Genomic DNA, 57,671 nt, shown 5'->3' on the forward strand with positions numbered 1-57,671 from the left:
GTGTTTTCTCAATGACAGTATACCTTTTAAGCTGCTCTTGTGACATTAGATAATACACCTTGCCCTTCATAGTGACATTTTATCAAAATAATTAACAAGGTGACATTATCATAAAATAAACACATAGCTTGTATTTGACCTTTGTAAAATTATCTATCTTCTGATATAATTCAATTGCATTATATGGAAAGGAATAGTCTCAGGCTATGATGAAAAAGTGCAATTATATATCGGAAGCATTGAGTAAGAAGCTTAGTTTTTTGCTTTTTTTGATTTGTAGTCTAACAGGTGCAATACTGGTTGTTATATGCGCTTCCAAATATGGACCGGCTATATCTACAGATTCTGTCGCTTACATATATTCTGCCAAAAGTCTGCTTGCAGGAGAAGGTTATGTTTACTTTGGATATCAGTCTGCTTTTATACAATGGCCTCCCTTATATCCTTCACTGCTGGCATTGTTTATTGCTTTAGGAATTGAAGGATGGTCGGCAGCCCTCTATATTAATGCAGTTATTTTTTCAGGCGTAATTTTTTTGACAGGATTATGGCTGCTTAAAAATTCAAGGAGCCATGTGATAGCTTTTCTTGGTTCTTTATCAGTTTTATTTTCTATCCCTGTTTTTCATGTGTCAAAATATGTTTGGTCTGAACCTTTATTTATATTGCTGATTTTATTATTCATTATTCATATTGGTGAATATCTTAAAAATCAAAAAGTCCTGGATTTTTACCTGGCAGCCATATTCAGCTCACTGGCTTTTCTGACAAGATACAGCGGTGTAATTGTTGTACTGGCTGGTTGTGCAGTTCTTCTGCTTAAAAGAAATAAATGGTTTGACAAGATAAAGGATATAATAGTTTTTGGTTTGATTTCCGGATTACCATGGTTATTATGGGTTGTGAGGAATTACATGGTATCTTCCACATTGATGGGTGCCAGAACACCCTCCAATTATACTCTTCGGCAAAATATAAGCTTTGCATTAAAAACAATATCTTCCTGGTTTATTCCCGGCTCAGTGCTGCAGAATTTTCTAAGTTATGGCATTGTACCTGCCCTGGCAATAGCAATGTTGATTCTGGGAATAGCGCTTTATGTTACCCCTCTTCTGGCAGATGGAATTAAAAAAATATCAGATTTACGGGAAACTTTTATTCCAGTGGCAGCTCCCTTAGCTATTATTGTTTTTTATATACCCTATCTTGTTATATCTGCTTCTTCAATAGCTTTTGATACTATTGACGACAGGCTAATGTCTCCTGTATTTGTGCCATTGGTCTTAATTCTGCTATATGTCTTAGCATTGATTTTGAATACTATTGATGATAGTAAAAATAAAAGAATTAATTTATATTTCCTTTCAGGTATATTATTAATATTCCTTATATACCCTGCTGTTAAGGTCGTTGGTAATGTCCGGCAGTCAATAACGGAAGGCGCGGGAGTTTTTTCAACAGATAGATGGCATAATTCCGACCTTATAAACTATATTAAAGAAAATCCTCTAAACGGTGCCATTTACAGTAATAATCCCGATGCAATATATGTAATATCCGGACTGACTGCAATGTATACCCCTAAGAAAAACAGTTTATATGAATATGGGCTTGAAAAATTTAAAGACTCTTTAACCGGTAATTTCAATTCATACATTGTTTGGTTTAACGGGAATAATCCAGGCACTATTTATAATGTTGAAGAACTTGGTCTTTATTTTAAGATTGAACCAGTAAAAGAATTATCGGATGGAATTATATACATTATAAAATAATGATATAAAATAATAGAAAAAAATATAGAGAATTATCATAATGCAAAGGTAGAAAATTTCCGGTTGTGCCGTTATGATTGGCACATATTGAGGAAATTCTATTACTAGTAAGATAGGAGATAAGGAGATTTTATGAGTATCGCAAAAAAACTGTATTTTTTTATTGTATCAATGCGTCCAAAACAATGGATAAAGAACGGTTTTGTATTTGCAGGACTAATTTTTTCAAGGTCATTTCTTAGTGTGAAACCTGTATTAACAACATTTTTTGCTTTTATACTGTTCTCCATAATATCAGGAGGAGTATATATAATTAATGATGTGGTTGACAGAAAAAAAGATGCTATGCATCCAAAAAAGAAAACCAGGCCTCTTGCTTCTGGAAAAATAAAGGCAGGAGAAGCTTTAGTGTTTGCTGCAATAGTCCTGGGTGCAGGCTTTTGCCTTTCATATATACTAAGTATTTCATTGTTTTATATTCTTGTTACATATTTCCTTATGACTCTTGCCTATTCATTAAAACTTAAAAATATAGTAATCCTTGATGTTATTATTATAGCTATGGGTTTTGTATTAAGAACAGTGGGTGGAGCAGTTGCCATACAGGTTACTATATCCCCGTGGCTTATTTTATGTACTACTTTACTGGCCCTTTTCCTGGCTCTTAACAAGAGGAAGAATGAATTATTGGTTTTATCAGATGACGCCGCACATCACAGAAAAATTCTTGAGGAATATTCACCTGAGCTTATAGATCAGATGCTTTCAGTGGTAACTTCCACCACTGTTATGTCCTATGCTCTTTATACATTTAACGCAGGAAAATCCTATTACATTATGTTAACTATTCCCTTTGTATTATATGGAATTTTCAGATACCAGTACCTGGCTTCCACCAAAGATATGGGAGGCAGCCCTGAAATGGCGCTATTAAAGGACAAGCCGCTTCTTATAGATGTTATACTCTGGATAATAACCAGTATAGTTATTGTATGGCTGTTTTATTAAGTTTTTTCAACAATCACAGGCATTGTTCTTTATTTAAGCAAGTTTCGACTCTGATTAAGATAAGGAATTTGTATTAAAACAATATTAAACTAAAAAAGAAAAAAGTGAAGGAATGTCCCTCTTCTTGACTCTGCCATCGGAATATTATAATATTAGAATATATTAATGTTGCAATTCAGTGGGAGGAGATTTATGTCACGGAAAGTTTTGATAGTAGGCGGGGTAGCCGGCGGGGCGAGTGCAGCAGCCAGACTTAGAAGGCTTGATGAAGATGCGGAAATCATTATCTTTGAAAAAGGCCGGCATATATCTTATGCTAATTGTGGACTACCCTACTATATAGGTGGGGTAATCGAAGAGGAAGACTTTTTGGTTGTGCAGACTCCAGAAGCAATGAAAAGCAGGTTTAATATTGATGTACGGGTTAACAGTGAGGTTATAAGCATTGATCCTCATAAAAAATCAATAGAAGTACATGACAAGATAAAGGATATTCTTTATAAAGAAACATATGATTATCTCATCCTTTCACCGGGAGCAGAACCGATAAGGCCAGATGTACCAGGAATGTTCGGAGATAAGGTGTTCACTCTAAGAACCATATTCGATACCAATAAAATAAAAGAATATGTTGACTCTGTAAAGCCAAAGAGGGCTGTGATAGTGGGAGCTGGCTTCATAGGCCTGGAAATAGCTGAAAATCTTCATAAAAGAGGCGTAAAAGTAACTATTGTTGAACTTGCAGACCATGTTATGGGTCCTCTCGATTTCGATATGGCAGCCATTTTACATCAACATTTGAAGGAAAATGGTGTTGAGTTATATTTAAATAATAGTGTGCGTTACTGCAGAGATGAAGGCTCATATAATATAATTGAACTCACTAGCGGAGAAACTATAAAAACCGACATGATAGTACTAGGGATAGGAGTAAGGCCGGATACAAAACTTGCATCAGATGCAGGACTGAAAATAGGAGCAACGGGTGGAATTTTAGTAAATGAATATATGCAGACCTCCGACCCTTATATATATGCTGTAGGAGATGCTGTAGAGATAAGAGATTTTTTAAGCGGCCAACCGGTACGTATACCCCTTGCAGGACCGGCAAATAAGCAGGGGAGGATAGCGGCTGATAATATTTGCGGAAGAAAGGAAAAATACACCGGCACTCAGGGTACATCCATATTGAAAGTATTCGATATTACTGCAGCATGCACAGGGAATAATGAAAGGATACTTAAGAGAAATAAGGTAGATTATGAAAAATCCTTTATCCATACCGCCAGTCATGCAACTTACTATCCAGGAGCAGTTTCCATGAGCATCAAACTTATATTTGAGAAGAAAGATGGAAAAATCCTTGGCGCACAGATTGTAGGTTACAAAGGGGTGGATAAGAGAATAGATGTAATTGCAACTGCCATAAGGGCAGGAATGACTGTATTTGATCTTGGTGAACTGGAACTTGCTTATGCACCTCCCTTTTCTTCTGCCAAAGACCCGGTGAATATTTCAGGATATGTGGCATCAAATATTCTAAAGAAAGATGTAGCTGTTTTCCATTGGGATGAAGTAGAATCCATTGATCCGGATAATTCTATTCTACTTGATGTAAGGACTGAAGAGGAACACAGGCAGGGGACAATAAAAAATTCAATTAATATTCCTTTAGATGAATTGAGGGAACGATTGGATGCCCTTCCGAAGGATAAAGAGATATTTGTATTCTGCCAGGCAGGCTTAAGAGGATACATAGCTTCAAGAATCCTTTTACAGAAGGGTTTTAAAAAAGTTAAAAATTTAAGCGGAGGATATGAGACTTATCAAGTAGCGATGCAAAAACAATCAAATGAGAAATTATATGATTATGATATATTGGTGAGGGAAAGCTTATTTCAGGAGGGTAAATTATGATAGACATGAAACAATATGAAAAAAAAGCTGAATTGCTTAAAGCCCTTGCCCATCCTCACAGACTGTGCATTGTTAAAGGACTTATGGAAAATAACTGCAATGTAACCCATATACAAAATTGCCTTGGGTTGCCTCAGTCTACTGTTTCTCAGCACCTTTCCAAGCTAAAGGCTGCTGGGATTATTGAGGGAAAAAGAGAAGGCTCGAACATATGCTATTCAGTTGTGAATAAAGACGTTATAAATATTATAAAGGTGCTGCTGGTGTAGAGGGACATTCCCTGAACCAAGCATCAAGAAGTCTCTTGCTTCTATAAGCGGGAGCTGAATTAATGCAAAATATAATAACAACCTTATTTAGTGGGAGATTGCTAGACCTCCATTGAATCCCCGAGCGAAGCGAGTTTGCTTGCAGCTTTAATTGTAATGGAAAATTTCCTGTGTTATAGAATACTAAGGGAACCTGCGGCATAAAAATATCGTAAAGATATTTTTATGTGAGGTGGCATTATAATGCGTAAATATATTCTTCTTGTTGTCATTATCGTCATGGTTGGTATTCTCGCGTCTGGATGCAGCATTCTTCAAAAATTAGGATTTATAGAGCCTGAAAATGATGAACTTCGTCCTGCAAGCAGTGTGGTTATGGAAGAGGAAATGGCCAGGAGGCTGGAAAACAAGTACCCAATTCGTCTATATTTTGCCAATGAAGATGGGACAAAGTTAAGGGTGGAGATTAGGTATATTGACGATTCTGAAACTGAAAAAGGAATTAACTATTTGGCTTCAATAATAGTTAATGAGCTGATTAATGGGCCTGCTGCCAAGGAAGGTTTACTTCCCACAATACCTGAAGGAACAAAATTAAATTTTGTAGAAGTAAAAGACGGAGTGGCTACAGTTGATTTAAGCAAAGAATTTGTAGATAATCATATGGGAGGAAGAAATGCAGAACAACTTACTTTGTATTCCATAGTGAATTCATTGACCGAGCTTAGTGAGATTCAAAAAGTGAAGTTTACAATTGATGGCAAGTCCCAGAAAGAATATAAAGGACATTTTAAATTTGATGTAGCATTTCCCAGAAATACTTCTATGGTAAGCAAGGAACCTGCTGTTTCAAGTATAACTGATACAGATGAATCTGAAGGCGGAGATGCAGGAGCGGAAGAAAAAGATTCCTTAGAAACCGATGTTAATATTAAAGATGAAGCCCTCGAGTAATATACTTGAGTATATTTAATCCTTTTTTAACGTTTATGTATATATTTATTTTTAATGGTAAATGTCTTATTGTTTTAGTTTAAAAAGGGCACTCCCCCAACTGAGGGAAAGAGATGCTTTTTCCTTAAGGAATGCCCTTTTAACTTATTATTGATGGGGACAGCAACCACCACATCTACTGAAATTTGGACAATTTGAAGGTTCTGTTTTTCTGCTTTGTATAATATTTACATTTGTAAAGATAGGGTCAAGGTCTGTACTTCCGCATTGCGGACATTTGATCTGTTTTTTTTCTCTCTGTGACATGCTTGCCATTATATTAAACTCTTCTCCGCATTTGGTACATTTTAGATCATAAAAAGGCATGTTTTTCACACTCCACACTTCTTAATTCTTAATAAAATACTTTATACTACCAGTTATTATATTATATATTATAACATGAACTTTGACATGAGAAATTATCATAGCGATTCATCCTAACCTTCGTCACAGAAGTGATAGTATTCTTGATATTTCTTTGATAAAATAATATGATATATTGTTATAGACGATGGAAACAATAATGTATTTAATTTATTAACAGTAGGTCTAATAAGAATTTAATGGATTTATTTATAAAAAGAGATTAATGTATAATGAGATTCATATAAAAATAGTATATTTATAATGATAGGATTTTAAGAAAAGAGAGGTTTAATATATGTCAAACAAAAAACGAATAGGAGTCATTTTCGGAGGCCGGTCACCTGAACATGAAGTTTCAAGAGTATCTGCTCAAAATGTTATAAATAATATAGACAGGGATAAATATGAGGTAGTGATGATTGGTATTACTAAAGACGGCCGCTGGCTTATATATGAAGGGCCTGTGAAAGAGGTCGGCACCGGGGGATGGCAGGCTATAGCTGAGGCAAATGAAAAAAACAATAAAATTAATGTTTTTGAATTGTTTTCAGGAGATAAATCTTCCGAATCTTTGAAGAATATCTGCAAAAGGCTTGATATAGTTTTCCCTGTTCTTCATGGGTGCAATGGAGAAGATGGAACAATACAGGGAATGTTTGAACTTTTTGGAATCCCTTATGTAGGGTGTGGAGTGTTGAGTTCTGCACTGGCAATGGATAAAGCTTATTCAAAGTTGATATTTGAAAAATATTCCATTCCAATAGGTAAATACCTGGTTTTTGACAGATCAGAGATAAATGAGGATAATATACATGGTATAATAGAAAAGGTTGAGGCAGTACATACATACCCATGTTTTGTAAAGCCTTCTAATACGGGTTCTTCCATTGGCGTAAGCAAAGCCCGTGACAGGAATCAGCTTGTAGATGCAATTTATTTGGCATCTAGGTATGACAGTAAAATTCTTATAGAAGAATATATTGAAGGCGGCGAATATGAGTGTGCTGTTTTGGGAAATAAAAAACCTGAAGCCTCTGTAGTAGGTGAAATTATTCCTTGTAATGAGTTTTATGACTATGAGGCAAAGTACAGCCCTGATAGCACCTCTAAAATTGTAATACCTGCCGAATTGCCAGAAGATATTTCTAATGAGATAAGAAAATATGCCATTGAAGCATTTAAGGCCTTAGAATGTTCCGGCCTTGCCAGAGTAGATTTTTTTGTGCAAAAAGGAACCAATAGAGTTTATATTAATGAAGTTAATACTCTTCCTGGCTTTACAAACATAAGTATGTATCCCAAGCTTTGGGAGGCAACAGGCATAAAATACTCCGAATTAATTGATAGATTGATTAATCTAGCGCTGGAGAGATTCCAGGACAGAAAAAGAGAAATTGATATTTAGTCTGGGAGGCACAGCTATGGATAAAGATGTTATTATTTCCGTAAAAGGAACGCAGACATTATTTAATAATGAAAAAAGTGAATTAGAGTTGATTACTGAAGGAAAATACTATAAGGATGGTGATGCCTATCTTATTACCTATGATGAAAGTGAAGTAACAGGAATGGAGGGTACTACCACAATATTAAAAGTTGCAGACGGAGTTGTAACATTAATGAGATGCGGTTCCATTAATTCCATTTTTATGTTCCAGCGGGGGCAAAAACATATTTCTTATTATGATACTGAATATGGAACGTTTTCTGTAGGTGTTGTCACAAATGATCTTAATATAAATGTTAATGATAATGGCGGAGAAATAAGAGTTGGTTATCAGTTGGAATTTAACAATAATAGGTCAGGATATAATGATTTTCATATGTTAATCAGAGAGGCAGGAAATACAGATGATAAATATAATAGACGATATAAAACTGGAAATTAGAGAAACTATTAAGAAAGCTATTATTAAATCACAGGAAAATGGCCTTCTTCCGGCTGTTGAAATACCTGAAATAAATATTGAAATTCCCAGGGAAAAGGAGCATGGAGAGTTTTCATCAAATATTGCCATGCAGATTACCAGACTGGTTAAGAAACCACCGAGACAAACAGCGGAAATAATTATTAACAATATGGAACTGGATGACAGCAATATTGCGAAGGTAGAATGTGCAGGACCAGGCTTTATGAATTTCTATCTCAGCAGAAAGTGGTTGTCTCAAACTCTTAAGAATATCCAAAAAGAGAAGGAAGACTACGGTAAATCCGATATTGGTAAAGGCCAAAAGGTAATGGTGGAGTTTGTCAGCGCAAATCCTACAGGGCCTTTACATATGGGCAATGCCAGGGGAGGGGCACTTGGAGATTGTATAGCAAGCGTGCTGGAAGCTTCGGGATATAAAGTGCACCGTGAATTCTATATAAATGATGCCGGAAATCAGATCGAGAAGTTTGCATTATCCTTGGAAGCCAGATATATTCAGCTTCTCAAAGGTGAAGAGGCGGTTGCGTTTCCTGAAGACGGTTACCATGGGGAAGATATTATAGAGCATATGAAAGACTTTATAGCTCTTCATGGGGATAAATATCTTAATGTTAATCAGGAAGAAAGACGAAAGGAATTTGTAAAGTTTGCCCTGGAGAGAAATTTAAAGAGAATAAAGTCTGATCTGGAGAATTATGGGATTAAATTTGACACCTGGTTTTCAGAACAATCCCTGTATGACAGCAATGAGATATATGATACTTTAGACTTTCTGAGAAGCAGAGGATATTTAATGGAAAAAGATGGGGCTACCTGGTTGATAGGTGAGAAACTTGGTCTGGAAAAGGATGAAGTGCTTGTAAGAAATAATGGAATTCCTACATATTTTGCGTCTGATATTGCCTATCATAAGAACAAATTCCTGATACGAGGATTTGACAGGGTTATCAACCTTTGGGGAGCAGACCACCACGGCCATGTAGCCAGAATGAAGGCTGCTGTCGGGGCATTGGGAGTGGATCCTAAAAAATTAGATATAGTATTATTCCAGCTTGTTAGGTTATATAGAAATGGCGAAATTGTCAGAATGTCCAAGAGAACCGGCAAAGCAATTTCTCTTGGAGATCTTTTGGAAGAGGTAGGACAGGATGCCGCCAGATTTTTCTTTAATATGAAAGCCGCAGGAAGCCATCTGGATTTCGATTTGGATTTGGCTGTACAGCAGTCAAATGAGAATCCGGTGTATTATGTACAGTATGCTCATGCAAGGATATGCAGCATGCTTAAACTATTGTTGGAGGACGGAATTCAAGTCCCAAGTGCTGAAGAGGTAAACCTGGAGCTTCTTCAGGAAAAAGAAGAAATTGAGCTTATCAAAAAACTTGCAGAGCTACCGGAAGAAGTTAAAATTTCTGCAGAAACCCTTGAACCAAGCAGGTTAACCCGTTATGTTATGGAAGTTTCCTCCTTGTTCCACAGTTTCTATAATGCTTGCAGAGTAAGAGGAGTGGAGGAGGATTTGATGAAAGCAAGGTTGGTTCTTGTGGAATGTACAAGAATTGTAATAAGGAACACATTAGATTTACTTAAAATAACTGCGCCTGAGAGAATGTAGGGAAGTGGCTCAATTTACTTCAAGAACTGTATGCTCCGAGCCTTAGAGCCTGTAAATTCACTTCGGGGCAAATCAAACTCACAAAATAACTATAAAAAGGAGATAAGGAAGTTATTTTGTTCAGACAGTGATTTGCCTTATCCTCAGTCGGATTAACAGGCTCTACAGTCTCTACGCATATGTTCTTTCAGTAAGTGAGCCACTTTCGAAGTAAAAAGGAATGCCGCAAGTTACGGATTTTTCTTGCCTTATACATCAACAATCCGTAAGCTTTGTTCATAGGTTATGCATGCAAATCAAAAATTCTGGAGTTAGTATGGAGGGAAAATCAAACTCACCTCTGGGGTTTTCTTTTTATCTTGTTCTTTTGGGGACGCAGGGTTATATCATTTACTACCATGTTTTTTCCTGAGCAAAGAACATATTCTACAGCATCGGCTATTTGATCAGCCAGTAAAACAGCCTCTTCTTCATCTTCATATGTAAAATCCAGATGATCGTAAAAACTGGTTTTTGTCATATCAGGGTGAATAGTTGTAACTTTAACGCCATATTTTCTTACCTCTTCAAAAAGGCTGTTAAAAAAATGGGAAAGCCCGGCTTTGGTAGCGGCATAAGCACAGCCATGGGCGCTTACTTTTTTTGCTGTAACTGATGAAATAGCAATAATAGTACCCTGGCTCTTTTTTAGAGCGCGAAGCAGCAGCCGGCACAGTATTAAAGGTACCTCGAGGTTTGTGCGCACCATAGTTTGTATACATTTTACCGGTATTTGCTCATGAGGGCCGAAATATCCTACTCCGGCGTTATTGACCAGGAGATTAATCTCCGGCTCTTTTTTCTCAATAGACATAATTACTTCTGTAAGTTTATTTATATCTTGTACATCACATTGAACAGATATGAAATTCTCATGGGAAAAACCAGTATTTTCCCAGAAACGGGCCAACCCATACACTTTATAGCCCAAGCCAAGCAACCTTTTGGCCAAAGCCAGCCCTATACCCCGGGAAGCTCCGGTTAACACTGCAGTTTTCATAGGACAAATACCTTCTTTTCATTTATATATTTTGTTATAATTTCAAGATGCTGTTTTTTAATTCTTTCCGCGACAGACTCAGGGTAGGATATTATATTGTCTTTTAAGCAATATTCCTCTGCATAAAGAAGGGAAGTGCTCCTGATTTTTTCGATTCTTTGAAAAAAATCCCTTGGCATACGGAAAAAACCATAACTAACATCCACCAGGCAGTCAGGGTCAATTTGAGAAAAAATATAGTGAAAAAAGGTTTTATATGCTTGATCCATTTCGGGTATAGCAAATACAGGATCAAAGCAAAGTCTGACCTTGAATCCCTTTGACAGAGCTGTTTTAATAGCTTTAACCCTTGCTTCCAATAAAGGCGTATGCCGTTCATACTTCTTAATTATTTCATCTGGAGCAAGGGTAAAGGCCATTATTATATTTTCCAGGGGATGATAATTATTATAAAAGGATTGGTTAGCACTCTTAGTGCGGACCTCCACCAGTATATCCGGATGTTGTGCAAAAAAATCATAAAAATATTCCAGATAGGGAATGATATTATGAAAAGCTATAAGGTCAGTATCGTAAGATATTGCCAGAAGTATTTTTCTTCCTTGAAATATTTCCTCCATACTTCTCATATAATCTTCTGTATTTACAAAAGCCACTATATTTGCTGATTGATACATGCCCTGTAAAAAGCAGTATTCGCAGTCAAACAAACAATTAAGAAGGAAAGAGGTATAATAAAAATTTGTATAACCGAAATTCTGGCAAATCTCGGGACCTTCATACAGGAGCTGACCATCTCTGACTGCAAGAATCAGGGACATAGACTGCTTTTGAACAGCAAAATGCTGTTTTGGACGGTTAAAGATATCCTTGTAATGGTTGATGGTAACCACCGGAATGTCTTTAAACTTTTGAAGCAGTTGACGGGTAATGGGGTAATTATAAGCCTTTTCTTCTACATATAATGTTTTAAACATTACCTTCCTTGCTCCTTTTAAAAATGTCTTCTAATAGTTTCTTTCCTTCTAATTTGGAACTGGCCTTTATTTTTATATAGGACTGTAGAAAGTGTACCGGTTCAATTCCTTTTAATTTTAAAATCTTCATTACTTTTAGAAATTTCTGTTTCATTGCTTCTGAAAAACGAAAATTCACAAAAATAACATCAAATACTTCTTTCTCTTCTTCAGAAAATGAAAATACATCTATACTGCTATTTAGCTCCTTAAGTTCATGTATGATGCTTTCAACCTGTGTCATACGTTTGCTTACAAAGCTTTTTAAAAGTTTTTTATCAAGGTCATCCGGTTCCAAATGGTCAGATATTATTTTCAACACCACTATATTATGTGCGTAAACAAACCTTGAGGCAGCTTCCATAAATCCTGCCGATTCCATATCGCAAAAGAAGGGCTTTTCATTATTACCTTCACTATTATTCACTTCATCATTATTTCTTTCATTAATGGTTACTTCATCAAAATTACTTTTTCTAATATACTCTTGATTACTTTTGCTAATATACTTTTCTCTAACAACTTTTGAGTAGCACCATAAATTTACTCTGGGAATATTCTGACTGTATAGCACATCAGGATAGTAATCTTTATTGCTGTCTGCATCTGTGATTTTATTAACCAAAAGCAATGTACCTGCAGCATAATTACTGCCGTATGCACCACAAAATCCTATATTTATCAGTATATCTTTTTCAGTTGTTCCACAGTGAGAGCAAATATATGCAGTGGCAGCTGAACTTTTTAATTTCCCCACTCCGCTTACAATCAAGGCCATATCAGTATTTTTATAAACAGTGAATGCACGGACGTTCATATCCTTTTTTAAGTTAAAATAATCGATTATGGGAGCGGCTTCCACCATCAGCGCCACTACAAATAGTACCATTTACAGCAATACACCAGCCTTTTCACACTTTAGCATTCCAGTATATACAGATTAAATCAAATCATATTTTAGATTGTATCAAAACATATTTTCAGATTCAATTTCTATTCTGCCCTTTGGCTTGCGGTGAAAGATATCATACAGAGCCGGCACTACAAGGAGCGTAAGCACAGTAGCATAGGTTAGCCCACCAATTGTCACTACAGCCAGAGGCTGGACCATTTCTGCGCCGCTACCAAAGCCTAAGGCCATTGTAACCATGGCCAGAATGGTTGTAAGTGCAGTCAGAAGAATGGGGCGCAGACGTGTAACGCCGGCTTTTACCAGGGCTTCCTTCTGGTTCATACCTTCTTCCAGCAACTGTTCTACATAACTTATAAATACAATGCCATTATTCACAACTACACCTGCAAGTATCAAGAATCCCAGCATAGATATGACAGACAGTTCCATATTGCATGCCCAAAGCAGCAGCAGACCTCCTGTAAATGCCAGGGGCATTGTAAATAATATGATAAAAGGTGACAAGAGGCTTTGGAACTGTGCGACCATAATAAGGTAGATAAAGATAACAGCCAGTATAATCATAAGGACAAGGTCCCGCATAGCCTCTTTAATCATTTTATTTTCACCTGAAATACTGATGTCATAGCCTTCAGGCACATCATAATCAGCCAGTTTCTTTTCAAATTCGCGGCTTACCAGTCCTATATTGTAGCCGTCAGCAATTTCTGCAGTGACAGTCATATATCTGGCCTGGTTTTCCCTCCTGATTGCCCTGAGGCTGTCAGCCTCTATAATCTGGGCGATATCTCCTAGCCTGACCTGTTTTTCTTTCCCATCCTTTTGTTTTACAGTAAAGGTATAATCTGCAAGGTTTTCTTGTGTTATACCTCCCTGATCACTCTTAACCAGCAATACCGGGTAGTTTTTATTTCCTTCAGCAAGAATGGTAGCTTGGGTTTCAGTTTTAAGGGCTGAGCTGATTTCACTGTATATTTGAGCTACAGTTAGTCCTTCTCTCATTGCCTTGTCTTTATCAACCTGGATTCTGGTTTCCTTATCTGCATATTCCAGGCCGGTTTCAATATTAACAGCTCCTGCTGTAGAACTAAGCAGCCCGGCAATATCTTTTGATATGTCAGCAAGCTTATCAAGATTCTGACCTTTAATATTAACTTGAATGCCTCTTCCGCCAAGTATGGAAATATCCATGTTGGAGGAGGTAACCGAGACTTCCACGCCTAAGTCGGCAGTTTTTTCATATATTATTCTTTCAACATCGGTATTTTTCAAGGAACGATTATCCTTAAGCAGGATATAGAATGTGGTTTCATTATCGGAACCTGAACCTCCTCCCAGGAATCCAAGCCCTGACTGACTGCCGCTCATGGCTCCCACTGTTTCTACAGCTTCAATTTCTAATATTCTTTTCATAACCTCATCATTCAAAGCATATCTTTCTTTAATCGTAATTCCTTTTGGCATGGTTATGATTGCACTCATTTGAGGAGAGTCAACTTCACCCAGAAAGGCAGTACCTATGATAGAAGCACCATATATACTCAATATAAATAGCAAAGTAACAGGTATCAATATAATAGCTTTTCTACGTATAGTTGCCTTAAGAATTCTTTCATAAAATCTGGCAAATTTGTCAAACCAGCGATTATTCCTTTCGTTGACTGATTTTAGCAAAGTAGACCCCATGGCAGGCACTAGTGTAAGAGCTACAATCAGGCTGGCTAAAAGGCTATAGGTTATGGTTAGCCCCATGTCGGTAAAGAGCTGACGGGTTAGTCCCTGAGTGAAAACTATGGGCAAGAATACGCAGACTGTTGTCAGAGTTGAAGCTGCGAGAGCACCGGAAACTTCAACAGCACCCTTCACAGCAGCCTTGGAAGCCGGAATTCCTTCATTCCTTAAACGATATATATTCTCTATAACCACAATACTGTTATCTACCAGCATGCCTACTCCCAAGGCAAGTCCGGATAAGGAAATAACGTTGATAGTTATTTTGGTAAAATACATCAATGCCATTGCAAACATGAGGCTTATAGGAATGCTTAAGGCAATTTCAATAGTAGGTCTGACATCTTTAAGGAATACCAGCAGTACCAGTATGGCCAGGACTCCTCCAATAAGGAGATTTTCAATAACACTGTCTGTTAACATGTGAATATAATCTCCTTGATTCATCAAAGGACGTATGCTTAAACCTTCATACTCATTCTGCAATCTTTTTATCTCTTTATTTATGGCATCTGCAACGGCAGATGTAGAAGCAGTGCTTTGCTTTTGAAAGGTGAGTAAAACACCTTCATTACCGTTGACTTTAGTATATATTTTACTGGAATTATCAGTAACTGAAACCTTTGCAACATCTGATAAACGGATGTCACCAACCGGTTCAATATTCATTAAGACCATATTCTGAATTTCTTCTCTTGAGCTAAATGCCTCTCCGACCTTAACTAAATGCTGGTTGTTTCCATTAAGTATATAGCCTGCAGGCATATTAAAATTCTGCGCCATGATAATTTTGGATACCAGTTCCTCGGTAATTATGTTAGACAGGTCTGCATTCTTAAATGCTTCTTCTTTGGCTTTATTAAATTCTTCAAGAGCTTTTTCTATTTCTTTTTTGCCATTTTCCAGACGAATCTGATTATTTGCCAGCTCTATTGCCATTGTAATTCTGCCTGATTCCAGTTCCTTAATGGCAGATTCAGTTTCTTTAAGAGAATTCTCAAGCTGGGGCTTCATGGCAGACAATGCCATCTGGCGGATATCAATATTTTGAATTTCAACATCAATGGCCGCAATACGGTTAGGAGCTGAGGCAGCCTTTTCCGCCAGCTCCGCCATTTCTTCCTGGGGTAGGTTAGAGATGCTCTCCGGAAGTCTATCCGCCACTTGCTGCATTATAGCTTTATACATATCAGGGCTTATTTCAGATATACCTAAAGGGAAAATTTGTTTAAATAAATCATTCAGCTCAGCTAATTGCTGCAAAGATTCCTTTTCCTTTTGAAATGCGGTTTTCTGAGCATTTAGTATAGTTTCTTCAGATAAAAGGGAATTAATATTTGCAATAGCGTTATTTAACTGTATTCCAGCCTGAGCCAGTTGAGATTTCTGATTAGGGGCTTCCTTTTCAAGCCTGGCAAGGCCTTCGGCAATTTCGGATTGTGCCTTTTCCAGTGTTATTCTGTTTTCATCAAAGGTTTTTTCCAGATGAGATTTGATTTGGATGTTTAACTCTTCAATTTTTTCATCATCCAGCACTACTTCAAGCCGTTTTTTTATAAGGCCGCTGGCATTTACCGATGCAACTCCTTCCAGTCTCTCAAAGGCAGGGATCAGGGTTTCACTGGTAAAGTCAGAGATTTCTTCAATTCCCATACCTTTCCGGTCCACACTGGCAACTACTACAGGAATCATATCCGGATTTATTTTTAGAAAAACTGGAGTTCCCACTCCCTCATCCAGCTGCCCTGAAACCAGATCAATACTGCTTGATAGCTCAATAATAGCGCTGTCCATATTTGTATCCTGGACATATTCAAGTATTATAATACTGCTGTTTTCTCTTGAAATGGAACTTATATTTTTTAATCCGCTTACAGTTCCCAAAGTTGCTTCAAGTGGTCTGGTAACTGTCTGTTCAACTTTTTCAGGGCTTGCTCCTGGATAAGAAGTTATAACAATTATGTATGGCATGTCAATTGAAGGCAATAGGTCAGTAGTCATATTAACAAATGAAATAACTCCCAAAACTATAATAAGAATAACTGCTACAAAAACTGTATATGGTCTGCGTACACTATAACTAGATAACATTCTTGTTCCTCCTGTTTGTGTGTTAATACAATATTAACTCTTAATATTAACGCTCAATAATAATTATTTGGATTTAACGCTAAATAAATATTTGTTAAGATTATTAATTATTGAATATTTATTGTTACAAATATTTATTATAGTAAAATATAATTAAGCATCTTATTGACCGACTGGTCGGTCGAATTAATAGGCAAATAATTTATTTTTGTATTATACAATATGTGGCAGGATGATACAAGAACATTGCAGGATGATACAAGAACATTATGGGTTAGCAGGTTCAATTTATATATAGGAAATAAGTAACGTGTATTTATATTTTTCAGTAACCTGGAATCATATTTTTCGGAAATTATTAAAATCATCATAAAAAATAGGTAAAGGACATATAAAGGATAAAGAAATTATAAAAAATGCCGAAATATTTAAAGAGCTGATATTTCGGCATTTTTGTCTATAATTATTTGAATATTAAGAATTAGATGAAAGGCAGTTATATATATGAGCAAATCTAATAAGTTTATGAGCACAAATACATCATCAAATAATGATGTTTATACTAGCAGCCATCCATATGTCAATACAAATATTATCACCAAAAATCATAATGCATTTATCAATAGAGTAGATAATTTAAGAAATAATATAAAAAAACTAATAATTATATTGCTGGTTATTTTTCTTATTTGTCCTTCGGTACCTGTGGGCTCAGCCTATAATAGTTCATATTTCAACATTCCGGACAATAGCTATACAATAGTTAAAGGTATCGTTGAAGAGAATAATCCGGATCTTGGTTATATAACCTTATACAATGAAGACGGGACAGGCATTACTGATTCCTATCAAAGGCCTTGGGTTTTAAGAACATATAATTATATAGATCCCGATGAAATAGAAGTATTCAGAAATAATGCCGAAGCAAGCATATACGACATAGAAGCCGGAGATACGGTGTTTATTATGCTGGGGAATGATGGTACGCTTTTATCCATCAGTGCTGCCAGCAATTATATATTAAAATATGGAAAAGTAATCTCCAAAAGAGCTTCCTATCTGGCTGTAGAATTGGATGACGGTACACAGCAGGACTTTGAACTGGATAGCAGGGTATTGGTAATAGAAAGTGGAATGCTTACTGATATTAATTCACTGAAAAGTGGTGACAGGGTAAAGCTTCTTCTCCAGGTTACCGACAAAAAAACCATCATAAAGGAAATTACAATTTCAGCCAGGGGACTGAATATTTCAAATGTATATAAGGGTGTAATATATAAGGTTGATCAGGTACTTAACAAACTTATACTGAGAAATGTGCAAGTTTTGCAGAGAGATAGCTGGAAGAGGATCGAACAGAAAGGATTTGTCAGCATGAAGCTGTCAGATGAATTCAAATCATTCTATAATAACCAGCTTGTCTCTTTAGATAAAATAAATAGTAATTTGCGCAATAATGAAGTGTATGTTGCTGCAGGGAAGGATTTCGGCAATGATGAAAAAGCTGTGTTGGTATCCTTTAGGAAAAAGGATGATAAAGAAGTCCTTTATAATGATGAGATAACCAGATTTTCGCCCAACTTTACCCGCGTTTTCCTGAAATTGAGGAGTGGATCCATAGGTATCTCTGAAGAAACCATAATTGTTGATAACGGGAAACTGGTTCCTGCAGGAGCTGCCAGGATAAATGAAAAGGCTTACATTGTTGCCAACAGAGATTACAGAACAGGTAACTACAATGCTGGAATTATATATATTAACGACCGTTATAATGAATACATGCCTCAGATATACAGAGGAAGAATTAAGTCGATTGAAGAAGAGGAAAGTATCACCCTTTATACTTTCTCCCAGCTTAAAGGGTTGGACTGGGAATACTACAATACCCCAAAAACCTTTAATATAACATACGATACAAGGATACTCGGAGAGGAAGGAATAATCAGAACTGAGGATTTTGTGGGATATGGGGATGAAAGCTATGTTGATAAGGTTGTTTACATTGTTGCAGACGGTGTAGATTCCATCCTGATTAGTACTGCTCCCTACGGTACTATTAATGTAAGAGGAGAAATATATAAAATTGAAAGGGCACAGAATGAACAGGGTGTTCCAACAGAAGAAGTAACAGAGATAAGTATTAAGAATGCAAAAGTATATTCCTCGGATACATATCTTTGGGAGAGCAAAGATTTAATAGATCTAAGTTTATTAAAGAACACAGTGATAATTAAAAACAATAAAGTGGTAGATTCTTCTCAACTGAAAAAGGGAGATATTATAAGGGCAGTCAAGAAGGATGTTACCCGGGATGGAGATGCCTATATAATTATCGTAGAAGAATAAACAAAGGCCCGGTTTGTCAGCGGATAACGGTAAGTGGGGGATAGTATCTAATGAAAAAGAACATGAACAGAAATGATAAAAATACAAAGATCAATAATGTTCAAATCAAAAGTACCAAATTAAGTATTGGGGAAAAAACAAAAAATAAAGACATAATAAATACTAATATTAGTTCAATTATTATCCCAGCCATTATACTGGTATTAACATTTATTCTATTTATACCTTCAAATGTATATGCCCGTCATGGAGACAGCGGCTTTGAAGGAGGTATTTCTTCAGGTGAGGTTGAAGGTGTCACAACCATGGATTATAAGGAAGTATGCTTTATAACCGGGCAGCCTATAGAGTTTGAAGGAACACTCATAATAAGGAAAACCACAAGAAACAATATTATCAATACTACATACACTTACAATCTGAAAAATGAAAAATTGGGGGCAACTCTGAACAGGACAGCCATTTACAATACCAAGCTTGTTGAAAAAAGCAACGGCCAGGTGTCAGAAGAGACCACCTTATCCCGGACCCCTTCAGAAGTTATAAGGATAAACAATATAACTTATACTTTAAGAAGCAATGATTTTTCCTATGCCTGCATTGTTGACAGTCAACCTTCAATACAGTACAGGGCAGGAAATATACTGTCTAAAAAGGTGTACCAGGTAATATCAGGTACCAATACAGGCACAGTAACATGTGAAATAGTAGGAGATACATATGCCTATGAAAACTCCTGGGGATCGACCGAAGCAATGATGCTGGAGTATATAATAAACAGCCGTGTTTCTAACGGGCAGTCATATGATGAGTGGACAGGTACTGCCAGTATATCCTTATCTACATCATCAATAAAAGAAAACAGATTTCAAGAGAATGAGCCGGACGAGATCAGTTTTAGAGGCGGATATGTTGAATCCAGTTACAACAGCAGTGTCTTAGAATATACTTGTGATCTTCCGGAATTTGATAGTCAGGGAAGGTCCACACATAATATCAAAACAACAAAAGGAAGTCTGGAGATCGAAACATTTCCCTCTGCAGTGCGTCTTCCTGTACCTGATATAAATCATCTAAGAGGTCATTGGGCAGAAGAGGAGATTAAAGAATTATTCAGTATTGAGATTTTCAACAGTAAGAATGCAAAAGCTTTTAATCCTGAGGATTATATTACCCGTGCAGAGTTTATATCTGCTGTGACAAGAGCCTCAAGGCAGGATGTTTCAGATTCTTCAGAAAACAAGAGAAATACTGTAAGAACGACCAGTAATAACCGGAAGAGAAAAGAAGAAGAAATAGTTTCACCTTTCAGTGATGTAGCTGTAGATAATCCTTATTTTGAGGATATTAAGAATGCGTTAGAAAGAAAGATCATACCGGAAAGTACCGATGGCCTGTTTTACCCTGAAGAAGGAGTTACTCTTTCGGAAGCACTGGTGATTTTGGTAAGATCCCTTGGCCTTGAATCATTGGCTCCTAATCCTAATGCTGTAACTGCCTTCAAAGACAATGATTTAATTCCTGAGGAAGCCAGAAGCTTTGTATACGTTGCCCATAGAATAGGACTTGTCCATGGAGATGACGGGGGATACCTTAAGCCTAATGAAAAACTGACAAAGGGAAGAACTGCTGCTTTAATCAAGAGATATATTGATTATATGAGATCAGGAATTAGAAAAGATTATAGAGAAAGGATTCTTCTTTTTTAAGAAATATGCTAATATAATACTTAAGCTGTGTAATATTTAGCAGTGCAAAAGACTGATGGAAAGAGGAATTAATATGAAAAAAAGAGTATTAAGGGTTATCACTGCATTTGCAGCTTTACTAAGTATTATGTTAGTAATAATGATGCCTGTCAGGGCAGAAAGTATGCCTTCTGAAGAAAGCATAGAATACCTGAGAAGTATAATGGAAATGGTAGACAAAAAGTATAGTGGCGAGGTATCTGAAGAACAACTTCTGGAAGGCGCTCTAAAAGGAATTTTCAGTCAGATGGATGCTTATACTACATATTTTACTTCCGAAGAAGCTGATATTTTTATGGGAAATATAGAAGGTTCCTTTGAAGGTATAGGTGTATATATTGAAAAATCCGGTGATTCCATAGTTATTACAGATGTAATATCCTTATCTCCAGCCGAGAAAGCAGGCCTTATGGCAAGAGATGTTATTGTTTCTGTAGATGGTAAGAACGTAAAAGGATGTACCCTGGAGGAAGTTGTATATTTAATAAAAGGCCCTGTTGGAACTAAAACTACCCTGGGAATATTGAGAGGTAAGGATTTGGAAGTAAAATACATTGAAGTTGAACGGGGAAAGGTAATAGTAAGCCCTGTTACCCTGGATATAATTGAAGATATAGGATATATAAGGCTGGAAATGTTCACCTCTGGGACTATGGAATATTTTACTAAGGTCATGGAGGAATTGGAAGAGAAAAAAATAACGAAGGTTATTCTGGATTTGAGAAATAATCCGGGAGGACAGTTAGATCAAGCTGTTTCGGTTGCAAGGTTTTTTGTTCCCGAAGGATTGATTACAACCCTGACATTTAAGGATGAAAGGTTACTCCCTGAAGAATATTATTCCACACAAAAAGAATCCAAATATAAGCTGGTTGTTCTTGTCAACGAAAACAGTGCAAGCGCTTCAGAAATAGTAGCCGGGGCTGTACAGGACAGGGAGGCTGGAATAATAGTAGGTAAAAAGACTTTTGGAAAAGCAAAAGTGCAGAATTTAATACCGGTACTTACTCCTGAGGCATCCCAAAAATATAATGTCAAATACGGAAAGTGGTATGTGGATGCCTATGAATTATCGATGGAACAAGGCATTAATATAATGACCGATGAAATATTGGGCTGGATTAAAATGACTACAGGCATGTACTTGACTCCTAAAGGACGGTTAATTGATGGATATGGTATAACCCCTGACATTGAAATTGATAATCCTGACGATATTGAGTATTATGACGCCAAAAATATCCGAAAGCTGTCAGTTACCTGGAAACCTGACCTTGGGGATGAAGGCAGTGATGTATATTTTGCAGAGAAAATGCTAAAACTAATAGGGTATGAAGTTGATGAACCGGACACAATCCTGGATGAGAAAACTTTTAAGGCCATAAATGATTTTCGAACCAACATGGGCCTGTACCCAGGAGGAGTACTTGATTTTACTACCCAAAAAACGCTAAATAATGAATATTATAAAAAATTATTAGAGATTGATAAACAACTTGCTAAAGCAGTAGAGATTTTATCAGAATAAAATTACAATATCAGCATTTTTCTTATTGCTATTGACACCATATTCTGTCGAATATAAAATAATATGAGTAATTAAGTTTTAGATTCTTATACTGTCAGCCGTTAGCTGTCTTAGTTCAGATGATGGCTTTAATTTTTTGGAGGATAAGAAAATGCCAGTAAAGTATATTTTTGTAACCGGTGGAGTTGTATCAGGCCTGGGTAAAGGGATTACAGCAGCTTCCCTTGGAAGATTACTCAAGGCAAGAGGTTTAAATGTCACAATTCAAAAGTTTGACCCATACATAAATGTTGACCCAGGTACCATGAGCCCATACCAACATGGAGAAGTATTTGTTACTGAAGATGGGGCTGAAACCGATCTTGATTTAGGACATTATGAACGTTTTATTGATGAGAATCTGAATAAAAATAGTAATATCACTACCGGGAAAATTTACTGGTCGGTAATAAGCAAGGAAAGAAAAGGAGATTTCCTTGGAGGAACAGTCCAGGTAATTCCGCATATAACTAATGAAATAAAAGAAAGAATTTATAGAGTAGGAAAATCTGATCATACAGATATTGTAATTACAGAAATAGGAGGAACGGTGGGTGATATTGAAAGTCTGCCTTTCCTTGAGGCTATAAGACAGGTAGCCACAGATGTAGGTCGTGATAATGTATTATATATTCATGTAACTCTTGTACCATACCTTTCATTATCAGGAGAAATTAAAACCAAACCTACCCAGCATAGTGTAAAGGAATTAAGAAGCATAGGTATACAACCGGATATTATTGTATGCCGTACTGAAAAACATATTTCAAAAGAAATAAAGGATAAAATAGGCTTATTCTGCAATATCCCGGGAGAGTGGGTAATTGAAAACATAGATGCAGAAGCAATTTATGAAGTTCCATTATTGTTGGAAAAAGAAGGACTTGCCAATATAGTTTGCAAACGTTTGAATCTGAATTGCCCAGAACCAGATCTGAGTGACTGGATAGAATTAGCGAGAAAGCAGAAGAACTTATCAGAAAGTGTTACTATCGCACTAGTAGGTAAATATGTGGAGCTCCATGATGCATACATAAGTATAGTTGAAGCTTTGAAACATGGCGGTATTGCAAATGACGTGGATGTAAAAATAAAATGGATAAATTCAGAAAATGTTACTGATGAAAATTTAGACGAGCTGTTGGATGGAGCAAGCGGAATCCTTGTTCCGGGCGGGTTTGGAGACAGGGGTATTAATGGCAAGATTAGAACAATAAAATATGCCAGGGAAAACTTAATTCCTTTCTTCGGAATATGCCTCGGAATGCAGTTAGCTGTAGTTGAATATGCAAGAAATGTGGCAAATCTTAAAAACGCACATAGTTCCGAGTTTGACCCAAATACAGAATACCCGGTTATTGACCTCATGCCTGAACAAAAGGAATTAGACACCAAAGGCGGCACAATGAGGCTGGGTGTCTATCCCTGCAAGATAAATGAAGGAACCAAAATCCGTGAAATATATAAAGAACAGCTTATATATGAAAGACACCGCCACAGATATGAATTTAATAACGAATACAGAGATATACTGGTTAAGAAAGGTTTGGTGCTGTCAGGATTGTCACCTAGCGGAAGATTGGTGGAAACTATTGAATTGCCCAATCATCCATGGTTTATAGGTGTACAGTTCCATCCGGAATTTAAGTCAAGGCCCAACAGGCCTCACCCCTTATTCAAAGATTTTGTGAGAGCGGTTATCAAGGCAAATAAAAATAAATAATGCAATATAAATTATTAATAATACAATGGTCATAAAATCATCACCAAAAAAGTATAAATTTCATTTAGATTGCCAATACTTTTAGAAGAAACATTATTTTGAAATTTATACTTTTTTCATGTATGTTTGGAGGAAGTTGTGAAGCCCGGGGTGATTTTATGATGAGCAAAGTATTGTTTAGAATTAAGGAATTAGGAAAGTTTCCGAAAAATAATACAATTTTAAAATCGGGACTTGTTATTATTATGTCCGCCTTAATTATGACAATTATTTATATGAATTCCTTCTCTGAACAAATAAATAAAGGCCTTGCTGAAAATTTAATAAGGTTTCATGTAATAGCTAACAGCGATTCTGAAGAAGACCAGCAACTAAAAAGAAGTGTAAGAGATCGGGTTATTGAGTATATGAAAGTGCAGCTCAAAGATTCAGGTAGTCTGGAGCACACAAAGCATATTATCAGCAATAATCTAAGTAATATTGTAAGCATTGCTGAAGAAGCAATAGCTGACGCAGGTAAAAATTATAAGGTAAAGGCAGAACTGGGAAGCTATCCTTTCCCTACAAAAGCTTATGGGGATATAGTTCTTCCCGCTGGAAATTACCAGGCTTTACGGGTTGTTATAGGTAAAGGAGAAGGAGCTAACTGGTGGTGTGTATTGTTTCCTCCATTATGTTTTGTAGATGCCACCCATGGAACGGTACCTGATTCGGTAAAGGAAGATTTAAAGGAGCAGTTGAGTGTTGAGGAGTACATTCTTGTAACTTCCTCTGAATCAGAAAAAGATGTACCGGTTAAGATTAAGTTTAAAATAGTTGAAATCATTCAGAATTCAAAGAATAAGTTTTCAGCAGCGTTGAATAAATTATTTAATATTAAAGAATAAATAATAGTTTTTGCAGTATTTTCGCGTTTGATTGGCTTTAATCTGAATGCTACAGGCTTTATGCTTGTAGCATTCACTTGTTTATATACGCTTCTATTAATATAAAACAAATTTCTTTATTAACACCGCTATGGTATAATATTACAATGTAAGCTTAAGAATAATGTAAGTTTAAGTTTGCATACCAGGTAAACACTTGAAGTAAGGCATAATAACAGAAGGTGGTTTGACATAATATGCATTTTAATATTGTTCTTGTAGAACCTGAAATACCCCAAAATACAGGTAATATTGCAAGGACTTGCGCAGCTACAGGTGCGAGCCTTCATCTGGTGAGGCCATTGGGATTTTCAGTAAATGATAAGTATTTAAAAAGATCAGGTCTTGATTATTGGCATTTATTGGATATTCATTATTATGATTGTTTTGATGAACTTCGGGAAAAATATAAAGATGCAGAATTCTTTTTTGCATCCACTAAAGCACCAAAAAGCTATACTGATGTAAATTACCCAGAAGAATCTTTTATTGTTTTTGGGAAGGAAACAGCCGGCCTTCCGGAAACTCTTCTCAGGGGAAATTATGATAGGTGCATAAGGATACCAATGCTCAATAATATTCGTTCTCTTAATCTGGCAAACTCTGTTGCAATTATTTTGTATGAGGCATTAAGACAACATGAATTTAAGGGATTGGAAACAAAGGGACTATTATCTGGGAGTGATGTAAAATGATTAATAAGGACAGAATGGTAAAAGAATTCACCGAACTTGTTCAAATTGACAGCCTTACATTTAAGGAAAGAAAAATGGCTGATACATTAAAGGCTAAATTATCTGAGCTAGGTATTGAATGCTACGAGGATGACGCGGGAGCAAAAATAGGAGGAAATGCAGGAAATATAATAGCTAAAATTGATGGTGATAAAAGCATACCTGCAATACTTCTTATGGCTCATATGGATACGGTGGTACCAGGAGAAGGAAAGAAGCCTGTAGTTGAAGGTGATATTATTAAATCAGAAGGAAAGACAATCCTGGGAGCAGATGATGTATCCGGAATTGAATGTATATTAGAGTGTATTAGAGTATTAAAGAGCGGGAACATAAAACACGGAGATATATATGCAGTGTTCACAGTTGCAGAAGAAGGAGGCTTACATGGGGCAAAAAATCTGGATTACAGTAAAATATCCGCTAAGTACGGATTTGTTCTTGACAGCGGTGGAGATATAGGAGAAGTAAATATAAAGGCTCCTACTCAAAATGAAATACATGTTACTGTAAAAGGAAAAGCAGCCCATGCAGGCATAGAACCGGAAAAAGGCATAAATGCAATTCAGATAGCTTCAGAGGCAATTGCCAATATGAAACTTGGGAGAATTGACAGTGAAACTACTGCCAACATAGGCATTATAAATGGAGGAAAAGCAACCAATATTGTATGTGATGAAGTGATAATCCACGCTGAAGCAAGAAGCAGGCAGCCAAGGAAGCTGGAGGAACAAACTCAGCACATGAAAGAGTGCTTTATGAAAGCTGCAGGTAAATTCGGAGGTTCTGTGGAGTTTAAAGCCGATTTAATGTATCCTGCTTTTGAGGTAAAAGAAGATGATGAAATAATATATATTTTAAGAAAAGCTGCCCAGGAATGCGGTATTGAGCTAAAATTGGAAGCTACAGGCGGCGGAAGCGATACAAATATAATATCCTCAAAGGGCATAAAGGCGGTCAATGTAAGTGTAGGAATGAGAAACGTACACAGTGTTGAGGAGTATATAAAAATAGAAGATCTGACAAAAGCTGCTGAATTTTTATTGGCAATTATTAAAAATGTATAATTAAGGCAAGGGGTTAGAGCATGAATTTATTCAAAAATTATAACCATGAATTATTATATAAAAAAGGGGGGAGACTATGAGAAAAAGAATAGGAGTGTTGACGGGTGGTGGTGACTGCCCGGGACTAAATGCGGTACTAAGGGCAGTTGTCAAAACTGCGATGATTAAATATGGCTATGACGTTATAGGCTTCAGGGATGGCTACAGAGGCCTTGTCATGAATAACTATGTTCATTTCAAGCCGGGTGACGTATCGGGAATTCTTGATAAAGGTGGTACAATACTTGGTACTTCCAATAGGGACAATCCTTTTAATTTTAGAGTTGAAAGAGGCGGCACGGTTGAATACAAGGATATGACCGAAAGAATTCTTGATAATGTACATATGCACGATATAGAGTGCATGGTGATAATTGGAGGAGATGGTACATTAACAAGCGCAAGAGACCTTTCAAGAAAAGGACTGAATGTGGTTGGAGTTCCTAAAACAATAGACAATGATTTATCTGCAACAGATACAACCTTTGGATTTATGACGGCGGTTGATACAGCTACCGAGGCTATAGATAAACTTCATTCTACTGCTGAGTCCCATCACAGGATAATGATTCTTGAGGTAATGGGGAGATATGCAGGCTGGATAGCCCTGGAAGCTGGAATTGCAGGTGGTGCAGATGTTATTCTTATACCTGAAATACCCTATGACATTAATAAAGTGGCACAAAGTGTAATGAACAGGAAGAATGAGGGTAAACATTTCAGCATCATAGTGGTTGCTGAAGGAGCTAAACCTGTAAATGGTGAAGTTTGTGTAAGTAAAGTGCTGGAACACAGCCCCGATCCCATCCGCCTCGGGGGAATTGGACACAAAATAGCTTCCGAACTGGAGGAAATAACAAATATTGAAACCAGGGTTACTGTTTTAGGACATCTCCAGAGGGGAGGAAGGCCTATACCTTATGACAGGATTCTTTCTACCCGTTATGGTGTTGCTGCTGTTGAAATGGTAGTCCAAAAAAAATACGGAGTTATGGTCAGCCTTCAGGGAAAGGATATTGTTCCCGTACCTCTTGAAGATGCAGTAAATTCGATAAAAACTGTAGATCCGGAAGGAGAACTGGTAAGGATAGCCAAGAGTGTAGGGGTAGGATTTGGGGATTAAAAGTTTGTTAAAAATTTAATTATTTTTCTGTTAATGTATTGAAAATAAACACTAGATATAATAAAATGTAACTTAAAATATATAGTTTTTTTGGATGATTAATCCTGAAACAAATTTCTACTGCAATAAATGAGTTTAAATTTTAAATATTATTACATAGGAGGTAAGTTATAATGGCAGTAAAAATTGGTATTAACGGTTTTGGAAGAATTGGACGCTTGGTTTTCAGGGCAGCCATCAATAATCCCGATGTTGAAATAAAGGGAATTAATGATCCTTTTATTGATTTGGATTACATGACTTATATGCTGAGATACGACTCAGTTCATGGAAAATTTGATGGCGAAATAGCAACTAAAGATGGAAAACTGGTTGTAAATGGAAAAGAAATTAGTGTTTATGCATTTATGAGTCCTGAAGAAATACCCTGGAGTGAATGCGGAGCCGAATATATTGTAGAATCAACAGGCGTATTCACAACTATAGACAAAGCATCCGGACATTTTAAGGGCGGAGCTAAAAAGGTCGTAATTTCTGCACCTTCAAAAGATGCTCCAATGTTTGTAATGGGTGTAAACAACGACAAGTATACAAGTGATATGAATGTTGTTTCAAATGCTTCTTGTACTACAAACTGTCTGGCTCCTTTAGCAAAAGTAATTCATGAGAATTTTGGAATAGTTGAAGGCCTTATGACTACTGTCCATTCTATTACAGCAACCCAGAAGACAGTTGACGGACCTTCCAAGAAAGACTGGAGAGGCGGACGCGCAGCTGCTCATAACATTATTCCTTCATCAACAGGTGCTGCAAAAGCTGTTGGCAAGGTTATACCAGAATTAAACGGAAAGTTAACCGGAATGGCTTTCAGAGTACCTACATTGGATGTTTCTGTAGTAGATCTTACCTGCCGTCTGGAAAAACCTGCAACTTATGAAGAAATCAAGGCAGCAGTTAAGAAGGCCTCTGAAAATGAACTAAAGGGTATTCTCGGATACACTGAAGATGATGTTGTATCTTCAGATTTTATTACAGATCCTCGTACTTCAATATTTGATGCTAAAGCCGGAATCGCACTTAATGATCATTTTGTCAAGCTGGTTGCCTGGTATGATAATGAGTGGGGTTATTCAAACAAGGTTGTAGATTTAATCCTCCATATGTATAAGGTAGACAACGGTTGCGGTTGTGGCTGTTGCTAATAAGTAGAAAATATTTGGACGTTTAGTGTTTGTGTAGGTTACTCCAAAGGTTCGGCGCTTTTAGCCCCGAACCTTTAGGTTATTTATACCTGGCTGATTGCCGCAGGAATTTTAGCTTCTTAAAAGGCAAAACATGCGGCTTTAAGCCTCCGGATAAGTACAGACATAATTCTGATGGAGTAAAGCTCCAATTAAAGTAAGTTTACTTTAATACTGAATGAGTAGGAGAGTGAATGTTATGAGTATGATGAACAAAAAGACTGTAGAAGATATAAATGTTCATGGCAAAAGAGTTATTGTAAGGGTTGATTTTAACGTGCCCTTGGATGATCAGGGCAGAATAACCGATGATAAGAGAATAGTAGCTGCATTGCCCACAATTAAGTACCTGATTGACAATAAAGCAAAGACAATACTTGTTTCCCATCTTGGACGCCCAAAAGGAGAATTAAAAGAAAAATACAGCATGAAGCCAACCGCTCAGAGATTAAGTGAGCTTTTAGGGCAGGAAGTAATTCTTGCCAAGGATGTAATAGGTGAAGATGCAAAGGCAAAGGCACAGGCTCTTAAAGAGGGTCAGGTAATGATGCTTGAAAATGTAAGGTTCCATAAGGAAGAAGAAAAAAATGACCCTGCTTTTGCAAAAGAACTGGCAAGTATGGCAGAAATATTTGTAAATGATGCATTTGGAACTGCGCACAGGGCTCATGCTTCTACAGCAGGTTTGGCGGATTACCTCCCTGCAGTATGCGGATTCTTAATAAAGAAGGAAATCCAATTCCTGGGGAAAGCCCTGTCCAATCCTGAGAGACCCTTTGTTGCAATTCTTGGCGGTGCAAAAGTATCAGATAAAATCTCTGTTATAATGAGTTTACTGGATAAGGTTGATTCTCTATTAATAGGTGGAGGTATGGCTTATACTTTCCTGAAAGCAAAAGGATATCATATTGGCAACTCTATCTGTGAAGACGATAAGCTTGATCTGGCAAAAAGTATTATGGAAAAAGCAGAAGAGAAGGGTGTCAACCTGTTACTTCCCGTAGGAAGCATTGTTGCCAAGGAATTTAAAAACGATACAGAATATAAATATGTGCCATCCGATGCTATGCCTGATGGCTGGATGGGTATGGATATAGGTTCTCTCACAGTTGAAAAGTTTTCTAAGGTAATCAAAAAAGCAAAGACCATAGTATGGAATGGACCAATGGGAGTATTCGAATTCCCTAACTTTGCCTATGGTACTAAGGAAATTGCAAAAGCTGTGGCAGAATCAAACGCTATTTCAATTGTAGGTGGCGGTGATTCAGCAGCGGCTATTGAACAGCTTGGCTTTGCAGATAGAATTACACATATTTCTACCGGAGGAGGAGCTTCTCTGGAATTCCTCGAAGGGAAAGAACTTCCGGGTATTGCTGTTTTAATGGATAAAAATCCAAGAAAAAAGCTGATAGCAGGCAACTGGAAGATGAATATGACACCAAAGGAAGCTGTTGAATTTGTTTCAGCATTAAAAGATAAAGTGTCAAATGCTGTGGCCGAAGTTGCCGTATGTGTTCCCTTTACAAGCATAGAGGGAGTTAAAAAGGCTGTTGAAGGTACAAACATTAAAGTAGGCGCCCAAAACATGTTCTATGAAGAAAAAGGAGCGTATACCGGAGAAATTTCAGGTCCAATGCTCAAGGAATTGGGAGTCGAATATGTAATTATTGGACACTCTGAGAGAAGGCAGTATTTTGCAGAAACTGATGAAACAGTAAACAAAAAAGTCCATGCAGCTTTTAAATATGGTTTAAAACCAATTATATGCGTAGGCGAGTCACTGACCCAGAGAGAACAGGGAGTTACTGAAGATTTAGTAAGATACCAGGTAAAAATTGCTCTTAAGGATTTAACTGAAGCACAGGCAAAAAATATTGTAATAGCATATGAGCCAATTTGGGCAATTGGAACCGGTAGGACTGCTACCAGCGAGCAGGCAAATGAAGTATGTAAAGCTATAAGAAATACAATTAAAGAACTATATGGCGAAGAAATAGCAGAAGAAGTCAGAATACAATATGGTGGAAGTATAACCGCAGCAAATGCACAGGAATTATTCTCCATGTCTGATATTGACGGTGGCCTTGTAGGAGGAGCCAGTCTGAAACTTGACGATTTCACAAAAATTGTGAAATGGGAAGAATAACAGCTGCAGTTTAGTTTTTTGAGTTATACGACGGAAGGTGGATTATATTATGAAGAAAAGACCAGTGGCATTAATTATTTTGGACGGATATGGGTTAAATCCCGAAATAAAGGGAAACGCTGTAGCAAATGCCTATAAACCCAATCTGGACAGTTTTATTGCCACTTATCCAAATACCAGGATATACTGCAGCGGTTTGGATGTTGGTTTGCCAAAAGGCCAGATGGGCAATTCAGAGGTGGGTCATACAAATATTGGTGCAGGACGCGTGGTATATCAGGAGTTAACAAGAATTACCAAGTCTATTGAAGACGGAGACTTTTTTGAAAGGGAAGAATTCTTGGGAGCTATAGAAAATTGCAAAAAGCACGGGACAAAATTACATTTGTTTGGTTTATTATCTGATGGAGGAGTACACAGCCATAATACTCATCTCTATGCCTTGGTGGAACTGGCAGCAAGGCATAATTTAAAAGATGTGTATATTCATAATTTCTTTGATGGCAGAGATGTCCCTCCAGATAGTGCCATAAAGTACGTAGAGGAACTTGAAGAAAAACTTGCGAGTATAGGTACCGGTAAAATTGCAAGTTTAATGGGAAGATACTATGCCATGGACAGAGATAACAGATGGGAAAGAGTAAAACTGGCTTATGATGCCATGGTCATGGGTCAGGGTATATATTCTGATAATGCTATTAAAGCTGTAAAAGAATCCTATGCAAGAGAAGAATATGATGAGTTTGTAAAACCCGTTGTTATTGTAGAAAATGGCAGGCCTGTAAGCACCATAGGTGAAAATGATTCTATCATTTTCTATAATTTCAGGCCTGACAGAGCCAGAGAAATTACCAGGGCTTTTGTGGATGAAGATTTTAAAGGTTTTGAAAGGCCAAAAGGTTTCTTCCCAGTGTATTATGTATGCATGACCCAGTATGATAAGACAATGCCCAATGTAAAAGTGGCGTATAAACCTGAAAGCCTTGAAAATACTTTTGGGGAATATATCAGCAAACTTGGTTATAAACAGCTCAGGATAGCTGAAACTGAAAAATATGCACATGTAACATTCTTTTTCAACGGCGGAGTTGAAAAGATGTATGAAGGAGAAGACAGAGTGCTTGTTCCTTCACCAAAAGTTGCGACCTATGATTTAAAGCCTGAAATGAGTGCATATGAAGTTACCGAAGAAGTTTTGAAAAGAATAGATTCAGAAAAATATGATGTAATTGTGCTAAACTTTGCAAACTGTGATATGGTTGGCCATACAGGAGTTTATGAAGCTGCAAAAGCGGCTGTTGAAGCAATTGATAAATGCCTGGGCAGGATAGTCCCCCTTGTGCTGAAAAAGGGAGGCGTGGCGCTAATTACTGCCGATCATGGAAATGCAGAGCAGATGATAGATCCTGACACAGGAGGAAGCTTTACTGCTCATACAATAAATCCGGTACCTCTTATATGTATAGGACTGGAAAATATTGAACTTAAAGAAGGCAGGCTTGCAGATCTGGCACCTACCATGCTGGATATAATGGAAATTGAAAAACCTCCGGAAATGACAGGTCAGTCTCTTATTGTAAAGAAATAAAAAATTTAACCAGGCATAAAGAAGTCTTTCGCTTCTATAAGCGGGAGCTGAATTAATGTAAATTGTAATAATGACTTATTTCAGTGGGGAATTGCAAAACCCCACTGAATCACCAAGCGAAGCGAGTTTGCTTGATAAAGAGGACAGTTACCCGGGTAGCTGCCCTCTTGTTTTTTGTTTAAAATATATCTTTCTGAATGCATAAAAAATATAGTTACTTTTTTTATTAAATTGCCGAAAATTATATTATAAGCAGTTTTTCAATCTCAGAATTTTACATATAAGGTGATGATATGGATATTGCAACATTTTTGGGTATTGTTGCTGGAGTTGTTTGTATTGTAATTTCTATATTATTAGACGGATCTCTCCGGTCTTTTTATGATCTACCGTCAATTTTTATTACTATAGGTGGGGGAATAGCCTCTGTTCTTGTAAGTTACAGGGTTGAGGAAATTGCAAAGATTTTAAAATTAGTAGGTAGAGCTTTTTCAAGTAAGCAGCCCAGTCCCGGAGATACAATAAGACTTCTGGTAGGTCTTTCACAGAAAGCCAGAAGAGAAGGACTCTTAGCCCTTGAGTCAGAGCAGGAAAATATTGAGGACGATTATATTAGAGAATCATTACAACTTATTATAGACGGTGTAGAACCAGATACTGTTCGGGAGTCCATGAATCTGGAACTGGAAAACCTGGAAGCAAGACATTTAAGAGGCCAGAGCTTGTTTAAAACCATGGGTGCTTTATTCCCTGCATGGGGTATGATAGGTACTCTGATAGGACTTATAAACCTCCTTGAACATTTGGATGAACCGTCAAAGATCGGACCCTCCATGGCTGTTGCCCTTGTAACCACTTTTTATGGAAGTGTATTGGCTAACTTTGTTTGTAATCCTATTGCTACAAAGCTCGCAATAAAAAGTAAAGAGGAAATACGTTTAAAAGAGATGATTATTGAAGGAATTCTATCAATTCAGGCAGGAGAAAATCCCAGAATTATGGAACATAAACTCAAGACCTTCCTTTCACCGGAGCAAAAGAAGGCTTATGATATGATGGAAGGGAACCCTCTTAAGAATAGAAATAGAGAAGAAAGTCTTAGGGAGGATATTGCTTTTAATAAGTGAAGTATAGATAACCTCGTATAAATAGATAACCTCGCATATTTGATTTTTTAAAGGAGGTGCTTGGAAATATGAGAAAAAGGAAAAGAGGAAATGGAGATTCGGAAGAAGGTGCTGCCCCATGGCTTCTTACATACAGCGATATGGTAACATTGCTTTTAACATTTTTCGTGATGCTTTTTTCCATGGCTTCTCTTGATATTCAGAAGTTTACACAGGTATCTCAGTCTATCCGAAAAGCCTTTTTATACGATAGCAGCGGTGACAGATTCCTGCAAAATAAATCTGCAAGGGATTTAATAGGTACTACAGCTTCAGAAGAAGAGGAGAGGCTTAAAAATGCAGTTCAAAAGGTTACAGAAGAGATGGAAAAGCTGGAGATATCAGAGTATGTTACCGTGATAGAAGAAGAGGAAGAGCTGGTTTTAAGGTTCGATTCTGTTGTACTATTTGAATTGGGGAAGGCAGACATTCTTCCTTCTGGTCAGGAAGTGTTACTAAAATTAGGCAGCATACTTAAGGAACTTGATAATGAAATCATTATAGAAGGTCATACTGATAATTTGCCGATAAACACTCTTTTATTTCCAACAAATTGGGAACTTTCTACAAAGAGAGCTACAAATGTAGTGCTATTTTTAGTGGAGAAATCAGGGCTTGATCCTGCAAAACTTGCTGCTACCGGGCGGGGTGAGTTCAAACCCATCAGGCCTAATGATACTGAAGAAAATAGAAGTAAAAACAGGAGAATAGATATTATAATTCTTAAGTAGTATATAATTTTAAAGAAAAATTTGTTCTATAGAAATGATATTATATTTATTTTAGAATTAATAATAATAATCTGGAAAATAGATGTTAAGATCAATATAAGATATTATTAATTAAAATCGATACTGTTAACTGAAAAAAGATATATATGAACCAGTTATTGTTGTTTAAATAGATTTATTATCTAAATAATTCTAAATAATAGATCATAGTATAAAAGAGTATGTAACTAAAAAGGTGTGTTATAACCTCAAAAGACGACAATAATCCAAAATAAAATAATCCAAAATAAAATAATCCAATTAATATGATCCAATTAATATGATCCAATTAATAATATTAGGTTTGATATAAATAAAAAGGATAAACTTTTTCCATGTAGAATAATATATGCATAATAATTACTATGCATTTATTTTTTTATGAAAGGATGGTTATGTTGAACAAATCAAAGATTATAGCCCACAGAGGTGCTTCCAAGTATGCTCCTGAAAACACTATTGCAGCCTTTAAAAAGGCTATGGAATTGGGTTCTGATGGTATAGAACTTGATGTTCAGCTGTCATCAGATGGGCATATTGTGGTAATACACGATGAAAAGCTTGAAAGAACCAGCAACGGAAGCGGTTTGGTAAAGGATAAAACTTTGAAAGAATTGAGAGAACTTGATTTTGGCAGCTGGTTTTCACCGGAATTCAAAGGAGAGACTATTCCGACACTGACTGAGATAATGGAATTACTGCAGGATTGGGAAGGCCTCCTAAATATTGAAATAAAATCCGGTCCAGTCATTTATCCTGAAATTGAAGAAAAGGTTGTAAGTCTTGTAAATAAATTTTCTAATAAAAACCGTGTAATTATATCCTCATTTAACCATTATAGCCTGGTAAAAATCAAGAAAATTGATCCGGATATAAAAACAGGAATATTGTATGTAGCAGGTTTGTATGAACCATGGACCTATGCAAAAAAACTGGATGCCTATGCCATTCATCCTCTTTTTTACAATATTGTTCCTGAAGTGGTTTTTGGATGCCTAGAAAATGGAATTTCTATTAATACATATACCGTAGATGATCCTTACATGATTAAAAGGATATCTGAAATAGGTGTTCAAGGAATAATTACCAATGTGCCTGATGTAGCCTTAAATGCCATTAATTAAGCAGTGCAAGGTAAAAATGGATAGTTCCACGACATGTTTAGTAAGTAATGTTTATTTTGACCAGCTGAGTAGCGGCTGTTGGCTATAAGTGGCAACTACTTATCAGATTAAAAGGGAGGGCGGTACATATGAAACAAAAAATTAAAAAGCTTAACATGAAACTCAATCATAAAAAATCAGATAATAGCACCCCAGATAATATGAAATTGAATTATAAGAACACATTTATTATAGGCCTGGGATTTTTTACTGTAAGCCTGGTCTGGTCAATATACAATCTTGCAGTTCCATTATATCTTGATGAGCTGGGGTTGTCAGGGACACAAGTTGGTATAGTTATGACAATAGACAATATTTTTGCCCTTCTGTTTTTGCCTTTATTCGGAACTTTAAGCGACAGGACCTGGACAAGGTATGGTAGAAGGATGCCTTATCTGCTGGTAGGTATACCTCTGTCAGCCATTGCCTTTTTCGTACTTCCTTTTACTATAGGAAGCCTGACTTTTCTTATGACAGCTGTTATTTTTCTTAATCTTTTTATGAGTATTTACAGGGCTCCTACCGTAGCCCTTATGCCTGATGTAACTCCCAGACCTCTTAGAAGTAAAGCAAACGGAATTATCAATTTTATGGGTGGTCTGGGAAGTTCGGCTTCCTTTTTCTTAAGCAGCATACTCTTCAAAATGGGAGAATATGTTCCATATGCTGTAGTAGCTGGAATTATGTTTATAACTATCATTCTTATGTATAACCTGGTGAAAGAACCGGAGGTTCTTGAATATGAAAAAGATAAAAACCGTGCTAATGTAGATTCCGCACAATCGGAAGACAGAGGGGCTAAGGTTGCAGATAACACTGTTAAAGAACAGGAGAGAGGTAAACTCTTAAGCCTTATATTCATTCTTTTAGCAATCTTTTTCTGGTATACCGGCTTTAATGCAATTGAAGCTTTCTTTTCTACCTATGGCCAGGTAATATTGGGAGTGGACAAAAGCATTTCTTCCGTGTATTTGACCGTATTTTCAGCTGTGTTCCTATTATTCTGCATTCCGGCAGGATTAATAGCAGGAAAATTTGGAAGGAAGAAAACCATACTTTCCGGATTAATTGTCATTATTGTAGCATTTATTGCCATGATTTTTATAAGAGATGCTATACCGATATATTTTGCAATGACATTTGGCGGAATAGGTTGGGCACTTATAAATATAAACTCCTATCCAATGGTTGTAGAAATGACCTCAAATGCGGGCATAGGAAAATATACAGGATATTATTATTTCTTTTCAATGCTGGCTGCCATTATCAGCCCTATTCTTTATGGGTTTATAAAGGATATGCTTGGAGATGGACTTATGTTTATTTATTCAACTATTGCCATGGTTATAGCATTCTTCTTTATGATGCTTGTGAAGCATGGGGAAATACCTCCTGTGAAAAAATCAGCTTTCGAAGTCCTGGAGAATATGGATTAGAATGTATGTCCTTGACACGAACATAAGTTTGGTTAATAATAATATTGTGAATTATTCTGAATTATGATAAATTCTGTTATGGCTTATATATACATGTAATGATGATGTATTAATGGTCTAAATGTATATAAATCCTTAACCAAGCCTCAAGAGAAGTCTCTCGCTTCTATTAGCGGGAGCTGAGTTGATGTAAATTATATAAACTTGTTCAGCGGGGGATTGCATAACCCCCACTGAATTCCCGTATGAAGCGGGTTTGCATACTAATCTAAAGATATTAAGCAAGAAAACCGGAGGAACTAATGACAAATTCAAGAAAAGGAAACAGATATGATAATCAAAGCATATCTTCCCTTAAAGGTGCGGACAGGGTAAGATTAAGGCCAGGTGTTATTTTTGGATCTGACGATATAGAAGGATGTAAACATTCTTTTTTTGAAATACTGTCCAACTCTATTGATGAGGCAAGGGAAGGCTTCGGAGATATAATTGAAATAATAAGGCATTCTGATAAATCTATTACCGTGAAAGATTATGGGAGAGGAATACCGCTGGATTATAACCCCAAGGAAGGGCGCTACAACTGGGAACTGGTTTTCTGCGAACTTTATGCTGGAGGGAAATATAAAAACACCACTGGGGAAAGTTATGAGTTCAGCCTTGGTTTTAATGGACTTGGCAGTTGTGCAACCCAATATAGCTCAGAGTACATGGATGTTTTGGTTTACAGGGACGGATACAAATATGAGCTTCATTTTGAAAAGGGAGAAAATATAGGAGGCCTTAAGAAAACAAAAGCCCAGTATGACCATACCGGAACAACCATTAAATGGAGACCGGACATAGAAGTGTTTACATCAATTGATATTCCTCTCGAATATTACAAGGATATATTGAAAAAACAGGCTGTAGTTAATGCCGGATTGAAATTCAGGTTATTTGATGAAGAATCGGGAAAAACATTTGAGTATATATATGAAAACGGGATAGTTGACTATATAAAGGAGATAAATCAAGACAAAGGTTTTACGGATATACAGTTTTTTGAAACATCTGCCAAGGGTAGGGACAGAGAGGACCGACCTGAATATAAGGTTAAGATGCAGATAGCTTTTTGTTTTAATAATGAAATCAACCTGTTGGAATACTATCATAACTCTAGTTTTCTTGAGCATGGTGGTTCGCCGGACAGAGCTGTTAAGACTGCTTTTATAAATGAAATTGATAAATGCATAAGGAATGCAGGTAAATATAATAAGGGAGAAAGTAAAATTACTTTTTCAGATATTCAGGACAGTCTTATTCTTGTGACAAATTCTTTTTCCACATTTACAAGCTATGAAAATCAGACCAAAAAAGCCATAAATAATAAGTTTATTCAAGAGGCTATGACTGATTTTTTGAAACAGCAGTTAGAGATATATTTTATTGAAAACAAAATTGAAAGCGAAAGAATTATTGAGCAGGTGCTTGTTAACAAGAGAAGCAGAGAATCGGCTGAGAAAACTAGAATTAACATTAAGAAGAAACTGGGCGGAACGTTAGATATATCGAACAGGGTGAAAAAGTTTGTGGACTGCCGCACAAAAGATGTAAGCCGAAGAGAGTTGTATATTGTGGAGGGTGATTCAGCTCTGGGAGCATGTAAGCTTGGAAGGGATGCAGAATTTCAAGCTATCATGCCGGTACGTGGAAAAATATTAAATTGTCTGAAAGCTGAATATGACAGCATATTTAAAAATGAAATTATAGTTGACTTGTTAAAGGTGTTAGGTTGTGGTGTCGAGATAAAGTCCAAGCATAATAAGGAACTGAATACATTTGATATGGATAATCTTCGGTGGGATAAGATTATAATTTGTACAGATGCAGATGTGGACGGATTTCAAATAAGAACTCTAATCCTCACGATGTTATACAGACTGGTTCCAACTTTAATAGAAAAAGGAAAAGTATTTATTGCTGAAACTCCACTATTTGAAATTACATGCAAGAATAAAACTTACTTTGCCTATAATGAGATGGAGAAAAACCAGATAATATCAAAACTGACTGGAAAGTATTCAATACAGCGTTCGAAAGGTTTAGGAGAGAATAACCCCGAGATGATGTGGGAAACAACTATGAATCCTGAAACCAGAAGATTAATAAAAATATTGCCTGATGATGCAAAGCGTACATCAGAAATGTTTGACATTTTATTAGGCGATAACATTCAGGGAAGAAAGAATTTTATTGAAGAAAACGGATATAAGTATATGGAAATGATAGATGTAAGTTAGTAGATTTGCCAATTTGAATTGAAGAAATCTATCTTTTATGTTAGGAGAGGTATATGATTAACAATACTATTGAACAAAGGATTGTAGATACGCTGGAACAAAACTATATGCCTTATGCCATGAGTGTTATTGTATCCAGGGCAATTCCTGAAATAGATGGCTTTAAACCTGCCCATAGAAAACTTCTTTTCACCATGTATAAAATGGGATTATTGACGGGAGAAAGAACAAAATCTGCAAATGTGGTTGGACAGACTATGAAAATAAACCCTCATGGTGATATGGCTATATATGAAACTTTGGTCAGACTTACAAAGGGATACAATGCTTTACTCCATCCGTATGTAGATTCCAAGGGAAACTTCGGGAAACAGTATTCCCGGGATATGAAGTATGCAGCTCCCCGTTATACTGAGGTAAAACTAGATAAAATATGTGAAGAATTATTCAGGGATATTGAAAAGAATACAGTGGAATTTGTAGATAATTACGATGGAACTATGAAGGAACCTGTACTTTTGCCTGCAACATTTCCCAGTATTCTGGTAAATGCAAATCAGGGAATTGCGGTTGGAATGGCCAGCAATATATGCAGTTTCAATTTGCAGGAGATATGTGAAGCTGTTGTACAATATATTAATGATGAAAACGCAGATATTGCACAATATCTTAAAGCGCCTGATTTTTCTACAGGAGGGCAGCTTATTTATAACGAAAAAGACATAAGAGAAATATATGAAACTGGAAAAGGAAGCTTTAAATTAAGGGCAAAGTACAGATTTGACAAGAAAAACAGCTGTATTGAGATATATGAAATTCCCTATACAACTACCACTGAAGCTATTATTGATGCAACGATTAATCTTGTTAAGGCTGGGAAACTGAAAGAAGTTACAGATGTCAGAGATGAAACGGATTTAAATGGACTGAAAATTACTCTTGATATCAGGAAAAGTGCAGACCCGGATGTGATAATGAGCAAGCTGTATAAGCAAACGCCTGCTGAGGATTCTTTCAGTTGTAATTTTAATATATTAATAAAGGGAAAACCCAGGGTAATGGGTATTAAAGAAATTATCCATGAATGGATTGAATTTAGAATAGGTTGTATCAAAGGACAACTGGCTTATGATATTAATAAGAAATCAGAAAAACTTCATCTTCTGTTAGGGCTGAACAAGATTCTTCTTGATATTGATAAAGCCATCAGGATAATCAGAGACACTGAAAAAGATTCACAAGTAGTGCCAAATCTAATGAAGGGTTTTGAGATTGACCAGGTTCAGGCTGAGTTTATTGCCGAAATTAAGCTGAGAAATCTTAATAAAGAGTACATTCTTCAAAGAGTAGGTGAAATTGAAACTCTTAAAAAAGATATTGAAGATCTGAAATCAACATATGAAAGTGAGAGAAAGATTAAGAAATTAATTGTACGGCAGCTTAATGAAGTGTGCAAAAAATATGGTCAGCCTCGCCGAACAGAAATAATATATGAGGATAAAATTGAAGTAATACCTGAAGAAACCTTAATTGAAGATTATAATCTGAAATTGTTCCTTACGGCTGAAAACTATTTTAAAAAGATTTCTTTGGTATCATTAAGGGCGAACCCTGAACAAAAGCTTAAAGAGGATGACTATATTATCCAGGAATTTGAGACCAGAAATAAATCTGATTTATTGCTTTTTTCAAACAAACATGCGGTTTACAAGCTTAAAGTCCATGAAATCAGCGATACAAAAGCAAGCAGCCTGGGAGAGTACCTGCCTAATCTTCTGGAACTGGAACAAGATGAGAAAATAATCTACATGGTTGCTACTGATAATTACAAAGGGTACATGCTGTTTGCCTTTGAAAATGGGAAAATAGCAAAAATAACTCTTGAAAGCTATGCCACCAAAACAAACAGAAAGAAGCTTATAAATGCCTATTCGGATCTTTCCAGACTAGTACGTATGTTGTATATTGACGAAAATGAAAAAGATATAGAACTGGTTGCATACAGCAATATTCATAAAATTGTCATATTCAATACATCCTGCATTAATCCTAAGTCTACCAGAGACTCTCAGGGAGTGCAGGTCTTGAAGCAGAAAAAAGGCAGCATAATGATTGATGTAAAAACTATAGAGGAATCAGGGATAAGAAACCTGGATTACTATAGAGTAAAAAACATACCTGCTGTAGGGTATTACCTTAAAGAAGAGGATAAAGGGATAGAGCAGATGACCATAGATTTTGATTAGGGGCGTTCAGGGATGTCGTTAAGGGACTTTCGTTCTTAGGGGACATTCCTTAGGGACATTCCTGCACAATTCATAATTAGGGACATTTCTTCATAACAAATAAAAATGAATAATCAAGCATATCGAACATTTGTTCTTTACAAAAATTACCTTTAGTGCTATAATATTGTTCGAGGTGATAAAAAATGCCAAGAACAGCACGAAAAAAGTCAGAAGATGCAGTTTATCACGTTATGTCAAGAAGTATTAGCGAAATTAATTTGTTTTTGTGTGATGAAGACAAGGATTACTACCTGAGTTTGCTAAAAAAATATAAAGAAAAATTCCATTGCAAGATTTATTCATATATTCTCATGGATAACCATGTGCATATCTATATAGACCCTTGTGGGGCTGATATTTCATCCTTTATGCTTAGTTTGAATACAGCCTACGTATGTTATTTTAACAGGAAGTATAAGCGTCATGGGCATCTATTCCAGGGGAGATTTGCAAGTACTATAGTTGATAATGATACTTACAGTTTAACTTTATCTGCATATATTCATAACAATGCAAAGGACATACCAGGTTACAAAGGCAAAGAAGAATTTTATAAATATTCCTCATATGGCATATTCACTGGATATATGAAGGATACATATGAAATTGTGGATACAGAATATATTTTAATGATGTTTGACAGCGATAAAAAAAGAGCACAAGAGAAGTACTTAAAATTTGTCCAATCAATGAAGGATACCGGAATACAGAAAGAAGTGGACAAGAATATTATGGCTGCTTACACGGAAAATGTGTATAAAAGTGGCAAGTGCTATATTATAAGGGATAAGACACCTGATGAGCTGCTGCAAAGGATAGGCGAAATATTAGGTGAAAAACTTCCATGGAGATTAAGGGCAAAGCACTGCAGAGAATCAAAAGATTTCAGAGCATTTTCCACATATGTTATTAGAGTACTATGCGGGTATACATATCAAGGATTATGTGAATATATAGGAAATATGACAGTGTCAGGAATATCAAGATTATCAAATGAAGGGTTCAAGCTACTAAAGGAGCAAAAAAGATTTCAGAGAGCTTTCAATTTGTTGATTCAGGCAAATTAATGAATAAAAATTAAATGTTGCTTTATTAAGGTATTTTGCTATAAAAATATATTTTATAAAATAAAATTACAAAATCTGTAAATATTCTATTAAAGTCCTTCAAATATTCTATCTGACCCAGAACATATCAGAACATACTGAATAATATTCTGTCAATTCTATCTATTATTTTTCTTACACTGAATGATTACTGAATATGGAGGCTTGCTTTTGCAAATTGGGTAAAAAAAAGGAACATCCTTTAGAGAAAAAGAAAGGAATGTCCCTTATATCCCTCACTCGAAAAATTCATAATATAGTGCTTTTATAGCATCTACGCATTTATCTTTATTTACCCCGAACATCATGCTGAACTCAAAAAATCCCTGGCTGATCATTTCGATATTGATTCTGTTCCGCGCTAAAGCGTTAGTGGCTCTTGATGCGATACCAATTGTATTTTGCATTCCTTCGCCTACTATCATAACCAGTGCTAGATCTCGTTGAACAAAAACATCATCAACGAGAAGTTCTGTTTTTATTCTTTTTACAATTCTTTCTTCAGCTTCTCTGCTTAGTTGCTTATCTCTTAAAATTATTGACATATGGTCAATTCCTGAAGGCATATGTTCAAAAGATAGATTTTCATCTTCTAGGATATTAAGCACCCTGCGCCCAAATCCAATCTCTCTGTTCATCAGGTATTTACTCATGGAAATACAGCAAAATCCTGTATCTCCTGCCACACCAACTACAGGGGTTTTTACAGTTCTGCGGAAAGGAATAATAGTTGTGCCAGGTGCATCCGGGTTGTTTGTATTCTTGATTCGTACAGGAATGTCCCTTTGATAGACCGGGATGAGGGCTTCTTCGTGGAATACACTGAACCCTGCATATGAAAGCTCTCTCATTTCCCTATATGTTATTTCTTCAATGGGCTTAGGATTTGGGATAATATTGGGATTAGCTGAATATACACAGTCCACGTCTGTAAAATTCTCATATAAATCTGCATTTACAGCAGCCGCAAGAATTGAACCTGTAATATCGGAACCACCCCGGGAGAAAGTAACAATATCTCCACTCTTTGAATATCCGAAAAATCCAGGGAAAATAATTATTCCCTCCATATTTGCAAGGTTCATTAAATTTTCGTAGGATTCAGAGAGAACAGTTGCGTTTCCATACTCATTACTAAGATACAAACCTGCGTCCTTTGGACTTACATATCGGGCATTAACACCCAGGCTTTGGAGATAGGACGCTACAAGTTTCGCACAGTTATCCTCCCCTGCAGCCTTAAGAGAATCTATATATTTAGCACTGTTTTTCTTATCTGAAGAAAGACGTGCCTTAATATCAGCCTTAATATCATTAACAATTGTACTGGACATACCAAGGTCCAGCGCAATTTCCTTATATCTGTTAACTATGGCTTTGAGCTGTTTTTCTCCGGTACCTCCCGCAAGACTATCTTCTGCACATTGAATCAATAAATCTGTTATCTTAATATCTTCCTTAAATCTTTTACCAGGTGCAGACACCACAATAATTTTACGATCAGGATCTGAGAGAATTATTTTACACACTTTTTTTATTTGTTCTGCCGAAGCCAAGGATGAACCTCCAAATTTAGCTACTTTCATTGAAACAACCTCCAGTTTATGATGAAATAGGCTAATTAGTATCTATACTTACATTAATATTCATTTCATATATACTTTTACCTATTTTATATTTACTGCCTAGATGTGTCAACATTTGATTTTCTATTGATGATGTTCACATGATGATGTTCACAATTAATTGTACTAGTGATATAATTTTCATTATTACTAGGAGGGATATGATTTGCCTGAGTTTAAAATAGTATCTAATTTTAAACCTCATGGAGACCAGCCTCAAGCAATAGATAAGCTGGTCAAAGGCTTAAATATGGGTTATAAATACCAAACATTATTGGGGGTTACGGGTTCCGGCAAAACTTTTACAATGGCCAATGTCATTGAGAGAGTTCAGAAGCCTACCTTGGTTATTGCCCACAACAAGACCCTTGCTGCTCAACTTTGCAGCGAGTTTAAGGAGTTTTTTCCCAATAATGCAGTTGAGTATTTTGTAAGTTATTATGATTATTATCAACCTGAAGCATATATCCCTTCTACAGATACCTATATAGAAAAAGATGCTTCAATAAATGATGAAATTGATAAACTAAGACACTCAGCTACGGCTGCCCTTTTTGAGAGAAGGGATGTAATAATTGTTGCCAGCGTGTCATGTATATATGGCCTGGGTGACCCGGAAGACTATACTGACTTAATGCTTTCCCTGAGGCCAGGAATGAGAAAGGACAGAGATGAAGTCATCGAAAAGCTTGTTAATATACAGTATAACAGGAATGAAATTGATTTTAAGAGGGGTACTTTCAGAGTTCGAGGTGATACACTGGAAATTTTCCCGGCCAATTCTTCAGAAAAGGTTTTAAGAGTAGAATTTTTTGGAGATGAAATTGACAGGATTACTGAAGTAGATTCCCTTACGGGGGAGATTATAGGAACAAGAAGCCATATTGCTGTTTTTCCGGCATCTCACTATACTACTTCGAGGGAAAAGATGGAAAGAGCGCTTGTGTCTATCGAGCAGGAACTTGAAATGCGGTTAAAGGAACTAAGGGCGCAGCAAAAGCTTCTGGAGGCGCAAAGACTTGAACAGAGAACCAGGTATGATATTGAGATGCTGAGGGAAGTAGGCTTCTGTCAGGGTATAGAGAACTATTCCAGACATATTAGCGGAAGAAAACCAGGCAGTGCACCTTACACTCTTTTGGACTATTTCCCTGATGATTACTTACTTTTTATTGATGAATCACATGTAACTGTACCTCAATTAGGTGGCATGTATAACGGAGATAAATCCAGAAAGGATGCCCTGGTTGAATATGGATTCAGATTGCCTTCCGCCTATGATAACAGGCCGCTGAAATTTAATGAATTTGAAGAAAAAGTTAACCAGGTTATATTTGTAAGCGCAACTCCCGGTAAATATGAAAGAAGCAAGTCAAAACAGGTGGTAGAGCAGATAATAAGGCCAACAGGGTTAGTTGATCCGGAAGTCATTGTAAAGCCAGTTAAGGGGCAGATAGATGATCTTATAGGTGAAATCAAAAAGAGGATTGAAATGGGCCACAGGGTACTTGTTACAACACTTACAAAAAGAATGGCTGAAGATCTGACAGATTATCTGAAAGAACTGGGCTTTAAGGTAAAATACCTGCACTCTGATGTAGAAACTCTTGAAAGAATGGAGATAATTCGGGATTTAAGGCTTGGTGTTTTTGATGTTCTGATAGGTATAAATCTATTAAGAGAAGGCCTTGATTTACCTGAAGTTTCGCTGGTAGCCATACTTGATGCCGATAAGGAAGGTTTTCTGCGTTCGGAAACATCATTGATTCAGACAATCGGACGAGCCGCTAGAAATATTGATGGTACCGTTATTATGTATGCAGATAATATGACAGACTCAATGAGAAGAGCTATCAGTGAAACTAACAGAAGAAGGCAGATACAAATAGAATTTAATAAGAAGCATGGTATTACGCCACGCAGCGTTGAAAAAGAAGTCCGTGATGTTATAGAGGCAACAAAGGCTGCCGAAGAAAGTGTGAAATACGGAATACGCACTCCGGAAAGCAAGATGAAAAAAGAAGAGATTTCTGAATTAATTGATAAACTTACTGCAGAGATGAAAAGGGCTGCTGCAGACCTTCAATTTGAGAGAGCTGCTGAACTAAGAGATAAAATATCCCAACTAAAGAGCAAGTTGGAAAAAATGAAAAGTTAGAAATTGAAGAAGTAGAAATTAAGGCCGGAAAATTGAAGGCAAAATTAATGCTGAAAAATTAAAGGCAGAATTAAATGCAAGAAAAGATGACAAATAATGCACAAGTAATATATATGAAATGATATAAATATATGGATATAATTATTTAAGATATAATTAATTAGATAGAACTATATTAGATAGAACTATATAGATAGAATTATTTAGTTAGAATTAAGTAGATAGAATTATATAGATGGAATTATTTAGATAGAATTATATAGATAGAATTATTTAGAAATAGTGTGTTTTATAGTGTATTTAGTTATAAATTCTTTAGATATAAGGCATTTATATAGAATCATATAATTGCATTTAGATAGAATTTTAAATTCATAAAATATATTTATTTGTTAATTTGCTATTTGCTTGGAGGGTTAAAATGGATAGAAGAGAAATTTCTTTTGTAGAAGATGATTTATTATATGTTGTACCTCATCAATCACATTCAAAAGAAGATTTGCTGGCGCTTTTCAGAAGACATCCTGAAATTAAGTTCGTGTCACTTGTAGGTATTGATTTGCGCGGTAATGATACTGACGAGAAGATTCCTATAAAGTATTTTCTGGATGACATCCATGGATTTCTGAAAAAGGGTGTTCAGACTGACGGGTCAAGTGTTGTCCTGCCTGGGATTGCCACCTTGAACAACGGACAGGTGGATATTATAGCAGATGTATCAGTAAACTGGTTTGTAGATTATAACTATGAGCATATTGATTATGAGACAGGACGTCCTGTAGGAACCTTGAGAATACCATCATTTCTTATACATAATGGGAAAAGGGTTGACTCAAGGTCTGTTCTCCAAAGGTCAATAGACTATTTTAAATCAGAAATAATCAATATGATGAATAAAAGGCCAGAAATAGCGAAAGAATTAGGTATTGACCCGGATGACATAGAAGATATTTGTCTTATTGCTGCAACAGAATTGGAATTTTGGGTAAAAACACCTGATGAAAAGGCTGTAATTGAGGAATTAAGTACTTCTCAGGTTTTACAGGAGCAATACTGGAAAAGGACTAAAGGAGATGTAAGAACTGCTCTTGAAAAATCCCTCCTTCTTCTTGAACGCTATGGCTTGCAACCAGAAATGGGACATAAAGAGGTTGGAGGAGTAAAAGCAAAGATTGGAGGAGAGGGAAGATATAACCATATTATGGAGCAACTGGAGATAGACTGGCTATATGCGCATGCTATGCAAGCTGCTGATAATGAGCTTATTGCAAGAATTCTTGTTAAAGAAGTATTCAGAATGCACGGACTGGAAGTAACTTTCCTGGCAAAACCCATTGAAGGAGTAGCCGGAAGCGGCGAACATACCCATGTTAATGTAGTAGCCAAACTTAGACACGGGGAAAAAGTAAACCTTTTTTCTCCTGCAGATATGAAAAAAGATTTTCTAAGTGTAATTGGATGGGGCGCATTAATGGGATTATTAAAGAATTATGAAGTAGTCAGTCCATTTATTACCTCAACCAATGATGGCTTCAACCGCTTGAAACCAGGTTTTGAAGCTCCTATATGTATTGTTGCATCAATAGGCCGTGATGTGCTCACTCCTGCAAGAAACAGGACCGTCCTGGCAGGGCTTGTTAGAGATATTGATAATCCTAAAGGTACCAGATTCGAAGTACGGTCACCAAATCCTCATACTAACACCTATTTAGCTTTGGCAGCCATGTACCAGGCTATGCTGGATGGCATAAAATATGCTGTTGAATCCGGTAAAACAACCAAAGAATTAGAGAAAGAGTTTACAAAGAACGTAGGAGAAAATGCAGATTACCTGGAAAAGGATAGGGCATACAGGAGTGAGGAGAATGTTTTTGAATATTACAATGAGGAACAGAGGGATAAAATGTTTGGAGTTCCTCCTGCTACAGTATGGGAGAACCTAAAAGCTTTTAGGGCTTATCCTGATAAAACTAAAGTTTTGGTTCAAGGAAATGTGTTTGGTGAGGAAATAATACGTTCATATGAAAAAGCCATATGTATACAATGGACTATGGAGCTTTATGAGCGCATATTGACAGAAAATATGGAAATTGTAAAGAGTTGCAAAAAGATCCATAATGAAAATGATTCCACTGATTATGATGAAGAGCTATGGAAAAGAATTAACGACTTAAGACATTATATGATAAAAGATACATTAAGTAAGAAGTCGCTGTTTACAAGGATCAGAGATGCGATAGACAGTCATGATTATGATAAAGTTTCAGAATTGCAGTTGGAAATGAGTGATAAAATAACTCAGCTTAAGAAACTATATACTCTATATAAGAGAAATATGATTGAGTTTGATTGTATTTAGTGTTTTTGTATTTAGTGTATTTTTATTTATTTAGTATATTGAAGTTTTATGTTTGTGTTTAAATGTTATATTTTATTTACTTAAGTACTAAGTCTAATATACTAATGTTTTATATTAATGTTTTATATTTATATGTCTTAATGTCAGTAGAACATTTGTTTGATTTTTTCTATCTGCTTATGTATAATATGTCTGTAACAAATTTCGCATTTGTTATTAAATTATATAACCAGGCATCAAGAAGTCTCTCGCTTCTATAAGCGGGAGCTGAATTGATGTAAATTATAATAACCTTTTTCAGTTGGGAATTGCAAGCCCCCCACTGAATCTCCGGGCGAAGCGGGTTTGCCTTAGTTAATTTAGTTAATAATATAAGCAGGTGTAGGTTTATGATTAGAGACAGTATTTTTATTAAAGGAGCAAGAGAGCATAATTTAAAGAATATAGATGTTGAGATACCAAGAGATAAGCTGACGGTTATAACGGGTCTCAGTGGATCGGGTAAATCATCCTTGGCCTTTGACACTATTTATGCAGAAGGCCAAAGAAGATATGTTGAATCTCTTTCAGCTTATGCACGCCAATTTTTAGGACAGATGGAAAAACCGGATGTAGATTATATAGAAGGTCTTTCTCCGGCTATATCAATTGATCAGAAAACCACCAGCAGGAATCCTCGTTCAACAGTTGGAACAGTAACTGAAATATATGACTATCTAAGACTCTTATTTGCAAGAATAGGTATACCACATTGCCCTGTATGCGGTAAAGAAATCTCCCAGCAAACCGTAGACCAGATGGTTGATCAAATTATGACACTTGAGCAGGGAACCAGGATACAGTTGCTTGCTCCTGTTGTAAAGGGCAGAAAAGGAGAATATACCAAGCTAATTGAGGATATTAAGAAGAGCGGATATGTTCGTGTTAGAGTTGATGGTGAAATAAGGGATGTGAATGATCCTATTCAACTTGAAAAGAATAAGAAGCATAATATAGAAATAGTTGTGGACAGGCTTATTATTAAGCCGGATATGCATAAAAGGCTTACTGATTCTATAGAAACAGTGTTGCGTTTAAGCGGCGGGCTATTAATAGTAGATATTATAGGGAAAGAAGAAATGCTTTTTAGTCAGAATTTTGCATGCAGCGACTGTGGTATAAACATTGAAGAGCTTACTCCAAGGATGTTTTCTTTCAATAATCCATATGGAGCATGCCCGAAATGCAGTGGCCTGGGTACTTTATTAAAAATTGATCCGGATTTGGTCATCCCCAATAGGTCCCTTTCACTTGCTGAAGGTGCTATTAATGTGGGAGGATGGAACACCGCCAATGGAGACAGCTATGCAAGAATGTATATGAATGCTCTGGCTAAGCATTATGGATTTAGTGTGGATACTCCCGTTGAAAAGCTGCCTGACCGAATACTGGATATAATTTTATACGGTACAAAAAATGAAAAAATTACTGTGGAATATGAGAAGGAATATGGTAGCGGTAGTTTTACCACCTCTTTTGAGGGAGTAATAAACAATATGGAGAGACGGTACAGGGAAACCCAATCCGAATCCATGAAACAATATTATGAAGAGTTTATGAGCAGTAATCCCTGTCCTGAATGCAAAGGGACCAGGTTAAAAAAACAAAGCCTTGCTGTTACCATAGGCGGGAAAAATATTTATGAGATTACCACCATGCCTATTTCAGCCATCAGGGAATTTTTCAAATCCCTGAAGCTGACTTCCAGGGAAGAAATGATAGCCCGACAGATTTTGAAGGAAATTAATGCCAGACTAGGATTTTTAATTGATGTGGGACTTGATTACCTTACTCTTTCGCGATCTGCAGGGACACTTTCAGGGGGAGAAGCCCAGAGAATACGACTTGCTACCCAGATAGGGTCAGGACTTATGGGAGTGCTGTATATACTGGATGAACCGAGTATAGGACTTCATCAAAGAGATAATGCAAAACTATTGATGACATTAAAGAAACTCAGGGACATTGGAAATACTCTCGTGGTTGTGGAGCATGATGAGGAAACCATGTATGCAGCAGATCATATTATCGATATGGGACCTGGAGCAGGAGTGCATGGAGGATATATTATTGCACAGGGAAATATTGATGATATTAAAAAATGTGAGAAATCCATAACAGGACAGTATTTAAGCAAAAAGAAGAAGATTGAAATTCCTGATAAAAGAAGGAATCCCAACGGAAAATGGCTGGAAGTAATAGGAGGAAGAGAGAATAATTTAAAGAATGTAAATATCAAATTTCCTCTGGGAGTATTAACTTGTGTAACAGGAGTATCAGGCTCGGGAAAAAGTTCCCTTGTAAACGAGATACTATATAAGAAACTTGCGGCCGAATTAAACAGAGCCCGGACAAAACCGGGAGATCATGATTATATAAAAGGTATAGAGCATCTGGATAAGATAGTCAATATTGACCAAAATCCCATAGGCCGTACTCCCAGGTCTAATCCTGCCACATATACAGGTGTTTTTGATCTTATAAGGGAGTTATTTGCAGAAACTGTAGAAGCTAAAACCAGGGGCTATAAACCGGGAAGATTCAGCTTTAACGTAAAGGGCGGAAGATGTGAAGCCTGCTTCGGTGATGGTATAATAAAGATAGAAATGCACTTTTTGCCTGATATTTATGTGCCTTGTGAAGTCTGCAAGGGAAAAAGATACAACAGAGAAACCCTTGAAGTAAAGTATAAAGGGAAAAATATTGCCGAAATACTTGATATGACGGTAGAAGATGCTCTTGAGTTTTTCAAGAATATACCTAAAATACAGAGAAAACTTCAAACTCTATATGATGTAGGGTTAGGTTATATAAAACTGGGACAACCTTCTACAACACTTTCAGGAGGTGAATCTCAAAGGGTTAAGCTTGCAACTGAGTTATCAAGAAGAAGTACAGGCAGAACAATATATATACTGGACGAGCCAACAACAGGTCTTCATATTGCAGATGTACACAGACTTTTAGATATTTTGCAAAGGCTTGTGGATGCCGGTAATACTGTTGTTGTAATCGAGCATAACCTGGATGTTATAAAAACAGCAGATTATATAATTGATTTGGGCCCGGAAGGCGGAGATAAAGGTGGATATCTTATAGCCCAGGGAACACCTGAGGAAGTAGCGAATGTAAAGGAATCTTACACCGGCCAGTTCCTTAAACCTATACTTGAGCGTAAGGAGTAAAAGATAGTTATAATTTAATGAATGTTATAATTTAATGGTTATAGTTTGAAAGGAACAGCTTTATTAAGAAAGCCAGTTCCTTTCAATATGTTCCTCAAAGTTGCTTCATATGTTATTATGAATGTGTTATTCTGAATAAGTAAAAGTTAATGATTAAAACTAAGGTAATATAGCATTACTTGGGATCCAGGTAACTGCCACAGGTATTATACGGATGATTCAGGAAAATTAAAAGGAAAACAATTATGAAAAATAAAATTGCGCAGTCGTTATTAATGAATTTTTCCAAGAAGCTTCTTTCCTCCACAACAAGACACCTCCTTGATCAGACTGAATGAATAAGAATATGCTGGTTACTTAGCTAAATAACTGGATAAACTTTATTCAATACACTATATTCAATAATGATTAAGATGGTTACAGATTAGGAAAGAATAATAGAATCAGGGCTGAAAAGGACAGTTAATAAAGATTGACATATGGATTAATTGAGTTTAAAATGACAGTGATGTTACATAAATATTACATAGGGATGATATAATGCCAGAAGGAAAATATCAAGATTTAAATATCGAGGAAAGAAGAAGCAGGATACTGGAAATTCTTACCCAGCAAGGAAAAGTAAAGGTAAACGAATTAAGCAAGCTTTTTGGCATTTCAGAGGTTACTATCAGAAATGACCTTTCGGAATTGGAGATGAGTGGGTTACTGGAACGTACCCACGGGGGAGCTATAAGCACATATAAAGCCTATTACAACATGTCTATTGCTGACAGAATGAGGACTAATGAAGAAGAAAAGAGAAAAATAGCTTCCGCAGTTGCTTCTATGATTTCTGATATGGATACAATTATGATAAATTCCGGTACTACAACACTTTTTGTGGTGCAGGAACTAAAAAGTGTAAAGAATCTTACAATTGTGACCAATTCAATACCAATTTCCCTTGAAACAGGTAATTATAAGGATTTTCATACAATTCTTCTTGGAGGAAATTTTAATACAAGAGATCAGTTTACTTATGGAGATGACGCAATAAATCAGCTTAAGAAATACAAGGCAAACAAGCTGGTATTATCTGTAGACGGAATTAATTCTGAAGACGGTATTTCCACATATCACCATCTTGAGGCTGAAATAAACAGGCAGATGCTGGCCAGAGTCAATAAAACCATTGTAGTTGCCGATTATACCAAAATAGGAAGAACTAGTTTTGCCCATATTGTACCAATAGAAAATGTTGATATGATTGTCACTAACAAAAAGGCTAATAGTGACGAGATAAACCTTATAAGAGAAAAGGGAGTAGAGGTTATATTAGTTTAGTTAGGATATTTATTTTAAGATATTTACATGGTCAATTATTCAATATATTAAATATATAAAAGATATTAAATATATTAAAGATAAAAAAGATATAAAAGATATAAAAGATATTAATAAAGATATTAATAAAGATATTAAAGTTATTAGAGATATTAAAGATATTATTCTAATTCTAGGTGATTAATGTAATAGTTTTGGCAATAAACAAGCTGTTTAAATCAGGTTGTTATGGTTAAGCTCAGGTTGTTATAAATGAGCTGTTATAAAATAGCTGGAAGGTTTGATTATTTTATTATTTTTATGTATATATAATTTATGAGTATGCATGTGTAAGTTTAGTATTCATGTGTAAGTTTACGGTCACATAAAAACATAATATCGTCACATATAAACATATATTAATAAATTATGCAGTGGGGAGGTAGGTTTTTATGTATGTATTAGGCATAGACGTCGGAACTACTGGTACGAAATCTATGTTGATCAACGAGAAAGGTGATATATTATGCAACGCTTACAAAGGTTACCCATTAATAAAACCGGGCAATAATCAAGTGGAACAACGTGCAGAGGATTGGTGGGATGCGGTTGTTGAAACAGTAAGAAAATGTACAAGCGTAATAGAAGACAAGCATAACATCAAGGCAATTTCTTTGTCAACTCAGGGCGGAAGCCTGGTTCCTGTGGATGCCAACTGTAAGCCATTATCTAATGTAATAGTATGGATGGATAGCAGGGCAGTTGATCAAAGAAATGAGCTTCTGAAGACCTATGGCAAAGAAATGTTTTATAAGAAGACTGGCTGGAATTTATCAGCCGGGGGTAATTTGGTTGAGATAAAATGGATTCATGACAATAATAAAGAATTATTTGATAAAACATACAAATTCTTATCAACTATCGAATATGTTAATTACAAACTTACAGGAGAATATGTTATAGATCCGTCCAATGCCGCAATGACAAACCTTATCAATATAAATACAGCCCAATGGGATGAGGTGCTGGTTGAGGCTGCTGGAATAAAAGAAGACAGACTGCCTCGAGTTATGGAATCAGGTGCTGAGATTGGGACATTAACCAGGGAAGCTGCTGATGAATTAGGGCTAGATACTTCAGTTAAAGTAATAAATGGAGGACATGACCAGTACTGTACTGCTGTAGGAGCAGGGGCTTTTAAACCTGGAGAGGTTTTCCTGGCAACCGGTACTGCCTGGGTAATTTTAGGGACATTCCAGTCACCCATTTTTGATACTGTTAAACGTATTGCTCCGGGCCGCCATATTGTCAAGGATCTGTGGGGCGGGCTTGTTTCGGTTCCTACAGGCGGAGTATCAATGGAATGGTTCCGGGATAATTTTGCATTAAATGTTGCTGACAGTGAAGGAAATATCACAAAGGAAAGCTTCAAGGATATTGATATGAAAGCCTCAAGTGTTATGAAAAGGGCTGAATCAGTTTTCTTCTATCCCTATTATGGCGGTTCAAGGTACCCCAATTACAGCAGTACCACAAAAGCCAGCTTTATGGGGTTAGGATTGGAACATGACCGGTATGATATGGCTTTGGCAATAATGGAAGGTGTTGTTTTTGAAGCATTCAGTTCAATAGAGCATTTTGAGGAAAAGGGATGTAAAGCAGACGTGCTCAGAGTTTTGGGCGGTGCAAGTAAGAGTGAGCTATGGACCAATATTATCTCTGCTGTAGCAGGAAGACCTGTAATAAGATTTAAAGAAGCAGATGTAGCTTGTATTGGAGCAGGAATTGTTGCAGGAGTAGGCTGTGGCATGTTTAAAGATTATGAAGAAGGATATGAGAAAACTATAAGGGGCGGTAAGCAAACAGAGGCATCTGATGAACTAAAGCAGTTCTATAAGAATAAATATCAAAGATACAGAAAAGGAATACAAACAATTGACGATTATTACAAGGAGGCATAACTATGTCAAAGTTATTTGAAGTAAAACCGTTTGATAAAGCTTTTTATGAAGAGAAGTTAAAGAGCTTTCTTCCCAGTAAATTTGTTGATATACATACCCATATATGGCATGAAAGATTCAGGGTGGAAAACGCTAAAGCCCCGGTCCGGGGACAATCATGGCCGGGACGTGTCGCAAAGCAGAATCCCATAGAAGATTTGGTAGAAACATATAAGCTTATGTTCCCTGATAAAAATGTAATACCTTTACTTTTTGGACAACCCAGCTTTGATTACGATATTGATGCATTAAACGATTATGTTGAAGCCTGCGCTAAAGAATATAAGTATCCTGCATTGGCTCTTGCCGTACCTGACTGGAGTCAGGAAAAATTTGAAAATGTAATTCTTAAAGGTGGATTTTTAGGATGTAAGGTATACCTTAATTTTGCAGCTCCTTACATACCACAGGATGAAATAAGGATATTTGACTTCCTGCCTCCACATCAGCTTGAAGTTCTTGATAAACATGGCTGGGTTGTAGTTCTTCACATACCGAGAAAAGCCAGGTTGAAAGATCCAGTAAATCTTGCGCAGATGCTGGAAATCGAAAAAAAGTATCCTAATGTTAAATTAATAATTGCACATGTGGGAAGAGCATATTGTCCGGAAGATGTTGGAAATGCTTTTGAAGTCCTTGCAGAAACAAAAAACATGATGTTTGATTTTTGTGCAAATACCAACCAGTGGGTTTTTGAACAGTTAATAAAGGCAGTAGGTTCAAAGAGAATCCTTTTTGGAAGCGATATGCCTATTTTACGCATGAGAAGTCGCCGTATTTGCGAAAATGGAACCTATGTAAACCTTATTCCAAAAGGATTATATGGAGATGTATCAGGAGATATCCATATGCGGGAAGTAGAAGGTGAAGAAGCAGAAAAAATCACTTTCTTCATGTATGAAGAAATAGATGCATTCAGACGTGCTGCTGAAGCCACCGGATTAACTGCTGCAGATATAGAGGATATTTTCTATAACAACGCAGCAAAATTATTAAATCTGTAATAATAATAAAAATAGATAACAAAATGATAACAAAATAGATAACAAAATATATAACAACAAATATATAACAACAAAAAAGTAATATAATTATTAAATTTATGAGAGGATGATGTTAATGAGAAAAGTAAAAGTTGGACTTTTACCACTTTACATTAAGCTGTATGATGATGCGAATCCTAGTATGAGAATCAGAATAGACGCTTTCAGAGATGCAATTATTGATGAGCTGACAAAAAGAGGGCTGGAGGTAGTAGCAGCTCCTGTATGCAGAATTGAACCGGAATTTGAAGAAGCAGTAAGCAATTTTGAGAAAAATGACGTTGATGCAATCGTTACATTGCACTTAGCTTATTCACCGTCTCTGGAGTCATCCGATATATTGGCAAAAACAAAGCTCCCTATAATTGTCTTGGATACAACACCAACATTTAATTTCAGTCCTTCCCAGCAAACCGAGGAGATTTCATATAACCATGGAATACATGGAGTACAGGATATGTGCAATCTTCTCATAAGAAATAATAAACCATTCTTCATTGAAGCAGGCCACTGGGAGAAATCCGATGTACTTGACAGAGTAGTCAAATGTGCAAAGGCTGCTGTAATTGCAAAGAATATGAAGAAAGCCAGGGTAGGTAAAATCGGTGGAGATTTCAAGGGAATGGGAGATTTTACTGTACCTGTGGACATACTTAAGTCTACTATAGGGATGGAAGTAGTTTTCTTTAATCCTGAAAAAGATTCAGTATATTTTAACAATATAAGCGATGAAGAAATAGAAAAAGAAATGCAGGAAGACCTGGTAAGATTTGATGCAGGGAACATAAACAAGGAAACATTGAAGAATTCCATAGTTACAGGATTAGGAGT

General features: G+C 36.3%; 40 protein-coding genes (1 of these 40 running past the window's edge). 34 read left to right on the forward strand and 6 right to left on the reverse strand.

Features of this window, described 5'->3' with window-relative positions; genetic code table 11:
• Nucleotides 1–260: 260 nt before the first annotated feature.
• From GXX20_04685 to GXX20_04705, 5 genes are all read left to right on the forward strand, one after another.
• On the forward strand, nucleotides 261–1,775 hold the full coding sequence (locus GXX20_04685) for a hypothetical protein (GenBank protein ID HHW30959.1): 1,515 nt from the start codon (nucleotides 261–263) through the stop codon (nucleotides 1,773–1,775).
• Nucleotides 1,776–1,907: 132 nt separating this feature from the next.
• Complete coding sequence (locus tag GXX20_04690; GenBank protein ID HHW30960.1) at nucleotides 1,908–2,783, forward strand: decaprenyl-phosphate phosphoribosyltransferase; 876 nt, start codon at nucleotides 1,908–1,910, stop codon at nucleotides 2,781–2,783.
• 192 nt (nucleotides 2,784–2,975) lie between these two features.
• Nucleotides 2,976–4,700 carry a CoA-disulfide reductase gene (locus tag GXX20_04695; GenBank protein HHW30961.1) on the forward strand — a complete coding sequence of 575 codons (1,725 nt, stop codon included), beginning with the start codon at nucleotides 2,976–2,978 and terminating at the stop codon, nucleotides 4,698–4,700.
• Nucleotides 4,697–4,969, forward strand: coding sequence for a winged helix-turn-helix transcriptional regulator (locus GXX20_04700; protein ID HHW30962.1), 273 nt, complete (start codon nucleotides 4,697–4,699; stop codon nucleotides 4,967–4,969). Before GXX20_04695 ends, GXX20_04700 begins: the two co-directional genes overlap by 4 nt.
• A 243-nt stretch (nucleotides 4,970–5,212) precedes the next feature.
• The gene (locus GXX20_04705; protein ID HHW30963.1) at nucleotides 5,213–5,923 is read left to right on the forward strand and encodes a GerMN domain-containing protein; all 711 of its coding nucleotides are present in this window, start codon (nucleotides 5,213–5,215) and stop codon (nucleotides 5,921–5,923) included.
• 147 nt (nucleotides 5,924–6,070) lie between these two features.
• Here the strand turns inward: GXX20_04705 and GXX20_04710 are convergent, their stop codons facing one another.
• Nucleotides 6,071–6,289, reverse strand: coding sequence for a zinc ribbon domain-containing protein (locus tag GXX20_04710; protein ID HHW30964.1), 219 nt, complete (start codon nucleotides 6,287–6,289; stop codon nucleotides 6,071–6,073).
• Between the two features lie 337 nt (nucleotides 6,290–6,626).
• Between GXX20_04710 and GXX20_04715 the strand changes: the two genes are divergently transcribed.
• From GXX20_04715 to GXX20_04725, 3 genes are read left to right on the forward strand one after another with little or no spacing between them, the layout of a single operon-like run.
• Nucleotides 6,627–7,736 (forward strand): D-alanine--D-alanine ligase, encoded by a 1,110-nt coding sequence (locus tag GXX20_04715; protein ID HHW30965.1) that lies wholly within the window; start codon nucleotides 6,627–6,629, stop codon nucleotides 7,734–7,736.
• A 16-nt stretch (nucleotides 7,737–7,752) separates the two neighbouring features.
• Nucleotides 7,753–8,220: a DUF1934 domain-containing protein gene (locus tag GXX20_04720; GenBank protein HHW30966.1), complete on the forward strand. Its 468-nt coding sequence runs from the start codon at nucleotides 7,753–7,755 to the stop codon at nucleotides 8,218–8,220.
• Nucleotides 8,183–9,877, forward strand: a complete 1,695-nt coding sequence (locus GXX20_04725) for an arginine--tRNA ligase (protein ID HHW30967.1) — start codon at nucleotides 8,183–8,185, stop codon at nucleotides 9,875–9,877. The genes GXX20_04720 and GXX20_04725 overlap by 38 nt, the downstream gene beginning before the upstream one ends.
• 334 nt (nucleotides 9,878–10,211) lie before the next feature.
• Here the strand turns inward: GXX20_04725 and GXX20_04730 are convergent, their stop codons facing one another.
• The 4 genes from GXX20_04730 to GXX20_04745 form a co-directional block, all read right to left on the reverse strand.
• The gene (locus GXX20_04730) at nucleotides 10,212–10,916 is read right to left on the reverse strand and encodes an SDR family oxidoreductase (GenBank protein ID HHW30968.1); all 705 of its coding nucleotides are present in this window, start codon (nucleotides 10,914–10,916) and stop codon (nucleotides 10,212–10,214) included.
• Nucleotides 10,913–11,893: a DNA photolyase gene (locus GXX20_04735; protein ID HHW30969.1), complete on the reverse strand. Its 981-nt coding sequence runs from the start codon at nucleotides 11,891–11,893 to the stop codon at nucleotides 10,913–10,915. The genes GXX20_04730 and GXX20_04735 overlap by 4 nt, the downstream gene beginning before the upstream one ends.
• Nucleotides 11,886–12,821 (reverse strand): nucleoside phosphorylase, encoded by a 936-nt coding sequence (locus GXX20_04740; protein ID HHW30970.1) that lies wholly within the window; start codon nucleotides 12,819–12,821, stop codon nucleotides 11,886–11,888. The genes GXX20_04735 and GXX20_04740 overlap by 8 nt, the downstream gene beginning before the upstream one ends.
• A 78-nt stretch (nucleotides 12,822–12,899) precedes the next feature.
• Nucleotides 12,900–16,667 carry an efflux RND transporter permease subunit gene (locus tag GXX20_04745; GenBank protein HHW30971.1) on the reverse strand — a complete coding sequence of 1,256 codons (3,768 nt, stop codon included), beginning with the start codon at nucleotides 16,665–16,667 and terminating at the stop codon, nucleotides 12,900–12,902.
• 504 nt (nucleotides 16,668–17,171) lie between these two features.
• On the opposite strand from GXX20_04745, the gene GXX20_04750 reads away from it, so the two are divergent.
• From GXX20_04750 to GXX20_04840, 19 genes are all read left to right on the forward strand, one after another.
• Nucleotides 17,172–19,013, forward strand: a complete 1,842-nt coding sequence (locus GXX20_04750; protein HHW30972.1) for a hypothetical protein — start codon at nucleotides 17,172–17,174, stop codon at nucleotides 19,011–19,013.
• A gap of 62 nt (nucleotides 19,014–19,075) precedes the next feature.
• Nucleotides 19,076–20,722 (forward strand): S-layer homology domain-containing protein, encoded by a 1,647-nt coding sequence (locus GXX20_04755; protein HHW30973.1) that lies wholly within the window; start codon nucleotides 19,076–19,078, stop codon nucleotides 20,720–20,722.
• A gap of 73 nt (nucleotides 20,723–20,795) precedes the next feature.
• On the forward strand, nucleotides 20,796–22,289 hold the full coding sequence (locus tag GXX20_04760) for a S41 family peptidase (GenBank protein ID HHW30974.1): 1,494 nt from the start codon (nucleotides 20,796–20,798) through the stop codon (nucleotides 22,287–22,289).
• 151 nt (nucleotides 22,290–22,440) lie between these two features.
• On the forward strand, nucleotides 22,441–24,051 hold the full coding sequence (locus GXX20_04765; protein ID HHW30975.1) for a CTP synthase: 1,611 nt from the start codon (nucleotides 22,441–22,443) through the stop codon (nucleotides 24,049–24,051).
• Nucleotides 24,052–24,212: 161 nt separating this feature from the next.
• A complete protein-coding gene (gene spoIIR / locus GXX20_04770) occupies nucleotides 24,213–24,938 on the forward strand; it encodes a stage II sporulation protein R (GenBank protein HHW30976.1) in 726 nt (241 codons plus the stop codon).
• A 236-nt stretch (nucleotides 24,939–25,174) separates the two neighbouring features.
• Complete coding sequence (gene trmL / locus GXX20_04775) at nucleotides 25,175–25,672, forward strand: tRNA (uridine(34)/cytosine(34)/5-carboxymethylaminomethyluridine(34)-2'-O)-methyltransferase TrmL (protein HHW30977.1); 498 nt, start codon at nucleotides 25,175–25,177, stop codon at nucleotides 25,670–25,672.
• Nucleotides 25,669–26,778, forward strand: coding sequence for a M20/M25/M40 family metallo-hydrolase (locus GXX20_04780; GenBank protein ID HHW30978.1), 1,110 nt, complete (start codon nucleotides 25,669–25,671; stop codon nucleotides 26,776–26,778). The genes trmL and GXX20_04780 overlap by 4 nt, the downstream gene beginning before the upstream one ends.
• 76 nt (nucleotides 26,779–26,854) lie before the next feature.
• Entirely contained in the window at nucleotides 26,855–27,940 is a 1,086-nt protein-coding gene (locus tag GXX20_04785; GenBank protein ID HHW30979.1) for a 6-phosphofructokinase, read from the forward strand.
• A gap of 173 nt (nucleotides 27,941–28,113) precedes the next feature.
• Nucleotides 28,114–29,142: a type I glyceraldehyde-3-phosphate dehydrogenase gene (gene gap / locus GXX20_04790; protein HHW30980.1), complete on the forward strand. Its 1,029-nt coding sequence runs from the start codon at nucleotides 28,114–28,116 to the stop codon at nucleotides 29,140–29,142.
• A gap of 29 nt (nucleotides 29,143–29,171) precedes the next feature.
• The gene (locus GXX20_04795; protein HHW30981.1) at nucleotides 29,172–29,342 is read left to right on the forward strand and encodes a hypothetical protein; all 171 of its coding nucleotides are present in this window, start codon (nucleotides 29,172–29,174) and stop codon (nucleotides 29,340–29,342) included.
• A gap of 47 nt (nucleotides 29,343–29,389) precedes the next feature.
• Nucleotides 29,390–31,327 (forward strand): triose-phosphate isomerase, encoded by a 1,938-nt coding sequence (locus GXX20_04800; GenBank protein ID HHW30982.1) that lies wholly within the window; start codon nucleotides 29,390–29,392, stop codon nucleotides 31,325–31,327.
• A 49-nt stretch (nucleotides 31,328–31,376) separates the two neighbouring features.
• Nucleotides 31,377–32,915, forward strand: a complete 1,539-nt coding sequence (locus tag GXX20_04805) for a 2,3-bisphosphoglycerate-independent phosphoglycerate mutase (protein HHW30983.1) — start codon at nucleotides 31,377–31,379, stop codon at nucleotides 32,913–32,915.
• A 293-nt stretch (nucleotides 32,916–33,208) separates the two neighbouring features.
• Nucleotides 33,209–34,042 (forward strand): motility protein A, encoded by an 834-nt coding sequence (locus tag GXX20_04810; GenBank protein ID HHW30984.1) that lies wholly within the window; start codon nucleotides 33,209–33,211, stop codon nucleotides 34,040–34,042.
• A gap of 68 nt (nucleotides 34,043–34,110) precedes the next feature.
• Nucleotides 34,111–34,812, forward strand: a complete 702-nt coding sequence (locus GXX20_04815) for an OmpA family protein (GenBank protein HHW30985.1) — start codon at nucleotides 34,111–34,113, stop codon at nucleotides 34,810–34,812.
• 437 nt (nucleotides 34,813–35,249) lie between these two features.
• Entirely contained in the window at nucleotides 35,250–35,975 is a 726-nt protein-coding gene (locus GXX20_04820) for a glycerophosphodiester phosphodiesterase (protein ID HHW30986.1), read from the forward strand.
• 200 nt (nucleotides 35,976–36,175) lie between these two features.
• Nucleotides 36,176–37,450, forward strand: a complete 1,275-nt coding sequence (locus GXX20_04825) for an SLC45 family MFS transporter (GenBank protein HHW30987.1) — start codon at nucleotides 36,176–36,178, stop codon at nucleotides 37,448–37,450.
• A 302-nt stretch (nucleotides 37,451–37,752) separates the two neighbouring features.
• Nucleotides 37,753–39,732 (forward strand): DNA topoisomerase, encoded by a 1,980-nt coding sequence (locus GXX20_04830; protein HHW30988.1) that lies wholly within the window; start codon nucleotides 37,753–37,755, stop codon nucleotides 39,730–39,732.
• 53 nt (nucleotides 39,733–39,785) lie between these two features.
• Nucleotides 39,786–41,978 (forward strand): topoisomerase IV, encoded by a 2,193-nt coding sequence (locus GXX20_04835; GenBank protein HHW30989.1) that lies wholly within the window; start codon nucleotides 39,786–39,788, stop codon nucleotides 41,976–41,978.
• Between the two features lie 185 nt (nucleotides 41,979–42,163).
• Nucleotides 42,164–43,087, forward strand: coding sequence for a transposase (locus GXX20_04840; GenBank protein HHW30990.1), 924 nt, complete (start codon nucleotides 42,164–42,166; stop codon nucleotides 43,085–43,087).
• 275 nt (nucleotides 43,088–43,362) lie between these two features.
• Here GXX20_04840 and GXX20_04845 read toward each other — a convergent pair whose 3' ends face one another.
• Nucleotides 43,363–44,712 carry an aspartate kinase gene (locus GXX20_04845; GenBank protein HHW30991.1) on the reverse strand — a complete coding sequence of 450 codons (1,350 nt, stop codon included), beginning with the start codon at nucleotides 44,710–44,712 and terminating at the stop codon, nucleotides 43,363–43,365.
• Between the two features lie 205 nt (nucleotides 44,713–44,917).
• On the opposite strand from GXX20_04845, the gene uvrB reads away from it, so the two are divergent.
• The 7 genes from uvrB to GXX20_04880 form a co-directional block, all read left to right on the forward strand.
• Nucleotides 44,918–46,909 carry an excinuclease ABC subunit UvrB gene (uvrB, locus tag GXX20_04850; GenBank protein ID HHW30992.1) on the forward strand — a complete coding sequence of 664 codons (1,992 nt, stop codon included), beginning with the start codon at nucleotides 44,918–44,920 and terminating at the stop codon, nucleotides 46,907–46,909.
• Between the two features lie 421 nt (nucleotides 46,910–47,330).
• Nucleotides 47,331–49,268 carry a glutamine synthetase gene (locus tag GXX20_04855; GenBank protein ID HHW30993.1) on the forward strand — a complete coding sequence of 646 codons (1,938 nt, stop codon included), beginning with the start codon at nucleotides 47,331–47,333 and terminating at the stop codon, nucleotides 49,266–49,268.
• A 389-nt stretch (nucleotides 49,269–49,657) separates the two neighbouring features.
• Complete coding sequence (gene uvrA, locus GXX20_04860; protein HHW30994.1) at nucleotides 49,658–52,492, forward strand: excinuclease ABC subunit UvrA; 2,835 nt, start codon at nucleotides 49,658–49,660, stop codon at nucleotides 52,490–52,492.
• Between the two features lie 540 nt (nucleotides 52,493–53,032).
• Nucleotides 53,033–53,818, forward strand: coding sequence for a DeoR/GlpR transcriptional regulator (locus GXX20_04865; protein ID HHW30995.1), 786 nt, complete (start codon nucleotides 53,033–53,035; stop codon nucleotides 53,816–53,818).
• A gap of 431 nt (nucleotides 53,819–54,249) precedes the next feature.
• Nucleotides 54,250–55,758 (forward strand): hypothetical protein, encoded by a 1,509-nt coding sequence (locus tag GXX20_04870; protein HHW30996.1) that lies wholly within the window; start codon nucleotides 54,250–54,252, stop codon nucleotides 55,756–55,758.
• Between the two features lie 2 nt (nucleotides 55,759–55,760).
• Nucleotides 55,761–56,801: an amidohydrolase gene (locus tag GXX20_04875; protein HHW30997.1), complete on the forward strand. Its 1,041-nt coding sequence runs from the start codon at nucleotides 55,761–55,763 to the stop codon at nucleotides 56,799–56,801.
• A 115-nt stretch (nucleotides 56,802–56,916) separates the two neighbouring features.
• Nucleotides 56,917–57,671: the 5' portion of a hypothetical protein gene (locus GXX20_04880; GenBank protein HHW30998.1), read on the forward strand. Its footprint extends 634 nt past the window's final position; 755 of the gene's 1,389 nt are visible here — the first part of the coding sequence; it begins with the start codon at nucleotides 56,917–56,919; its stop codon lies beyond the right edge, outside the window.

The organism is Clostridiaceae bacterium, from assembly GCA_012840395.1.
Taxonomy (GTDB): Bacteria; Bacillota; Clostridia; order Acetivibrionales; family DULL01; genus DULL01.

Coding starts and splice junctions, on each gene's coding strand:
- GXX20_04690 (HHW30960.1), top strand. CDS start 1,908: ATGAGTATCGCAAAAAAACTGTATTTTTTTATTGTATCAATGCGTCCA.
- GXX20_04695 (HHW30961.1), top strand. CDS start 2,976: ATGTCACGGAAAGTTTTGATAGTAGGCGGGGTAGCCGGCGGGGCGAGT.
- GXX20_04700 (HHW30962.1), top strand. CDS start 4,697: ATGATAGACATGAAACAATATGAAAAAAAAGCTGAATTGCTTAAAGCC.
- GXX20_04705 (HHW30963.1), top strand. CDS start 5,213: ATGCGTAAATATATTCTTCTTGTTGTCATTATCGTCATGGTTGGTATT.
- GXX20_04710 (HHW30964.1), bottom strand. CDS start 6,289: ATGCCTTTTTATGATCTAAAATGTACCAAATGCGGAGAAGAGTTTAAT.
- GXX20_04715 (HHW30965.1), top strand. CDS start 6,627: ATGTCAAACAAAAAACGAATAGGAGTCATTTTCGGAGGCCGGTCACCT.
- GXX20_04720 (HHW30966.1), top strand. CDS start 7,753: ATGGATAAAGATGTTATTATTTCCGTAAAAGGAACGCAGACATTATTT.
- GXX20_04725 (HHW30967.1), top strand. CDS start 8,183: ATGATAAATATAATAGACGATATAAAACTGGAAATTAGAGAAACTATT.
- GXX20_04730 (HHW30968.1), bottom strand. CDS start 10,916: ATGAAAACTGCAGTGTTAACCGGAGCTTCCCGGGGTATAGGGCTGGCT.
- GXX20_04735 (HHW30969.1), bottom strand. CDS start 11,893: ATGTTTAAAACATTATATGTAGAAGAAAAGGCTTATAATTACCCCATT.
- GXX20_04740 (HHW30970.1), bottom strand. CDS start 12,821: ATGGTACTATTTGTAGTGGCGCTGATGGTGGAAGCCGCTCCCATAATC.
- GXX20_04745 (HHW30971.1), bottom strand. CDS start 16,667: ATGTTATCTAGTTATAGTGTACGCAGACCATATACAGTTTTTGTAGCA.
- GXX20_04750 (HHW30972.1), top strand. CDS start 17,172: ATGAGCAAATCTAATAAGTTTATGAGCACAAATACATCATCAAATAAT.
- GXX20_04755 (HHW30973.1), top strand. CDS start 19,076: ATGAACAGAAATGATAAAAATACAAAGATCAATAATGTTCAAATCAAA.
- GXX20_04760 (HHW30974.1), top strand. CDS start 20,796: ATGAAAAAAAGAGTATTAAGGGTTATCACTGCATTTGCAGCTTTACTA.
- GXX20_04765 (HHW30975.1), top strand. CDS start 22,441: ATGCCAGTAAAGTATATTTTTGTAACCGGTGGAGTTGTATCAGGCCTG.
- spoIIR (HHW30976.1), top strand. CDS start 24,213: ATGAGCAAAGTATTGTTTAGAATTAAGGAATTAGGAAAGTTTCCGAAA.
- trmL (HHW30977.1), top strand. CDS start 25,175: ATGCATTTTAATATTGTTCTTGTAGAACCTGAAATACCCCAAAATACA.
- GXX20_04780 (HHW30978.1), top strand. CDS start 25,669: ATGATTAATAAGGACAGAATGGTAAAAGAATTCACCGAACTTGTTCAA.
- GXX20_04785 (HHW30979.1), top strand. CDS start 26,855: ATGAGAAAAAGAATAGGAGTGTTGACGGGTGGTGGTGACTGCCCGGGA.
- gap (HHW30980.1), top strand. CDS start 28,114: ATGGCAGTAAAAATTGGTATTAACGGTTTTGGAAGAATTGGACGCTTG.
- GXX20_04800 (HHW30982.1), top strand. CDS start 29,390: ATGAACAAAAAGACTGTAGAAGATATAAATGTTCATGGCAAAAGAGTT.
- GXX20_04805 (HHW30983.1), top strand. CDS start 31,377: ATGAAGAAAAGACCAGTGGCATTAATTATTTTGGACGGATATGGGTTA.
- GXX20_04810 (HHW30984.1), top strand. CDS start 33,209: ATGGATATTGCAACATTTTTGGGTATTGTTGCTGGAGTTGTTTGTATT.
- GXX20_04815 (HHW30985.1), top strand. CDS start 34,111: ATGAGAAAAAGGAAAAGAGGAAATGGAGATTCGGAAGAAGGTGCTGCC.
- GXX20_04825 (HHW30987.1), top strand. CDS start 36,176: ATGAAATTGAATTATAAGAACACATTTATTATAGGCCTGGGATTTTTT.
- GXX20_04830 (HHW30988.1), top strand. CDS start 37,753: ATGACAAATTCAAGAAAAGGAAACAGATATGATAATCAAAGCATATCT.
- GXX20_04835 (HHW30989.1), top strand. CDS start 39,786: ATGATTAACAATACTATTGAACAAAGGATTGTAGATACGCTGGAACAA.
- GXX20_04840 (HHW30990.1), top strand. CDS start 42,164: ATGCCAAGAACAGCACGAAAAAAGTCAGAAGATGCAGTTTATCACGTT.
- GXX20_04845 (HHW30991.1), bottom strand. CDS start 44,712: ATGAAAGTAGCTAAATTTGGAGGTTCATCCTTGGCTTCGGCAGAACAA.
- GXX20_04855 (HHW30993.1), top strand. CDS start 47,331: ATGGATAGAAGAGAAATTTCTTTTGTAGAAGATGATTTATTATATGTT.
- uvrA (HHW30994.1), top strand. CDS start 49,658: ATGATTAGAGACAGTATTTTTATTAAAGGAGCAAGAGAGCATAATTTA.
- GXX20_04865 (HHW30995.1), top strand. CDS start 53,033: ATGCCAGAAGGAAAATATCAAGATTTAAATATCGAGGAAAGAAGAAGC.
- GXX20_04870 (HHW30996.1), top strand. CDS start 54,250: ATGTATGTATTAGGCATAGACGTCGGAACTACTGGTACGAAATCTATG.
- GXX20_04875 (HHW30997.1), top strand. CDS start 55,761: ATGTCAAAGTTATTTGAAGTAAAACCGTTTGATAAAGCTTTTTATGAA.